The sequence below is a fragment of the Bacillota bacterium genome (assembly GCA_023511485.1).
Taxonomy (GTDB): domain Bacteria; phylum Actinomycetota; class Aquicultoria; order Aquicultorales; family Aquicultoraceae; genus CADDYS01.
In genome coordinates, this window is sequence record JAIMBH010000013.1 from 1 (window position 1) to 57,671 (window position 57,671).

Here is a 57,671-nt window from a genome sequence, read left to right on the forward strand (position 1 = left end):
CCCCCATGCCGGTCATTATTGCAACCATAAATAAAACTTTATAGTTTTTTTACCTGTAGGTTTTCCATTTTTAAGCTTACCCTCCTTTATTAGTCTAGATTTGAATTTTAGGACCGTAGCAGGAGAAATGTCGTTTAATAGGTACTTGCCTCTCGTCCCTTATTTTATGCAATTCCATATTCTACCTAAGCATTGTTTAAACTGGTTATTGCCCTGACTAGCACTTATTTTGCACTTGTGGTTCGGGTCATGAGCGCGCCATTTGCGCTTCAACTTTCTCCAGGGTCATTACTATTTCTTTCTTGGCTACAGTCGGCGAGGCTACTGCCTGTATACTATAACATAGTATGTCATTGCAAACCGTACGATAAAATAAAGCTAAAGGGGCTAAATAATAAATTGAGAGCTGCGAGAATTATGGCCTTAATGGGGAATTGGGTCTCGTAAGCTTATACTATCATGGATTCTAATTTTAATGGATCGAACTGTTAAATATGGTAAAATTCCTGCATGATAATTTTTCTTGATGATTCAGGCGATCCTGGGTTCAAGGTAGGAAAAGGCTCGACCACATCCTTAGTTATAGCACTTGCTATCTTCGACGATGAACTCGAGGCAGAAGAAACATCGGTAAAAATAAAGAGGCTAAAAAGAGAGCTTGGCGTAAAAGATACGTTTGAGTTTAAGTTCCATAGATGCAGGCCTCAAGTATAGACGACGCTTTCTTGAAAGGGTTGCTAACTGCAACTTTAGGGTTAGAGCCATAATAATGGATAAGGGCCGAATTTACGGCCCTGAACTTAGAAGTTCTAAGGAGTCTTTTTATAACTATACGATCAAAACCGTTTTAAAGAACCATCAGAGAACCATATCAGATGCCAAATTGAGGCTTGACGGGCATGGCGAAAAAATTATTCGGAGGCAGCTTCGATCCTACTTAAGCCGTGAACTTGGACCTGGAATAATTAAGGACCTGAAATTTAAAGATTCCAGCAGGGATGTGCTAAGAGAGCTTGCCGATATGGTTGCTGGAAGCATCAGGGTAGCTCATGATAATAGCGACTTGCAGTATCGCCAAATCATAGAACCTCGACTTGAAGATGTCTGGACTTTTGGCTGGTAAAAAATTCGACCTAGCCCCTAGACTGGAGACATTCCAGCCACGCACGCCACCGGCGACAATTCGGGAACCAGGTCTTTGCAAGAACCATTCTACTATAAGCTAGTGCTTAAGCCTAGTAGGTTTCAATTTTTATTGGAACCTATACTGGTAAATATTTCAAGACCCTCTTCTTTATATCTATATCGGCAAATCTTGATCGCTTTAAACCTCTTTTAAGTTGGTACCCTGGTCGATTATTTGCGTTTTCTTCTAATACCTTTCTAATAAAACAATCTCCTATATCATAACGAGCCATAACAAAACGTATAATTTAGGGCTTTTATGCATGATAAACCAAGATAACAAATCATAATAAGATTACATACCCGCAGGTAGAATGGCGGGTTCGACTTTCGATTTTCGCAACCTACGCCCCTGACCTTCACCAAATACCTCCCAACCCTCATACTGAAGTACAACCATTACCACATATTACCAGACCTAGCCTACTAAAATAATACCCCTAGCTGTGTAAAGGTACCTGTATGGCTGCCGATAACTATATCTGAGTCTTAAATACCTAGCAATCGCCAATCAAGAGAATAATAAGAGAATAATATAAGAGAGGTGGGCCATGAACAGAAAAGGTATTAATTGGAGAGCAGCGTTAATTGCGGCTTTAGCAGTGCTGTTTACTTTCGCAGTCTCATCCATTGCTCAAGCATCCAGCGGTTCCGAACCTGATAAGTCTGTAACGGTAACGCTGGTTAACACTGCTACCGCATTTTTCATCTTTGCTCTCGGAGTCTGGATTACCTACTTAACAAGGGGTGGTTTTCTATCCTTAGGCTTTATACTTATTACTGTAGGTATTACCATCGGCTGGGTTGCAAAGCTTGGGGTTGAGTTTCTTGCTGATTCTGGTATGCTTGTCACTTCATATGACGCTGTCGGTATCGCAGAGGTGATAGGTGGGCTAATCCTGGTCGCAGGCTTTTACCTGCTAAGTGAAAAATTGAGAGCCTAAGCGAAATATCGAGGGAACAATCATGGATAAACAACAAATTTATAAGGAAATGATTACCGACATTGTAAAGAAGAAGTTTTCGCTTTATGGCCAGGCATTGGTATCAAAGATATCGGCAACCGGCTTAGTTAATCTTTCCCCAGATGGGGAGGTTATAGCCATTTCAGGAGATCCCAAGAAAGCATTAGAAGGCGTTCTCGGCGTTTTTAAAGAGATTGCAGGAAATGTTGGTGTTACTTCTGCAGTAACCGCCTTAAAGGTTTTTTCCATGAAATATGCGGAAGTTAAGCCGGAAATTGATGAAGCAGTAGGAAAGTTCGTTTAACTGTTAATACATCAGCAATCGGATAGCGATTGCAGAAAGGAGTGAGCCGAATGAAAAGATTTGCAATAATAGGCGCTGGCGCTTTGGTATTACTGTTATTATTGCTAGGTACCGGATCAGTTGCTTTCTACAGCCAAGAATCAAATTGCGTCAAGTGTCACGAGATGGAAAAGGACTATAGATCATGGCAAATGTCATCTCATAACCATGTAGCATGCGAGAGCTGCCATGCACGTACTACAGCATCCTTCTCTATCCAGGGAACTGCAATGGGCAGGATTATTGCCCATTTTACCAAAAAAGATAAAAATCCTAAGGCTTATGTAAGCAAAGAGAACTGCCTACGTTGCCATGCTGGTATTAAGAAGAATATCAAGACGCTTCGCGATAGCCATATAGTCAATCCGCACCCGATTCACTTAGCTGCAGGTTTTGACTGTTCGCATTGTCATAAGCGTGTTGCCCATGCAGACGGTGTAAATACACCGAGCAGACCTCAGATGAAGGATTGTATTAATTGCCACCGCGCAAAAGAAGTTTCAACCGAGTGTAAAACCTGCCATTACGGTACGCAGGAGCACTTGGATATAATCGCCCAAGCCGGAGGTTACGTTCTTAAGGAGGGCGAGGGTTGTGAGGTTTGTCACACCGAAAAAGATGTGGACAAGCCTGACCATGGAAAAGCAATGCAAAACATAGGCGGATATACTGGTTCTGAAACCTGCCTGAAATGTCATGTGAACGCCGCTAAACAGATTGGAAGCTCTGCTCACGGTATGCTTAAGACAAAAGTTGCCCATGTCCCCGGCATAAAGGTGCCTATGGGTATGGCAAGCAAGGCTGTTAACCCAATGGCGCTTAATCTGTGGGCCTCTTTAACTCCGTTAAAAGATGGAACGATGAAGAGTGGAACTTGCGGTAACTGTCATGTGGGCGGAAGCAATCTTCCGACACCGGAGATGGCTGCACCGGTGGATTGTCTAGTATGCCACGCGGAAAAATACGACTTTAGCAAGCGTCATGTTGAGAAGGTTGGGAACGTGTTTAAGTGGAACTACGAGCAGGGTCCTGAGGTAGCTGCATCGGTGGGTAAACCTAAGGCCGAGTATTGCTACCGTTGCCACGAAGATCATATGGCAGAAACCCGCGGCACTAAATACGAGCCTGAAGCTGACGTTCATGCTGAAGCAGGTATGTCTTGCCAGAGCTGTCACGTAACCATCTCCCACAAGATAGCTAAAGGCAACGTTGCTGATCTGATGGCAAACGATATACCTGAGCTCTCCGTTTCCTGTACGTCATGTCACGTCGATTTCAAGCATGAAAATAAAAATATCGATACCCACTTGAGCCGTCTTGCCTGCCAGACTTGCCATATTGGCAAAGTCGGTGGTTACTGGGTACAGGATAAGACTAAAGGACAGGATGACAACAACGACGGTGTATTTGAGGATACCAAGGTGCACAAGGAAGGTTATCCAACTTACTTCTGGTTTAATGGCACCGCTACTGATAAGAACTTGCCGGTTGGAAGCAGAACCGACAAGAAAGCCAAGATCTTTCCATTTAAGGTCATCACGGTTATAAGTGGAGTCGATCCGAATACTAAGTTGCCGGTTGCAAGTGCTGCTGGTGTTTACTCCAAGACGGGAGATTTTGCTGCTGCGGTTAAGGCTGCCGCGGCATCGAAGGGGCTACCAGAACCTAAGTGGATACCGCTTAAGAGCAATAAGGTTCAGCAATTAGATCACCAGATACAAAAGATCGGTGTTAAATGTAATGATTGCCATGCAAAGAAAGGCATTATGGATTTCAAGGCTCTTGGTTATACGGACCAAGAAATCGAAGAGTTGACCCAGCCGCAGAATTACTAGAAGCGACGAAATAACGAAATAGCAAAGAAAAACCCCGCCTGAGAGGCGGGGTTTTTCTTTGCTTAATATTTTGATTTTTTGCCCAAACTTTGTTTTTGTGGGTAACTAAAACTCAACGCGAAGGGAGGCGAGTTTATATGGCTATGCCAAAGCCGGAAGAAGAAATGAAGTTACTCAAAGAGCAAGGACCGGGGAGGACTACAATATCTGATGCGGTGGTTGCAAAAATTGCAGGAATGGCGGCCCGTGAGGTGCGGGGTGTTCATGATGTCGGTGGCGTTGCTGAGCGTGTTATTGGTGGTGTTGTATCGAGAATTACCGGAGGACCGGGGGCAGCCGCTGGGGTAAGTGTCCAGGTTGGGCAGGAAGAAGCTGCAGTTGATTTAAGTCTCATAATCGATTACGGGAATCCAATTCCGGAAGTTACCAACCAGGTCAGGCAAAACATAGTAAATCAGGTTGAATCGCTAACCGGCTTACGTGTAAAAGAGGTAAATATCACAGTAAATGACATATGGTTACCGCAGCAAGAACAACAGCAGGCAGGGGAACAACGTGCCGCATGATATCTTATCCGAGAAGAGATTAATATCTTTACTAACCAAAAATGCGGTAGAGGAAGTAGAAGGCGTTTCTCTTGTACAGGAAAGCCAAACCGGGCCTTCGTACCCATATCACCCGGATGTACCGGGTGTATGGGTACATGGCCCTGATCAAAGCGCATCTTTTGCGGTTAGCGTAAATATAGTCGTAATGGGAATAAGCGTTCCTGAAGCGGCTAAGAGGATACGCTCTGCAATTATGGGAGAGCTTCGATCAAGGAACTTAATAAATCTTGTAAAGGAAATAAATATTAATGTTAAGGATTGGGCGAAAACAGCATGAGATTGTTTAACCGAGTTTTAGCAACAATAGTATCGCTTTTTCTGATAATCGGCTCAGCGGTAGGTATAATCTATCTGGTCGGCATTTTAACTGGGGTAACAGCGTTTAGCCAGCTTGGCAGAAGCATTATAGATTCGCTGGCTAGACTAAGTGCCGGTCAAATTCAGGGAATAGTGGCGATAGTATTCGTGCTATCGCTAATGCTTTTTATATTGGAGGTACGTCCCTGGAGAGCTCGGTTTATCACTGTAAGGGATGATGAAAGGGGTAAGACGCAAGTCTTCAGGTCGGACCTAGAGACATATCTTGTACAGCGTATCGCACAGAAGAAAACAATAAGTCCGGAGCACCTCGATATTATAACTCATGGCAATAGATTTGTTGTTGTAACCGATGTTGCTGCCTCGTCAACTGCCGACCCTCAAGCGGTTCAAAAACAAGTTGAGCAGGATATCAGGCGCGACTTGGAGACAATCGGATTAGACGAGGACCTTGAACAGATAAGCACCAGGATCTCCCGGGTAAAGCGCGTAGCGTAAAATAGGGGGTCTGGGATATGGATACACTAAATAGGGTGTTGTTTATAATATTTTCTGCCCTGGTGCTTGTGGCAAGCGCTGTTGGGTTAATGCTCGCCTTTGGGGCTATAACGCCGGAACAGGTACAATCAGTCGTACCATATCAGCAGGTAGTTGAGTTCTTTCGGGTAAATCTGCTTGCATCTTCTTTGATTACGATTTTGCTTTTAGTTATCGTGATGGCACTTTCTTTTCTTTGGCTTCGCGGCCAATATGCCGAGGCATTAGAGTCTGTTACAGGTGGGCAATATGAATTCTCTAGCGAAGGTCCAGGTCGTACGCTCGTCAATTACAATGTATTGGAAAAATCAATAGATTATGCGATCCGGCAAATTCCAGGAGTCATCGACTCGCGAACGAAAATATATTCGGCGCGAGGCGGGCGTTTATTTGCCCATTCGTCTCTTTTTGCAAGAAGAGATGCAGATATCCGCGAGATCGATCGCAAAATAAGAAACGCGATTAACCGGGAATGGCTGGATAGGCTTGGCAACAACGTTGCCCGTCACGATATCACTATTAACATTGAAACAACTACTGAGCGAAGGGTTGCTTAAAGGAGGTAGCCAGTATGACAAACACGCAGTTTGGAATTCTTTTAGGCTTTCTAATAGGTGCTGCTTGGATAGCGTTTGGGTTTAATTCGATTCTGCTTGGCATCATCTTTGCGGTGGTCGGCTACTTTGCCGGCAGAGTTCTGGACGGTCAGGTAGACTTACAGGCCTATCTGCAAAGATATTCCAGACAGGCAAAGTAAAGCAGCGGCTGGCCAACTGGGTATGGAGCGCTAAATCATTTGAATTCGCGATGGGCAAGGTATATTATTAGCTAGTGTATACTTTGATAAAGGTTAAAATGCTCAGTAGGTTAAGGGCATGGAAAAAGCTGATGTAGTTATAGTTGGAGCTGGTCCCGCAGGTTCATCGGCGGCTTATTTTCTGGCCAAGCAGGGAGTAGATGTTATCCTTCTTGAGAAGAACAAACTGCCGCGTGACAAGACGTGTGGTGACGGGATAGGGCCGCGCTCTATTGCTATGCTTTATAAAATGGGGCTTGGCGACTGGTTGAAGACCGGTGGATATTACCGGTGTGATCGGGCACGCCTTTTTGCACCTAACGGTAACTATGTCGAGGCGGGCATACCCCGTGCCGACACACCTTTTCCATATTTCTATATAGTTCCAAGAATGGATTTTGACCACAAGCTTGTCGAGACTGCCGAAGCTGCTGGCAGTGTGGTAATGACGGAATGCAAAGCCACGTCTGTTGTAAGGTCAAATGGAGGGGTAAAAGGAGTCACTGCAATTTATCGCGGCGAGGAGGTAGAGATCAGGGCTAAAGCCCTGATCTGTGCAGATGGCACCAGCGGTACATTTTCGCAAAAAACAGGAATTTCTGTCGTAAAGCCGCACGCGATTGCGGCACGGGCTTATTATTCAAACGTAAAGGGGCTTGATGATTGTATAGATATCTATGTCGATGAACATATACCGGAAGGCTATGCCTGGATATTTCCAATGGCTGGTGGTAGAGCAAATATAGGCCTTGGGATTAGTGCGCCTATGTTAAAGAAGCACGATATAGATATAAGGAAGCTTGTTGATTGGTTTGTTACCGAAAAAGATACTAGCCCTGTTGACTTAAGTGCTGCTAAACAGGATTGCGAGGTAACAGGAGCATGGCTGAGGATGGGTTACGGCCGGCACAATACTGTTGCAGATGGTATTATCATGGTCGGTGATGCGGCGGGGCTCATCAGCCCACTGACCGGTGAGGGAATAGCTTATGCGCTTGAAAGCGGAGAATACGCTGCCGCGGTCATGAGTAGCGCGCTTGGCAAAGGCGATGTCTCAGAGCAGAGCCTCAAAGCCTACCAGGAGCATTTAAACAAGAATTACTATATGGACCACCGGATTTACGAGATTATAAGGCAGACCTTGTCCAAGAACTTTCTCATGAATGGGTTTATAGGCAAAGGCAAAAGGCACTCAACCTTAGCTCATAAGTTTATAAGCATTATGATGGGCACCGCAAAGCCATCTGAACTCCTCCGCCCGAAGATGTTTAAGTATTTCTTGTTCTAGGCCTTGAGCCCTAGAACAAAAGAGTTCAGGGACCGGAATCCCGAGGGCTATGGACGAGGACCGGTGGCGGCTCCTTCGGCGCCTCTTATAGAGGACAATACCCCCAAGCACATCCGCCCGAGTATTCCGAAGATGCGGTTATCGGCTGCTCCAGAACTTTTCTCTCTTCGGGGGTTCCAATGTATAGAACCTGCTCCGGCTTGCTGCCGTAGCGGTAAACTGTAATTCCTTTACATTCTAATTCGTAGGCAAGTAAGTATATTTTCCGCACATCGTCTATAGTTGCATCTTGCGGAAGGTTTACTGTTTTAGACACCGCATTGTCTACATACTTCTGAAAGGCAGCTTGCATCCTGACATGCCACTCAGGCGCTATATCAAACGAGGTTACAAATACCCTTCTAATTTCGCTAGGAATATCAACAATACCCTGGATTGTTCCGCGTTTTGATATTTCCATCATAAGCTCCTGACTGTAAAAACCACGCTCCCTGGCTACCTTTTCAAAAACCGGGTTAACCTCAAGAAGGGTAGTGCCTTCCATGACCTCTCTTGCATATGTGACTGCGAAGATGGGCTCGATGCCGCTGCTTGTGTTCGCAATTATACTGATTGTACCGGTTGGCGCAATTGTTGTAACCGTTGCGTTTCGCATCATCTCGTAGCCTTCTTTGTCCCACTTACTTCCTTTAAAGTTGGGGAAGGAGCCGCGCTCTCGGGCAAGCTCAATCGATTTTTTTATAGCCTCTTCGTAGATGAACTTCATGACTTCTTCGGCAACATTTAGGCCTGCCTGGCTATCGTATGGGACACCCATGTCAAGAAGCATATCGGCAAATCCCATCACCCCGAGGCCGATTTTTCGGTTGACTTTAGCCATGTGGTCGATCTGCGGCAGCGGGTATTTACTCGCGTCGATTACGTTATCCAGAAAGTGAACGCTTGCATGAACCGTATCTCGCAGCTTATCCCAATTGATAGTGCCATCGCTTTTTAGCATCTTGTGTAGGTTGATCGATCCTAAGTTACATGGCTCATACGGAAGCAAGGGTACTTCACCGCAGGGGTTTGTGCTCTCAAACTGCCCAATATCAGGTGTCGGATTTACCGCGTTGGCGCGGTCGATAAAGAAAAGTCCTGGGTCGCCTGTTGACCAGGCCTGGGTAACTATCAGGTCGAAAAGATACCTTGCCGAAAGTTTGCCTGTAACCTCGCCGTTTCTGGGGTTAATAAGGCTAAAGTCCTCGCCTTTGGACATTGCATTCATAAAGCTGTCTGAGACAGCAACCGAGACGTTAAAGTTGGTCAGGAAACCTTCTTTCTTCTTAGCTGTGATAAAGTCAAGTATATCTGGGTGGTCATACCGCAGAATTCCCATATTTGCACCGCGGCGCCTGCCGCCCTGTTTGATAACGTCGGTTGCAACATCAAACACCCGCATAAAAGATACTGGCCCTGAGGCGATGCCTTTAGTTGACCTTACGATATCGCCCTTGGGGCGTAAGCGCGAGAATGAGAAGCCTGTTCCTCCCCCTGTCTGGTGAATAATAGCCATATACTTTACTGCGTCGAAAATGGCTGGGATCGAATCTTCTACCGGTATAACGAAGCAGGCGGCCAGCTGCCCAAGAGAAGTGCCAGCATTCATCAATGTAGGGGAGTTAGGCAGGAACTCAAAATTCGCCATAAGATTAAAGAATTTTTCCTCTGTGGCTTTAAGGTTAGCTTTGCTGTTGTATAGTTGGTCAGGGGCGGCTATGGCCATTGCAACACGCCTGAACATCTGACCCGGTGTTTCAATTACCTCGCCCTTTTCGTCCTTAATAAGGTATCTTTGGCTTAAAACTTTCGCCGCATTTACGCTAACCTTTATATCGTTCAGTGGCACGCCTACGAATTGTCTTGCAGCTCTTACACTGGCTCTCATGTTGCGGTACAGTATGTAAGCCTTGGCAATCTCAGGAAGGTCTTTGTCAATTAGCACCCGCTCAACGATATCCTGTATTTGCTCAACGGTAGGTACCGGTATTTCCTCGGCTTTTTGTTGGAGTCTTTTTAAGACCTCATCTGCCAGGCTTGCGGCAAGCTTACCGTCTGCATGGCCGGTCGCATTTAATGCTTTGTGTATGGCCCCTGAGATTTTAGATATATCAAAGTCTACAATCCTGCCGTCTCGTTTGCGAACCTTTCTAATAAGGTGCTGTTCCATTTGCCCTCCTACGATACAAACAACACAGTGTGGCATATATCTGCTAAGCCGCATGGCGCGGCAGCCTTTATATTCCCATTATACTGTGTAAGTTAAAGAGGTGATACAAAAAAGGCCGGCCCTAGGATAGGGCCGGCCAACAGACCAACGGTATTATCAACGGCCTCTCGGTGGATTTGGGCGGCTTCTATACGGGATTGGGACATATTCAACTGATGGGCGCCTCTGTTGGGTTTGCGGATAAAGCTGCATCAGGTCATGAAATTCTTTGGGCAGTTTTTCGTTTACTGGAAGCCCGAACTCTTTGGCTTTGTCTACGCCGATTGGGTAATCGTGAGTCCAGCGACCCTCGCTTAGCGCTGTTGCTATCTCACGAGCTCTGTCCTCTGGCATCTTATCTTTTATAAGCTCGTAGACTACATCATGTACTTGTCCTATCGCTTTTTTAGCAACGTCGGCCAAAATGAGTGTCGAGTCATCTCTATTGGGATTTGGTACCTCGGCGGCTGCAATAACCGATGCCGCCGGGAACGACCCGGTTCTGGGGTCCCCGATTTGGGGGTCGACTGGCCCGAGGACCGCATTTTCATCCATCACTATCTCATCTGCCGCTAACGCAACAAGAGTTCCACCCGACATCGCATAGTGAGGGACAAACACCGTAACCTTTGCTGGATGTCTTTTGAGTGCAAATGCGATTTGCTCTGCTGCAAGTACAAGGCCACCCGGTGTATGAAGCACGATATCGATTGGCACTTTCGGGTCGGTCAGGCGGATTGCCCTCAAGATTTCTTCAGAGTCTTCGATATCGATATACCGGGCAAGCGGAATTCCCAGGAAGCTTAGAGCCTCCTGGCGATGAATCAAAGTAATCAGCCGCGTCTTTCTGCCTTCTTCAATCTTGTGCAAGAACTGGATTCTTCTTATATCGAGAATGCGCCTTTGGATTATCGGAAGAAGAAACGATATGATGAAGAGCAGCCATAATATATCTGTGATGCTAATAGGCATCTAACATACCATTCCTTTCGGTTTTACAACCTGTTATTATTCATTTTTGTTTCCACCGACCACTGCATTAAGCTCGGCCACGAGGTCGTTGGGATCAAGCCCGTGCAGCGCCGCACCTTGCTCGATATTCTCAAACTGCGATACAGCGCAACCAAAGCAAGCCAGACCATGCCTCAGGAAGACTTCGACGGTCTCTGGATACTGCTCAACACACTCGGCAATAGTCATATCTTTTGTTATTGCCATCTTTGTTGCCTCCTTAGTAAATTCCCAATAACGGCACAACTTTATACGCAAAGCCCGAAGTCCTTAGAAATGGCAGCCTCCACACTGGTTATGCGATTTGTGACATGCCAGACAGTTGCCAAGTCCGCCGGAGACATTTGCCAGACTCTTGTTGTATGCCTCGACCCTGCTGTGCTTAAATGATAGTTCTCTTTCGTCGAAGTGGCAGGTCCTGCAGATGCCATTGCTCGGCTTTTCCTTTGACATCTGCGCGATTTTATCTATATCTACAAGAGGCCCACAGGTGCTGCATTGCCAGCCGGCTTTGCTTTTTGAAATCGCCCCGCCGCAATTGCGGCAGGTCTTTTCATCTATGTTAACTTGTTTTCTGCATTTTGGACAGAAGAAAGCTCCTGAAATCTTAACTTTATCAGCTTTTGATTTACTAAGTATTGTGCCGTCGCTTAAGTGGCATACTGTGCACTTTTGGTCTGTCTTGATGCGCTGCTGCATCTCTTCCGGTGGGGTAGGGGCTCTATCTGGCGACATTAAGTTCTCGCCCTCTTTGTGGCAATCGCTGCAATTTTGCCCGCCAATCGCATCGTGCATCTTGACCATACCTGGCTTCTTGCTGTGGCATCTGCACCCCGGTATTCCGTACGGATTCTGATCGGCCTGTGCTTGGTTTGATGATGCGCCTCTTTCGGAAACGGTTGGTGATATATCAACCTGTTCAGTATCTGTGCCGGCAGGCAGATTTGAGGCGGCGTAGTAATATCCGCCGATTACTAAAACTACTATTGCGATAATAATTAAAACCACTATCCGCTTGTTCTTTAACAAATCCATGTTGCTCCTTTAAGAATCTAAACGTCTATTTCCGTTTCGTTGCTGACTTGGCTGTTTGAATCTGTAAGGCCATCTGCTGCAGGTATCCTTTTAAGGGTTAGTGCAGCCAGCGTAGTTGACTCAAGGACTGATACCATCTGCTCTTGCGCAAGCCGCCACACTTTATGTAGAGAACAGCTTTGCTTCCTTGAACAGGCGCTATCCCCGGTTAGACAATTGTTGAGGGCTATAGGTCCCTCAATCGCCTCGACAATGTGCTTAATGTTTATCTCGGACGGTTTTTTGGCAAGATAGATACCGCCTCCGTTTCCACGGGATGTATGGATCAGCCCTGAACTTTTTAGGTCCGGTATGATTTGGATGAGAAACTTTACTGGGATATCCTGCCGCACGGCAATTTCTTTTGACATAACGGGCTGTTGATTATAGTTAGTTGCTAAATCAACCATGGCGCGAATTGCATATTCTGCTTTTCTGGTAAGCCGCATACGGTGCCTCCTTGAGTTAACATTACCAAGTTGATTAACTTTATCATAATTCTATTAGGGTGGGCAAGTAAGGCTAAAGTTGGTTAAGAAGTCTTAACTAAGAAATCTTGATATACCAAAATGCTAATGCAGTACTCTAGTGCCGTAGCTTGCCAGTGCTTTTATACTGCAGACAAGAAATATTAACTGGCAAACTAATAGCTAAACTTAATTATATATCTGAGTTTAGCGCCTTGGGGCATTGGCGCGTCAAGACGCAATATATGTTATAATAAATCCCTATAATACTAAATTATCCGATAATCGCTTCTTATAGGAGGAACTATGAATATAAACCAGCTCAAGGCGTTCGTTAGCATAGTTGAAAAGGGAACTTTTTCGGCAGCCGCAAGGGGGCTAGGAATATCCCAGCCCGCCGTAAGCCTGCAAATACAGGCGTTAGAGGAGTTTCTTGGGGTTGATTTATTAGACCGCAGGACAAAGAAGGTCCAGCTTACCGAGGCTGGAAAGCTGTTTTACCCGACAGCCTTGCGAATTGTGGCTCAGGTTGATAGTGTCCAGCACCAGCTTGAAGAGCTTGGTGACCAAGTAAAAGGCAGACTTACAGTTGGCGGAAGCACCATCCCGGGCGAATATGTCCTGCCAAAGCTACTTGGGCGCTTTAAGAAAGAGTACCCGGATGTTTCTATCACGCTTAAGATTGCCGATACAGTCGAGATCACAGACCAGATTGTTTTAGGAGAACTTCAGATCGGTTTAATTGGGGCCAAACCTGCTGCAGGGCAGTTGAGTGCCCAACCCTTCTTAAATGACGAGCTGGTATTCATTGTTCCGATGGGGCACGAGTTTGCAGGCAAGAGGTCCATAAGCCTTGATGACCTACGTAAAGCGGATTTTATTATGAGAGAGCACGGCTCTGGCACACGCCAGACGATTGAAAGCCATCTTTTTAAGCAAGGCTTAACTCTTGAAGACCTAAATATTGTGATGGAGCTCGGGAGTACCGAGGCAGTAGTCAACGCCGTAAGTGCTGGTCTTGGTGTCTCATTTGTTTCCAAGTGGGCTGCCGAAAGGTCGCTGAAACTGGGCGAGATATCGACGGTAAAGCTATCTGGAGTTGCGCTGGTCAGGGACCTTTACCTAGTTGTAGGGAAACATGCTCCCACAAGGTCGATGCAGGCGTTTCTCTCTTTTGTAGAAGCGCTTGATGTTAACGAGATAAAACCGTAGTGTAAAGGGTCTGGGGACCAGGATTCAGGGTCTAGGGTTAAAGAGGCCAAAAGCCAAAAGGGAAGCATTGTCATTGACAAGCAAAGCTGAAATGAATTGTAGACGTTGCAATTTTAGTTTATGCTAATAAAGTAAATAATTTAAATACAAGCAGACTCCGACCCGACATCCCTAAGGCGTGGACTATGGGATCAGGGCGCCGGACTTGTTGACGACAAGACAACGGCCAGGGTTGAGCTGGAAACGGCTTTGCCTCCCGACTTTGGAAAGGAGCCTTGATTTTAGGCAGTGCCTTAGATTTAGATTTGGCACCGGTCTTTCCTTTGGGTGGCCGGTGTTTTTGTTCTTTAATAGATCAGCAATATAGGCTCTCCGAGCCGGTGCGCCTAAGGTATCGACTATGGCAGCCGGCCGATAGGGTTAGGATGGAAACGTTCTGGCCTCCCGTGTTTGGAAAGGAGAAGTAGTTGAAGAAGTTTGCCTTTTTATTTGTGATTGTTGCCTTGTTCTTGATTGCTTTTAGTATCACTGGATGCTCAGGACAACAGAAAGCCGCTACAAGTACGTCTAATGAAACCACTAAACCTACTAAGAAAGCGACTATCATTTTAGCCACTACGACCAGTACCAAAGATACCGGGCTTTTGGATGTACTCATTCCCGCTTTTGAGAAAAAGACCGGGTATACAGTGAAGACAGTGGCGGTTGGAACCGGTGAGGCTTTAAAGATGGGTGAGCGGGGCGACGCTGATGTGCTTCTTGTACATGCCCGCCAGTCTGAGGACGAGTTTATGGCTAAGGGCCTTGGTAAGGTAAGAGAGGACGTTATGCACAACGATTTTGTGCTGGTCGGCCCAAAGAATGACCCAGCCAGGACTAAAGATGCCATGAGCGCAGCCCAAGCTTTTAGATTTATCGCCTCTAAAAATGCAACTTTTGTTTCCCGTGGGGATGACTCGGGCACTCATAAAAAAGAGCTCAGTATCTGGGCAAAAGCCGGGGTGAAACCTGCTGGGAGTTGGTATATAAGCACCGGTCAGGGTATGGCAGCGACTATACGCATAGCGAATGAGAAACAGGGATATACGCTTTCTGATAGGGGCACCTACCTTGTCCAGAAAGGCAACATTGATCTTGCTATCGTACTCGAGAAGAAGGAAGACCTTCTTAATCCATACGGCGTCATAGCGGTCAATCCAGATAAGTTCCCAAAGGTTAATTACAAGGGGGCTATGGCGTTTGTAAACTACGTAACTTCTGATGAAGGACAGAAGATAATCGCGAATTTCGGCAAGGATAAGTATGGAGAGCCATTGTTTGTGCCAGACGCAAGGAAGTAGGTCTAGATTGAGGGTAAAATGCCGAAGCCTAGAAGTGCTAAAGTACTAAAGTACTATGCCTTTATTTCTTGGCCTTGGCACCTCGGAACATTGGCAAATCAAGACCTATAACTATGAACTTACCTTGAGGGTTGCATGGAGCTATTATTTGAAGGAATCAAGCAAGCATTGATATTGATATTTACGGGTGATCCCTTGGTGATTGAGGCGACGCTTCGTTCATTTGAAACATCGGGGAGCGCTGTTTTGATATCTTTGCTTCTGGGGTTGCCCCTTGGGCTATTGCTTGCACTTGCCAGATTTCCGGGGAGAAATTTAATTATTTCAATAGTAAACGCCGGTATGGGTCTGCCTCCGGTTGTTGTTGGACTCTTCGTTGCTATACTTCTTTGGCGCTCGGGAGTCTTAGGGTTTTTGGGCTTGATGTATACGGTGCCAGCTATGATAATTGCCCAGGTTATCATAGCTATGCCGCTGGTGGTCGGCCTTACTGTTTCCGCTGTTCAGCAGCTTAACCCAAAGCTTAAGCTCCAAGCACTTGCTCTTGGCGCGAGTAAAGTGCAGATGCTTATAACGCTGGTAAAAGAGGCCAGGCTGACTGCACTTGCTGCAGTAATCGCCGGCTTTGGCGCGATTATATCAGAGGTCGGAGCCGTTATTATGGTCGGCGGCAATATAAGCGGCCAGACGAGAGTTTTGACAACAGCAATCGTCGAGCTTGTCGGCAAGGGAGATTTCAGTCGTGCCCTTGCCCTAAGCTTTATTCTTCTTGCTATTACCTTTGCTGCAACTTATGCACTGACTCTTTATCAGCAAAAGGAGGCGGGAGTTTGGCGCCGTATCTCGTAGTCGAAAATCTTATTAAGCGGTACGGGCAAAAGCAGGTTTTAAACGTGAAACGGTTGGCCGTGGACCGAGGTGAGGTGCTTGCTGTAATCGGGCCAAACGGCTCGGGCAAAAGCACGCTCCTTCGCTTAATCGCGCATCTTGAAAAGCCGACCAGCGGAACCATCAATTTTGCTGGATTAGATGGTGCAAGAGACGAGCTTGCTATCCGCAGGCGACTCGCATTCGTGTTTCAAGAGCCGCTTCTATTTACGGGAACCGTTTTTGACAATATCTCTTATGGATTGAGGATGCGTAAAACCGCAAGAAGTGAGATAAGAAAAAGAGTTCAAGATGCAGCTGAGATGTTTGGAATTGCGCATCTATTAAATTGGCCTGCCAATCTTCTCTCGGGTGGTGAGGCACAAAGGACATCGCTTGCACGGGCATTTGTCCTTGAACCTGAGTTGCTGCTTCTTGATGAGCCGATGGCCTCGCTTGACCCGCCGACACGCGAGTCGCTAATCCGTGACCTCAGCGAAGTGCTTGGGAATAAGAAGACGACCGTGGTCTATGTAACGCATGAGCTTAACGAGGCCATGATGTTGGGCAAACGCTGTGCATATATCGATGAGGGGCAAGTTATGCAAATCGGGAGCCCGCGTGAGGTGATGGTTAACCCGATCAATAGGAGAGTGGCCGATTTTGTTGGCGTTGAGAATATTATCAAAGGAAGAATCGTTGGGCGAGAAAACGGTGTTGTTAGGGTAAAGGTAAACGGTTTAGAGATTGAAGCCCTCAGCAAAAGTATAACGGCCGATAAAGTTTGGGTGTTTATCCGGCCTGAAAATGTTACTATAACATTGTCAGATTCTGTTAACTCAACAAGTGCGCGGAATCGCTTTTCGGGAGCTGTAGTAAAGATTCTGGACTTAGGAGCACTCTGCCGTGTGGTCGTCGACTGTGGCTTTTTGCTGGCTGCGCTTGTAACTAAGCGAGCGGTAGAGGAAATGGGTCTTTATGTGGGGCAAAGGGTATGGTTACTGTTTAAAGCAACCGGAGTGCATATAACGTCGCGCGAAGGAGAACGTGCGCACTAGAAATAAAATGTCCGTAAATAAAGCTGAAATGATAGCAGTTGGTGAAACCAGGCAAACAAAAGATATGGGTGCGATTATACTTGCCGGAGGCAAAAGTAGCCGCATGGGTCGGGATAAGGTTGCAGTTCTGTTTCGGGGCGAGCCTCTCCTTATTAGGGTTATTCGCATACTCAAAGAAATGTTTGGCGAGGTAATTGTCGTTAAAAATCAGGATATACCTTTTGAGTTAGATGTGTCCAAAGTAGTCCAGGATGAGGTTCCTTATCAAGGCCCGCTTGGCGGTATAGCCGCCGGGCTTAAAGCGTCGTCTTATGAGACGAATCTTGTTGTTGCAGTTGACATGCCTCTTATAAGTCCTCAGGTCGTAGGTTATCTAGCAGGTCTAACCGGTGAGGCAGATGTTGTTGTTCCGAAGACTGGCGATGGCCTTGAGCCACTTTTCGCCTTTTACAGTAAACGCTGCCTGCCGGCTATTGAGAAAACCCTGAAGGACGGTGAGCGCAAAGTAATATCGTTCTTCCCGCATATTAAACTAAGGGTTGTAAACTACGCAGAGGTAAGCCATCTTGACGGGGCGGATAAGACTTTCGTAAACATCAATACCGAGCGCGAGCTAAAAAGAGTCGAGCACAACCTTGATGAGGATGAAGAAGGATGTTTTAAGGTTTTAGACCGTGAAACCGGTGACCCTCGCATGCCGGTTGAAAGGCCGGTGACAATATACCTCAACTCGGAAGAGCTTGTAACAGTGCAGACGAGTATGGAGCACTTAGACGAGCTTGCTTGCGGCTTTCTTGTTTCCGAAGGAATGCTTCAGGATAGAGGCGAGCTCGTTGATATCCGTGTCAATGAAGACCGTGGCGAAGTAAGGGTGCGAACTGCAAAACCTAAAGAGAATGCGGTGCAATCCATGGGGAAGCGTTTTGTAACGTCTGGCTGCGGTAAAGGTTTTTCTTTTGTAAGCCTTGGTGATGCTATGGGCATCGCAAGGCTTACCAGCGAATTTAGAGTTGCGGCTGAAGATATCCCGATTTTTATGAGAGAATTCCTGTTGAGTAGCCGCCGCCCTGGCATGCACTCTTCTGCTTTAGCAAGAGATGGCAAGATAAAGCTAATCCGTCAGGATATCGGTAGGCATAATACGGTTGATATGGTACTTGGAAGGCTCTTTCTAGATGGTATTCAGGAAAGGGATGTAATGCTCTTTACGACGGGGCGTATCTCTTACGAGATGGTGGTAAAGGCGGCCAAGGCAAGAATTCCGGTTCTGGTATCGCGCACAGCGGCAACTACGCTTGCTGTGGAACTTGCCAATAGGCTTGGAATCGAAATAATCGGATATGTGCGCGGGGAGAAAATGAAGGTGTATACCGGTGCAAGCAGGTTGTTGACCGAGGGGGAAGGGATAGTTTGATAAGCGTTGATGAGGCTCGTGAGATTATCCTAAGCAAAATAGACAGGCTCTCTACTGAGGAGGTGCCGATACTTGATTCGTTGGGCAGAGTCCTTGATGAGGATATCATCTCCGAGAGCAATATCCCACCGTTTGATAACTCGTCGATGGATGGCTATGCTGTGCGCTCGGAGGATACTGCAGGTGCATGGCCGGCTGGGCCGGTTGAGCTAAAGGTGCTTGGTAACCTTGCCGCGGGCTATGTGCCAGAGAGCTCCATTGGTAAAGGTGAGGCGATTCGCATTATGACTGGTGCTCAGATGCCAGAAGGGGCTGATGCAGTGGTTATGGTTGAAAATACCGAAAAAACCAACGGCGGTGTTTTGATATTTACCCCGGTGAAGCCGGGCGAGAACGTGCGCTTTGCAGGTGAAGATATCCGGGTCGGAGAAGTCGCTTTAAGACGGGGCAAAAAAATAACCCCCGGCGATATCGGTATGATAGCTAGCGTAGGCAAGGCAAGGGTAAAAGTCGTAAAACGGCCAAAAGTCGCGATAATCACAACGGGAGATGAGCTTATCAATATCGACGAACCGTTGGCGCCGGGAAAGATAAGAAACAGTAATGCTTACTCAATTGCTGCCCAGGTAATCGATACGGGTTGTATCCCTTTGATGATTGGTATTGTAAGAGATGCGAAGGAGGATCTCATGGCAAAAGTCAGGCAAGCTATAGAGGAAAGCGCCGATATGATTATCACGACCGGCGGTGTTTCAGTTGGCGATTACGACTTTGTAAAAGATATCATAAAACAGGCGGGCGAGGTAGTCTTCTGGCAGGTTGATATGAAGCCAGGGAAACAGCTTGCATTTGGCATCATAAAAGAAATACCGGTTATCAGTCTTCCAGGTCATCCAACGTCCTCAATGGTAAGCTTTGAGCAGTTCGCTCGCCCGGCGCTGCTTAAAATGAGTGGGCGAACCGATATCGCACGCATGACGGTTGAAGCGGTCTTCCAGGGTCCTCCGTTCGTAAACAAGACTGGGCGCCGCAACATGCTTCGAGCTGTTGTAACTAAGGAAGACGGCGTATTTAAAGCAAGGCTAAGCGGCTTATTGCAATCAGATGGTTTAAAGGCAATGGCGCTTGCAAATGGCTTAATGGTCATGCCGGAAGATGTTGAGGAGATAAAAGCCGGAGATAAAGTTACCGTGCAGTTGTTTGAGCCTATTACGGGATAGCCGGAAATATCAAATTAAATGTTGACCGATAAAATCTAGAAACATTGATGTACCAAAGTGCTAATGCCCGTGCTCTAGTGCTGTAGTTTGCTAGTGTGGTAGATAAGAAATATTAACTGGCAATTGGTAACTGGTGGACTAAGTAGCCTTACTTGAACTTAGTACTTTGGAGCATTAGCACATCAAGATGTGACATGGAGGTCTATATGAGCAAACTAACCGAAGACATTTTGAAGAAAATAGAAGAGGCATCTAAAGATAAGCGGTTATCTTGCACTGCTGCGCGAAAAGTTGGAGAGGAGTTGGGTATCCCGCTTCGCCAGGTTGGTGAAGCCTGTGATGAGCTTGGGATAAAGATCTTTGCCTGCGAGCTGGGATGTTTTAAATGATACCGGTTGTCTCGGTAGTTGGAAAATCAAACGCGGGCAAGACCACTTTTCTCGAGAAGCTTATTGCTGAGCTAAAGGCAAGGGGCTACCGTGTCGCTACCATCAAGCACAACGTACACGATTTTGAAATAGACCATCCAGGAAAAGACACGTACCGTCATGCAAAAGCCGGAGCAGATACGGTAATCATCGCTACGGCACACAAGATGGCGATGATAAAGAAGCTAGATAAAGAACTGCCGATTCAACACATTGTCGAATTGGCAGGTGCGGGGCATGACCTTATCATCACCGAAGGATATAAGCGGGGGCCGTTTCCAAAAATAGAGGTCTCACGAAAAGAAGTCTCCAGTGAGCTTATCTGCTCTGAGGATGAGTTAATCGCACTTGTCACAGACCACCCGTTTCCGATAGACATCCCGCATTTTGGCTTAGATGATGCAGGAGGCTTGGCAAACTTTTTGGAGAAGAGGTTCTTGCGACAGAGCCGGTGAGAGGGGCAAACATGGACGAGCTTATCGATAAGCATAACCGCAGGACAGATTACTTGCGAATATCCGTAACGGACCGGTGCAACCTGCGCTGCTATTACTGCATGCCAAAGGAAGGCATACATCAAAGACCACACTGTGATATCTTAAGCTATGAGGAGATCAAAAGATTTGCCGTAGCCGCTGTATCCGCCGGTATGTCAAAAATAAGGCTGACTGGAGGCGAGCCTCTTGTAAGGAAAGACGTGGTCAAGTTAGTCGAGATGCTTGCCGCCATCCCAAACCTAAAAGATATCTCACTTACGACAAACGGTGTGCTCTTGCCCCGGTTCGGTGCCGATTTAAAGCGGGCGGGTTTGCAAAGGGTAAATATAAGCCTCGACAGCCTGGACCCTAAGGTCTACCGCAAGGTTACTCGGGTCGGAAATATCGAAGATGCGCTTGCCGGGCTCAATAGCGCTCTTGAACTTGGGTTTGACCCGGTTAAGATAAACGTTGTTCTTATGCGCGGCATAAACGATGAACCCAAAGACTTTGTTAGGCTTATCTATGATTATCCGGTCCATGTCAGGTTTATTGAGCTTATGCCAGTCAGCATGCAAGATCCTGGGCTTTACGTCTCAATCGATGAGCTTAAGGTTAGGCTTGCGCGCTACGGTTTATTTGAAACGATTGGAGGGCCGATAGGGAGCGGCCCGGCTAACTACGTTACATTTCAGGGTGCGCTTGGCACTATCGGGTTTATCAGTCCGATCAGCAACCATTTCTGTGCAAGCTGCAATAGGCTTCGTCTCACACCAGATGGCAAACTTAGAACATGTCTCTTCTCGGATGAAGAATTTGACATAAAGCCCGTCCTTCGCGATAACTTTAGCAAGGAGGAAATTGCTTCGTTTATCCGAGGCGTTCTTGAAAGCAAGCCGGAGAAACACGATATCGCAGAGCGGATTAAGACGAACAGGCTTATGTACCAGATAGGGGGGTAAGATGGCAGATCGCTGGAGAATTGCAGAAGAAGAATTGAAAGCAATGACGCATTTTAACAAAGAGGGCCGGGCGCAGATGGTTGATGTAAGCAACAAATCTATCACGGCAAGAACGGCGGTGGCGCGAGGTGTGGTTAAGATGAGACCTGAGACGCTTAAGCTAATAAAAGATGGTGCGATCAAAAAAGGCGATGTGCTGGCTGTCGCGCAGGTTGCCGGCATTATGGGCGCAAAAAAAACGCCCGATCTTATCCCGATGTGTCACCCCTTACAGATAACTGGCGTTGATATCAACTTCTCACCGCTCTCTGATACCGAGCTAGGCATAATGGCGATAGCAAAGACTATGGATAGAACAGGCGTTGAGATGGAGGCTCTAACTGCTGTCTCCATCGCCGCCCTTACTGTTTATGATATGTGCAAATCGGTCGATAGGACAATGGAGATTGGCGATATAGAGCTAGTTGAAAAAACGGGCGGAAAGAGTGGGGATTGGAGAAGAGATTTTTAGATGGAATCTAATTAAGGCAGGGCTAAAGTCCTGCGCTACACTTATTTGATTCGGGCTAAATCCTGCACTACAAGCTAGATGCTAGCAGCTGTATTGAGGTGGCATAAATTGAGAGATGGTAAAGCAAAAATCGTATCGGTAAATATAAATCCCAAAAAGGGTGTGAGAAAAATGCCGGTTGCGCACGCCAAGGTCGTTGCCGATTATGGGCTTGATGGTGATGCGCATGCTAAGAATTGGCACAGACAAGTTAGCCTTCTTGCGAAGGAGAGCATAGATAAGATGGTCGCTATGGGTCTGGATGTCGGTCCCGGCGATTTTGCAGAGAATCTTACAACACAAGGCGTTGACCTTCTTACGCTTCCGATTGGGACAAGGGTTAAGATAGGCTCAGACATTGTTTTAGAAGTAACGCAGATAGGAAAAGAATGCCACACTAAATGTGCAATTTACCGGCAGGCTGGGGATTGCGTGATGCCAAAAGAAGGCATCTTTGCCAGGGTAGTCCGGGGCGGGCAGGTAAGTGTGGGCGATGATTTAATTATCGAGGGTGAAAAATGAAACTGCAAGGTGTAAAAGTTGCTGTACTGACTATTAGTGATAAAGGCTCGCGTGGAGAGCGTGAGGATACAAGCGGCCCGGCAATCAGGGAAATCGTCGAGGCGGAGGGAGCCAGTGTGGTTTCCTACGAGGTCATACCTGATGAGCAGTATGAGATCGAGGAGCGAATGGTGCACCTCGCCGATTTTGAAGATGTCGATTTGATTTTAACTACCGGCGGAACAGGTTTTTCCTCCAGGGATGTAACACCTGAAGCGACCTTAGCAGTTATCGAGCGGCTTGCTCCGGGGTTTGCTGAGGCTATCCGGCATGAGAGCCTCAAAATAACACCCCATGCGATGCTCTCAAGAGCGGTTAGCGGTATAAGGGGCCAGACCATCATAATAAACCTTCCCGGAAGCCAAAAAGCAGTGCGCGAATCGCTTTCTGTTATTATGCCTGCGCTGCCACATGGTATCCAAATTCTTAAGGGCCAAACTGGTGAGTGTGCCACAAATAAGCATGTCAAGTAAGCTATTGGGTGTTAAACCTTGAAATTTTAGCCAATTTACGCTAAAAATCCTGCTAGAAACCTCCGATACAGGATTTACTAAGTTATTGCGCAAAACATACCGAAACAATATAATGTTCAGGCAGGTTTGGAAACTTAAACCTGACCAATAAATAGAGTCAGACAAACTAGGCTTTAAAGGTTGATGTTGATGAAGTTAATTGTGACGGAAAAAAATATCGCGGCTGAGAGAATTTCAAAGATACTGGCAAACGGAAAGGTCAAAACGGAGAAGAGCTATACAATCCCGGTTTATAAGTTTGCGGAAAACGGCTCAGAGACGGCAGTAATTGGACTTAAAGGTCATATCCTTAAGGTTGATTTTCCTGAGGAGTACAGCAATTGGCAGAAGGTATCCCCTGAGTCGCTTATCAACGCAGAGATTATCAAGGTTCCAACGCAGAAGCAGATTATAAAAGCTCTGCAGAAGCTGGCTAAAGGCGCCGACAAAGTTGTAATTGCAACCGACTTTGACCGGGAAGGTGAGCTTATTGGCTGCGATGCGGTCAACTTAATAAAAGAAGTAAACCCGGAGGTAGATGTAAAACGAGCACGGTTCTCGGCTATTACCAAACCGGAAATCGAGCGCGCATTTACCCATACCGAGAATCTATATATAGACCTTGCACACGCTGGTGAGGCCCGCCAGGATATTGACTTGATCTGGGGGGCGACTCTTACCCGGTTTATTTCGCTTGCCTCAAAAAGGCTCGGGTTCCAATTCCTATCGGTTGGTCGTGTCCAGAGCCCGACGCTTGCGCTTATTGTGCAGAGGGAAAAAGAGCGTGAGGCCTTTGTTGTTGAGCCTTACTGGCAAATAAAGGCGACCTTTGAGCATGGTAAGCAGAAGATTATCGCAAGTCACAAAACCGAGAAGTTCTTTGATAGAAAAGAAGCAGATAAAGTTATCGAGAATATAAAAGGGGCTGCTAGCGGAAAGGTTGTTTCCGTGACTAAATCGCAAAGAGAGATCGCGCCGCCGGCTCCATTTAATACAACCGCATTCTTAAGTGCTGCGGCAAACCTTGGAATATCTACAGCAAATGCGATGCGGATTGCCGAGTCCCTTTATATGAAGGGCTACATAAGCTATCCCAGGGTGGATAACACCGTGTATCCGCCATCGCTTAACTTGCGTGAAATACTTGAGATACTTATGTCAAGCCCAGAGCTTGGCATGCTTGCAACCGAGCTATTGAAGCAAAAAGACTTAAAACCCACGCGTGGCAAGAAGTTTGCAACGGACCATCCGCCGATTCACCCGACCGGTGTGCCAAAAAAAGACGAGCTTGAGCCGGTCGAATGGAAAGTCTACGAGCTGGTTGTGCGGAGGTTCTACGCAACACTTGCTCCCGTTTCTATATCTGAGAGCATGCGCATAGATATCGATACCAATGGCGAACCATTCTTTGCAAGGGGAAGCCGGGTTGTTAGTGAAGGCTGGCTTAAATACTACCACTACAACCGAAAGAAAGATGAGGAGCTCCCGGCAGTAACTGAGGGGGATACGCTTGCCCTTGTCGAAACAAACATCGAGGATAAAGAAACGCAGCCTCCCGCAAGGTATAGCCAGGGTAAGCTCATCCAGAAGATGGAGGAGCTCGGTCTTGGCACCAAAGCGACAAGGCACGAGATTATAAAAAGCCTCTACGACAGGGGATATATCCACGGCGACCCTATCCAGCCGACCGAAACCGGTATGGCAGTTGCCACATCGCTGCTTAAGTATGCCGAGCGTATAGCGACACCTGAGATGACGGCGGAGCTGGAGAAGGATATGGATGCTATTGCAGAGGGTGTGACAAGTCACAGTGCTGTTGTTGGACGGTCAAGGCAGATGTTGGCCGACATCATGCAGGCGCTAAATGAGAAGAAGGAAGAGCTTGGCGAGGAGATAAGAGCGGGAATCCGCACAGATAAAATTGTTGGTAAATGCTTGAAGTGCGGCTCGGATTTGAAGATTATCAGGGCTAAGAAGAGCCGTAAGAGATTCGTGGGCTGCACCAACTATCCGGAATGCAACACGTCCTATCCTCTGCCTCAATACGGTGAGATAATCGCGCTTGGCGAGACATGCGACGCTTGCGGAAGCCCTAAGGTAAAGGTCCTTGCCGGCAAGGGAAGACCCTGGATACTTTGCATCAACCCCCAGTGCCCGACCAAGGAGAAAAAAGATGCCCCTGCAGCTAAAGAAGTAGAAGCTGACAGACAGATGACCAGGGAGGAAAAAGTGGCGGCGGTGGCAGACTAACCCGGTGTTTGTATTCCTCTCCCCTAAGGAAGAGGCGAGGTGAGGGGATGGAGTACCTTACCACTTGCTTTCGCTGGTTGTAAACTGAATCCTGAACACTGAACAAAACCGGAGGTCTTTATTCATGCCAAAAATATCGATCATAGGAGCAGGAAACGTCGGCGCCACATGCGCATATACTCTTCTTAAGAACAACGTTGCTGACATCGCTTTGATAGACATCGTCGAGGGACTTGCAAAGGGCAAATCACTTGATATGATGCAGGCGGGAGCAATTGAGGGTTATTACAGGGAGATCATCGGTGGTACTGAATACAGCCTGGCCGAAGGCTCAGATATCGTTATAATCACCGCTGGTCTTGCAAGGCAGCCAGGCATGAGCAGGAGCGACCTTCTAGGCAAGAATGCCGAAATTTTAAGATCTGTTCTTACAAACGTCATGCAGGTCGCCCCAAATGCTATCATTCTGGTCGTTACCAATCCCGCTGATGCCATGACTCAGCTTGCGCATATAGTTACTGGCTATGACCCAAGTCGAGTTCTGGGCATGAGCGGTGTGCTTGATTCCGCTCGTTTCAAATATTTTATCTCGCGGGAACTCGAAGCCCCGATGGCAAATATCGAAGGAATGGTGATCGGTGCGCATGGCGATTCAATGGTTCCGGTTGTAAGCCAGGCAAGGGTAGAGGGGACCCCCTTAGCCGACCTCTTGAGTCGGGAAAAGATAGATGAGATTATTAATAAAACTAAGTTCGGCGGGGCCGAGATAGTATCTTACTTGAAAACCGGAAGTGCGTTTTACGCTCCGGGTGCAGCAGCCGCCTACATGGCTACTGCTATAGTAGATGACACCGGCGAGGTCATGCCCTGCTCAGTTATGGCGCAGGGCCAGTATGGAGTAAAAGGAATATACATCGGGCTACCTGTAAGGCTTGGCCAAGGCGGCGTTGAAGAAATCATTGAGATACCGCTTTTAGACAACGAGATAAAGGCGTTCAATGATTCGGTTGCCGCGGCAAAAAGCCTTCTTGCCGAGCTATCTGAGCTTATCGTGGACCCAACCGATGCTGATAAATATTCTTTATAATTTGGGGGGTTTATCTTGCGAGAGGTCTTCGCTTCGGAGATCACACAAGTTATAAAAGACCTTTGTCTAAGGGCAAATACCGTACTTCGCCCAGATGTGCTTGAGGCTATAAAGACTAGCCTTGGTATTGAGGTATCGCCAACCGGCAAAGAAGTTATCGAGCAAATAGTCAAAAACGCCGGTCTTGCCAAAAGCGAGCAGCTCCCGATTTGTCAAGATACCGGCTATGTCGGTATTTTTATCGAGCTTGGACAGGATGTATTGATTAAAGGGGATTTAACCGCAGCGGTAAACGAGGGCGTAAGGGAGGCCTATAACGAAGGATATCTGAGAAAATCAATCGTTGCCAAGCCGGTTTACGAGCGAAAAAACACTGGGGATAACATACCGGCGTTTATTAACGCAGATATAGTAGCGGGTGACAAGATAAAGATAATCGTTATGCCAAAAGGCGGCGGCACTGAGAATGCATCGCAGCTTCGCATGCTTGCGGTATCTGGCGGAGTCGATGCAGTTAAAGATTTTGTTCTGCAGGCGGCAGAGGGAGCCGCAAAGTCATGTCCACCTGTAATCATCGGCATTGGTATAGGCGGCAGTTTTGACAAAGTCGGGCTTCTTGCAAAAAAGGCTCTGCTTAGACCGCTAGCCGATAAGAATGCAGACCCTGATCTTGCAGCGCTTGAAGAAGAGATTCTTGTAGAGGTAAACAAACTTGGCATTGGCCCAGCTGGCCTTGGCGGAAGGGTTACCGCCCTTGGGGTGAAAATCGAAACGATGCCGACCCACATCGCCTGCCTTCCAGTTGCTGTGGCATTCAACTGCCATGCTGCCCGCCAAGCAGAAGCAATTATTTAGGTCTCGGTTACCGAAACTTAAATAATTGCTTTGTCTGGATGTCTTGATGTACCAAAGTGCCAATGCTTTTATTTTAGTGCTGCAGTTCGCCAGTTGGAACATCGGCACTTCCAGGCCAGAAAGCAGCCCTTAAGGGCTGCGCTATTATAGATGGTAGATGAAAATTATGCATTATAGTATCCGCACACCGCTGGACGACAACACAGTATCAAAACTTAGAGCTGGCGATACGGTTGATATATCCGGCATAATCTATACTGCTCGCGATCAGGCGCATGCGATACTGGTCAGACTAATTGAGAGGGGTTTGCCGCTCCCGTTTGGCCTCAGAGGACAGGTAATATTTTATGCTGGCCCCACACCGAATCCACCTGGCAGGCCAATCGGCTCAATTGGTCCCACGACCAGCGCGCGCATGGATATTTATACACCGATTCTTCTTGAGTACGGACTCAAAGGCATGATTGGAAAAGGTCCGCGCTCAGCTGAGGTTAAAGCCGCCCTTGCCAAACACAATGCAGTCTATTTTGCCACGACTGGTGGGGTTGCCGCATTCCTCTCATCTTTTGTTAAAAAAGCAGAGCTAGTGGCTTATCCGGAACTCGGTCCCGAGGCGATATACAGGCTGGAGGTTGAGCACTTTCCAGCAATTGTTGCCATTGATGCCTGGGGCGGCGACCTATACGAGAAAAATAGAGAGCTCTACAGGGAAGCATAGGTGTCAATTCTATGTTGGTGAAGTTGGCAAAAGTATTTGGAGTGTTATTCTTAATTTTAGTTCTCATGCTTGGGATTCTCTATATTCTTGCACCTTATCTCATCAAAAGCAGGATGGCGCGAAGTGAGGTAAAGGCAGAGCCGGGCAAATATGAGGGTCTTAACGCTCTTCCTGAAAATGGCAAGGTTCTCTTTGTGACCGCACACCCTGACGATCTTGAATTTATGGCCGGCGGTACGATTCCTAAGCTGCTTGAGCGGGGAAACGACGTTTATCTTGCAATTCTTACAAATGGTGGAAAACAAAGCTACATGCCTGCTTTTTACTCCAAGCGTATCATCAAGACAAGACACGATGAGCAGCTTATCATCGCAAGGGCCGAAGGTTTAAAACATGTATTTTTCTTCAATTACGCTGATGGAAGTTTGAGGTATTCGGATGAAGCGCTTAAGAAGGTAGAAAAAATAGCAAAGCAGGTCGATGTCGATTGTATCTTTACGTTTGCACCAGGAAGTCCGGATGCCTGGAGTGGTCTGCGCCGGGCGGTCTCAAGAAACAACAAAGTGTATGGCGGTGATGGCCAGGCAGTACAGGCCGGTTTGGAAATGGATGGAGACCATTCTGCGGCAGGTCAAATTGGCACTGAAGTTGCAAAGAGAAATAGCTCTATCAAGTCACTCTATTATTTCAGGGCCGCAAACCCAAATCTAATCGTCGACACGAGCGACACATTTGACAAAAAAATCGACCTTCTCTTTATGTTTACTGAGTTTAAGTATAAAAAGCGCATGATGCGCGCCATGCATGAGGCCTGGGATGGAATGACTGGAAAGCGAATCGGCGTAAAATATGCCGAAGCATTCCGAAAGGTAAACCCAAGAGAGGCTAAACCTGAAGTCAAAGGGACCGGAGCTGCTAGGGAGATAACCAGATGAAAAAAGGGCTCTTTATCACATTTGAGGGAATCGAGGGTAGCGGCAAAAGCACCCAGATAGTTCTCCTAGCAGATTACCTCAAAGCGAAAGGCTATAATGTAGTCACAACACGCGAGCCAGGCGGAACGCTGATCGGTGCAGCCATTAGAAAAATCCTTCTTGATCCTGAATTAACTTTGATGGATTACCACACTGAGGTTTTGCTTTATGCTGCTGATCGGGCTCAGCATGTTGCGGAGGTAATAAAACCCGCTTTAGACAAGGGAGAAATAGTGATTAGCGACCGGTATCTTGACTCATCGATAGCTTATCAACACTACGGCCGGGCCCTTCCCCTGGATTTTATATTAGATATCAACAAACGCGCCACCCAGGGTCTCAAACCTGACCTGACGATACTTCTGGCTGTTCCCGTATCGCTAGGTCTTAAGAGGGCAACCAAACTAGAAGCCGACCGCATTGAACAAGAATCAATCGAGTTCCACAACCGCGTCGAAGCGGGCTTCCTGCAGCTGGCCAAGCATGACCCAGGCCGCTGGCATATAATTGATGGTAGTATGAGTGTTCATGAGGTGCATGAAGAAGTTGTCCGGGTAGTAGAGGCAGTAATTAAAGCGCAGGGCTTTAGCCCTGTCTAGCAGCCTAAAGGAGCTTACTTCGGGCAGGGTCAAAGGAGCTGTAGTTTGGCATGAGTTCTGGTGATAGCATGAGTAAAAACACTCTCTGGACAGATATTATCGGCCAGAAAGGTGCAGTAGACAAAATACTGGGCTCACTCGATTCCGGTGAGGCTGTTCATGCCTGGCTCTTTACGGGGCCGCGAGGCGTCGGCAAGTGGACCACCGCTAAAATAATGGCGGCTGCTTTAAACTGTGAAGACAACGGATGTGGTACGTGTCTATCCTGCAGCAAAGTATTGCGTGAGATACACCCCGATATTTTTCTTGTTGAGCCTGAAGGCAATTTTATACTCATCGAACAGATAAGACGACTTCTGCAATCCATTTCGCTTAAAAACTATGAGGGCAAGACCAAAGTTATTATTATCGACGAGGCAGATAAGTTAACTACTGAGGCGGCCAATACCTTACTAAAGACCTTAGAAGAACCTCCGCAAAATCTGGTCTTTATTCTCATCTCATCCAACATAGATGCACTTCTTCCGACCATAATATCTCGCTGCCGGCTGGTGCAGTTCAGGCCACTTCCTGTTAGTGAGATGATATCTTTTCTAGTTGAGCGGTATAACTTAAGCTATGAAGAAGCGGCTCTTGCAACCAGATTAAGCGGCAGTATTTTGGGAAATGCGATATCGTTTGCAATCTCCCCTGTAAAGAAGGAGCGGCGCAAGAAGGTCTTGCGGATAGTCCAGGACATCGACCGGTTTGACCTTGCTGGACTTACCTTTGTTGCCGAGGAGCTTCTAGGCGAAGTTAAAAGGCCGCTTAATGAGTTGAAGGAAAAGCATAAAAAAGAAATCTCGGAGCTCAAATCCCAGTTTAACTTAGGCAATATACCACCGCAGATCAAGAAACGAATCGAACAGCGCCAGAAGAGAGAACTTAGCTATGAGGAACACCAAGGATTTGAGGAAATCCTGGGCATCATGGTATCGTGGTTTCGCGACATTATCTTACTTAAAGAGACGGGCAGAGAAGACCTGTTGCTAAATAAGGATTATATCCTGGCGGTAAAGGAGACCGTCGAGCTTCTGACCAGCCAGGATATATATAGGTGTCTGCAAATAATAGAAGAAACTAAGCAATATTTGCGATTTAATGTTAATATGCAATTAGCATTCGAAACAATGTTATTTAAGATACATGATGTAATTAAAGTGCAAAATTCCCACTTTATCTAAATGTCCCTTCTTTAGAGGGGCCAGGGTGGGTGAAAAACCGGAGGTTTTCTTATAAATGCCGATAGTTGTTGGAGTTGTGTTTAAAAAGGCCGGTAAAGTTTATTACTTTGACCCAGATGGGATAGATCTAAAAAGTGGCGACAAAGTTATAGTCAAAACAGCTCGGGGGTTGGAATTTGGCGAGATAGTTGCCTCACCAATGGAAGTCCCGGAGGAGGAGGTTACAGCACCGCTGAAAAAGGTGCTACGGATAGCCTCCGATGAAGACAAAAATCAGCTTTTGCAAAACAAAGATAAGGAGAAAGAAGCCTACAAGATCTGCGAAGAGAAAATAGTAAAACACGGGCTTCCAATGAAATTAATCGATGTTGAGTATGTTTTCGATAGAAGTAAGGTAATATTTTACTTTACCGCAGATGGGCGCGTCGATTTTAGAGAACTGGTAAAAGACCTTGCCTCAGTATTTAGGACAAGAATCGAGCTTCGCCAAATTGGTGTTCGTGACGAAGCGAAGATGGTCGGTGGCCTTGGTCCCTGCGGTCAGAGACTTTGCTGCACCGTATTTCTGGGCGATTTTGAGCCAGTATCCATTCGTATGGCTAAGGAGCAGGACCTGCCGCTTAACCCACTTAAGATATCGGGTATCTGCGGAAGACTAATGTGCTGCTTAAAATATGAATATGAGGTTTATCAGGATTTTAAGAAGCGTGCTCCCAAAAGAGGCACTAAGGTTACGACCGAATTTGGAATTGCAAGAATCGTTGAGTTCAACGTCCCGAAAGAAACTGTTATCTGTGAGCTTGAATCAGGCCAGCGCATCGAGATGCCGCTTGTCCAGGCTCTTAGCTGTAACTGCCAGGCGCCATGTGAGCCGGAAGAGTGCTGTGGCAACGGTCATGGTCCGAAAAACGGCACCAAACCGGAGATAGAAGAGATCGACGAGGATGCCGACTTCTTACCAGATATAGATGAATAGTTATTTTGTACAGCAAGCCCTTTAAGCTTTGCAGCCCTTCACAAAACGCCAGAATTTTGGTATTAATATAAGGTCATTATATAGATTGCCACTGTAGCTCAGCAGGCAGAGCAGCTCACTCGTAATGAGCAGGTCAGCGGTTCGAATCCGCTCAGTGGCTCACAACTATAAAAGAGCGGTCTAGACCGCTCTTTTATAGTTGCGAGCAAATGGGCGCCATCTGCCACCCAGAGATTTTTACCCCAGATTTAATTCAGCAACCAAGATAAAAAGAACCCCTTGCCGAGGCCCTTTTTATCTTCCTATTAATAGCAGACCACACTAGTTTTTTGCCTCAAATTGCCAGTAACCTAGCCTCAGTCTTCTTGAGCCGTTATACTCGGTGATGCTTATGGTTGAATCAGCTGAGATTTCCAACGGCATCAGGTGCTCGATGATTTTTAGTAAATCTTTCTGGCTGGGTAACTCTACCTTTTTTGCCTGGTAGTCGAACTTACAGTTCTCAATACCAAGCCCAGAGAGCATTTTCTCAACGCTTAGTACGCTCCAGGGGTTAGCCTTTCTTACACTCAAGCCTACTCCGCGTAAGACCCTTTCAAAAATAGCTTCCCTTGCCATCTTAAATCTCACCCCCGTAATGTCTTTAGAGTAAATTGCTTTTTCCGTAATTCTATTATCGTTAGTAAACTTTAAATAGTTAATAAAAACCTGGTAGGTGTACTAATTTAGCGGTAAATGGGTTTATATAAAAGGTGAATGGTATATAAAAACGTCTGTACCGTACACCTTACCGTTTATCTTTGGGTTAGCGATTCAGGGCATTAAAAACTTTTTGAGTAGCTTACCCGTATATAAGCATGCTAAAAAGAGAGGTAAAAGTCGGTACCAGCTAAACCGTGTGAAATGCAAGCGATATATCACCCAAAAGAATGAGAAAAAATTCACATAACTTACGCTAATATTGTTAATATATCCTGTCGAATGGGTATAAACACTTACTGGGGAACTAAGCGTTAATCTCATCACGCCAAAAAGGGATGAGATATGGGGCAAAATCAATATTTGATTTTGTAAACAGTGGGAGGAAAGTCTTTAAGAAAAGGGGTACAGAGTGAATGCTAAGCTTACGAGAAGGGACTTCCTAAAAACAACGGGCGTAGTTTCAGCTGCTCTTCTTCTTGATCTGGGTTTTGATCTTACAGATGTTGAGGCAGCTACAGAAGAGCTAAAGATCAAGTACGCAAAAGAAACACCTACGATTTGTCCCTACTGCGGTGCCGGCTGCGGAATTGTTGTTCATACGCAGAATGGCAAAGTTATCAATACGCAGGGAGACGCCAACAACCCAATCAACCAAGGCTCGCTATGCAGCAAGGGGTCCTCTCTTTTCCAAGTGGCTATCAATAAGCGGCGAATGACAAAGCCGCTTTACCGCGCTTCGGGCAGCGACAGATGGGAAGAGAAAGACTGGGAATGGGTTCTTGATCGAATTGCCCAGAATGTAAAGAAGACAAGAGATGCGAGCTTTATCGCCCAGGAGAATGGGATCACAGTAAACCGTACTGATTCCATTGCTTCTATAGGTGGTGCAGCGCTCGACAACGAGGAATGTTATCTTCTCACAAAACTGATGCGTGGACTCGGTGTTACGTTTCTTGAACACCAGGCTCGCATATGACATTCGGCCACGGTGGCCGGTCTTGGCCCCTCGTTTGGCCGTGGTGCAATGACAAATCACTGGATTGATCTAAAAAATACCGACTGTGCTTTAATAATTGGCAGCAATGCTGCAGAAAACCATCCGATGTCATTTAAGTGGCTGACGAAGGCAAGGGAGGAACGTGGTGCAAAAATAATCAGCGTCGACCCGCGTTTTACCAGAACGGCATCTAAGTCTGATTACTATGTATCAATTCGCCCTGGTACCGATATCGCTTTTATTGGTGGATTGATCAATTATATCCTGGAGAACAATCTTTACTGGAAAGACTATGTCGTTAACTATACAAATGCAGCCCTTATTGTAAATGATGGTTATACTTTTAACGACGGGCTCTTTAGTGGTTATGACGCGACAAATAAGAAATATGCCGTAGATACCTGGACTACCAAAAACGATCCCGATGGCAAGCCGCTAAAAGACACAACGCTACAGCACTCACGAACCGTCTTCCAGCTACTTAAAAAGCATTACTCGCGCTATGATGTTGATACCGTCTCAAAAATAACCGGTGCGCCAAAGGATTCTTTTATTAAAGCAGCCAAAGCTTTTGCGGCAACTGGAAGGCCGGATAAATCGGGGACAGTACTCTATGCCATGGGTATTACCCAGCACACGGTTGGCTCCCAAAATGTCCGGGCACTCTCTATCCTGCAACTGCTTCTTGGAAATATAGGTTTGCCAGGTGGTGGAATAAACGCTCTTCGCGGCGAGTCTAATGTCCAGGGATCGACAGATATAGGCCTTCTAAGTCATCTGCTGACAGGATATCTTAACGCTCCTACCAATGAACCAGCTTATGCCAATCTAGCAGCCTATCTCGCAAAAGAGACTCCTAAAACCGGATACTGGTCGAACAAGCCCAAGTTCATGGTTAGCCTTCTCAAGGCATGGTGGGGAGATAATGCAACGGCAGCAAATGAGTTTGCTTACCAATATCTGCCAAAACGTGATGCTAAAACAAACTACACGCACATCGGCGTGTTTGAGGCACTATATGAGGGAAAAATCAAAGGCATGTTTTCTTTTGGTATGAATCCGGTAGTTGGTGGCCCAAATGCTAACAAGGAAGCTAAAGCTTTAGAGAAGCTTGACTGGCTAGTTGTAGCTGACCTCTGGGAGACGGAGACTGCTGTGTTCTGGAAGCGTCCTGGTGCAGACCCAAGTAAAATCAACACGGAAGTATTCTTTCTGCCGGCAGCCTCTTCGATTGAGAAAGAGGGAACGATTTCAAACAGCGGTCGTTGGATACAGTATCGTTGGAAAGCAATCGATCCTATTGGTGAATCAAAAAGCGACCTGTGGATGATCGACCAGATTGCGAAGCGCGTTAAGAGGCTTTATGCAAACAGCAATAAGCCTCAGGATGAGCCTATCAAATATCTTACTTGGGGCTATGGTGTAAAAGAAGAGCCCGACGTCGAGAAAGTAGCCCTTGAGATGGGTGGCTATGAGGTTGCAACTAAAAAACCGATGGTGACATTTGGCGATCTGAAAGAAGACGGCTCCACCGCTTGTGGTGTCTGGATTTGGGGCGGAATCATGAAGGAAGGCAAGTATCTTGCCAAGCGGCGTGACACCAAAGACGAAAGCGGAATCGGGAGCTATCTTAACTGGTCTTTTGCCTGGCCAGTAAACCGCAGGATTCTCTACAACCGTACTACCGCAGATTTAAACGGAGTACCCTGGAGTGAGGATAAGAAAGTTATCTGGTGGGATCCGGCGGCAATCGACGCAAAGACAGGAAAGCCCGGAAAATGGGTTGGCAAAGACGTGCCTGATTTTAATGCGACACTTGCGCCAACTGATCCATCTGGAGGTGGTATAAAGCCATTCATCATGCAAGCAAATGGTCTCGGCGCCCTCTTTACCGATAAAATGAAAGAAGGGCCTTTCCCAGAGCACTATGAGCCGGCAGAGAGTCCGACTAAAAATCTTCTTAACAAGGTACAGCTAAATCCGGCGGTTAAAATTCCGGCCACCGCTATGAATAGCGTTGGCGATACAAAAAAGTATCCTTTTGTTGCTACAACATATCGGCTCTCTGAACATTGGCAGGCAGGTGCTATGACCAGAAATCTACCATGGCTTGCCGAGCTGATGCCGGCTATGTTTGTGGAGTTAAGCCCGAGTCTTGCTAAAGCCAAGGGCATTAGTAATGGGGATAAGGTAAAAGTCAGTTCAGCCCGTGGTGAGATACAGGCATATGCTCTTGTAACTGAGCGCGTGCAATCCCTAAAAGTTAATGGCGGAGAAGTAGAGGTAATTGGGATTCCCTGGCATTTTGGCTTTCAGGGTATTGCCATCGGCGACAGTGCTAACAGTTTGACTGCACATATAGGCGATGCCAATACCAGCATTCCTGAGTACAAGGCGTTTCTTGTTAACATAGAGAGGGTGAGCTAAAGTGGCCGACCAAGCAATTCTATATGATGCGTCTAAGTGCACTGGTTGTCGCGGATGCCAGGTTGCCTGTAAGCAATGGAATGGCCTTCCCGCAGATAAAACAGAGTTTTGGGGTACTTATGAAAATCCCCGGACTCTAACCGGTAATACCTGGACCAAAATAAACTTCAGGGAAAAGCGTGAGAGCGGTCAGGTAAAGTTTCTCTTTGCTAAAGTACAGTGCATGCATTGTGCTAATCCAAGCTGCGAGGCAGTTTGCGCTGCTGGCGCTGTGAAGAAGAGTATTTCTACAGGATTAGTTCAAATCGACCAGAACCGCTGTATCGGGTGTAAAAACTGTGTGGCTGCCTGCCCATTTGGTGCGGCTAACTTTTCGGAAGAAACCGGAACTTCAAGAAAATGCCGTGGGTGTCCGGAAAGGGTTGCAGCTGCTATGGAGCCGGCATGCGTCAGCACTTGCGTAACTGGGGCCTTGAGTTTTGGAGTGCGTTCCGAAATAATCAGCCAAGCTAAGGCAAGGCAAAGGGAACTTCAAGCTCAAGGTAAAAAGGCAGTAGTTTATGGAGAACACGAAGTAGGTGGCTTGCGCACGATATATGTCTTAGAGGATGAGCCGGAGGCTTACGGACTTCCAGGTAATCCACAGATTGCAACCGCAACTGTTGCTGCCACATGGGCTGGTGTTGGTGTGGCGGCTGGCCTTCTAGCCCTCATACCTTTTAAGAGCTTTTTTGAGGCGCGTGAGAGAGGCTTGAAAGAGGCGCATGCAAGAAGCATGAAAGGAGGGAAAGGTTAATGTATCAAGTAAACTGGTCATTAATCATCGCCCTGTACCTGTTTCTGGCTGGCGTCGCAGCCGCGGCTTTCTACAGCGGCGCATTAGCCGAAATCTATAGCGGTGGTAAGTACCGGCGTGTGGCCATGTGGGGCAATATTATTGCTTTGCCCCTGATTGTAGTCGGGCTTGCATTACTGGTAGTGGATTTAGGTAGACCCCTTTCATTCTGGAAGTTTATTTTAAACGAAAGCTTTCTGCCGATGTTCAACCCAAGCTCGGTAATGTCTTTGGGAACGTGGCTTCTGAGCGTCTTTTCCATTCTCCTTATTATTAACCTGGTGCTATTTTATGTGGACAAAGATTCCCTTCGTAGAGGTGTGTCTTATGTGACCATGATTTTCGGTGTGCTGGTTGCAGGCTATACTGGTGTTCTATTGACGTCTACTTCGGCTACTCTTTGGCATGCAACACCATTTTTGGGAATGCTTTTCTTGTTCTCGGCCACTTCAACTGGCGTTGCTGTCCTTATGCTTGCAGTGAGGTTCAGAAACGATGCCGATGAGGAGCTTCTTCATCTGTTGGGTAAGGCTGATGCAAAGGTTATAGTCCTTGAAATACTTGCCTTTGTAGCGCTACTTGTTGGTTTAGCTATTTGGGCACCAAGTGCGCTGTGGACTATAGCTATTGGTAGCTACGCAGTTGCTTTCTGGCTAGGGATTGTAGTGGTTGGTCTTATAGCCCCTCTTGCTATTGAGTATAGCGCTGTAAGGAGTGGCAGGGTTTCGGCAAATTCAGCCTATCTCTCAGCTACGTTGGTTTTGGTTGGGGGATTCTTGATGAGGTATGTTATCCTGCTTGCCGGTCAGTCAGGATAATAAGTAAAAGCAAAAGGGATGCGGTCTATTATGTTGCAATGTCCAATCGAGCTTATAAGGCTTACTAGCGAGGTCGGCGAACTGCAAAAAGACTATACTGGGGTGGCTGATCTTAAGCCACCCCAGGAAAGTTTGTATAAGGTCCATTTACAGGAAGGAGTGCCCTGGCTTAAGCTCTATTCCATTGATTTACCTAAAAGTGAGCTTTTAGCTTATTATGTCGAGTTAAAATCACTGCTTGCCAAGTACCCTCCTTTTAGCTTTCTTGGTGAGTTAGGCTTTGAGCAAATTTTGCCGTTCGCTTGCCGCTGCCTTAAAGGAGAGCTGAGTTCTATTAGAGAAGCTGCAGCTAAAATAGGGGCCAGCCCAGCCTCGCTTCAGTTTTTCTTGCAGGAGCTGTTGCGTCCATCCTTTAAAAGCTGGGCTGCATTTTTCCGCGATTACCTTAGCCAGGATGATTGGCGGCTTAGCATTTGCCCGGTTTGTGGGCATCTTCCGATTGGGGGAAGGCATGAAAAGAAAGAGGGTCACCGCTACTTGCTATGCTCCCATTGTGAAACAGAATGGCGATTCAATAGGGTAACCTGCATCTCTTGCTACAATGACGACCATAAGACTCTGGGATATTTTACGGTGGAAGATGTGGGTAACTGGAGGGTAAGTTTTTGTCGGCAATGCAATTCTTATATCAAGGAAGTAATTGGCGATGAGCCAGCTAACATAATTGATTTTGAGCTGGCAATGCAGCTGGATATACTGGCTAAGAAAGAGGGTTTCGAACCGGTGAAAATGTAAATTTATAGTTGCTCGTCTCCCGTAAGCAATAGGTGGGGCAAGGCCACATGGCCTTGCCCCACCTATTATTAGTACTGCAGCTACCGAAGCTACAGTAAGTCAATTCATTGTTCGCAATTTCCTTGGTACTGCATAAGTAGTGTTTAATTAGTTTGGGTAATAAACTGCAAAAGGCATGTATGGTGGCAATAGCAAGAGTTATAGTTGTAGCGGTAGTAAGGAAATTGATATGAAGGGAACATCGTGGAAGAAGCAGCTTGAGCGTGTAATTGATACTATCGCTGACGGAATTATTATCACCGATCAGGATGGTTATATTCTATATGCAAACTCCGCAAGCAAGAACATATTTGGTGTTAAGCAAGATGAACTAATTGGTCGCAAGTATGATGATCCAACATTAGGGACCGCAATGTTAGATGGAAAACCGCTTTCGGGAGAAGATAATCCTTTTATGAGGGCCAAGAGCGCAACAAAGCCGGTTTACAATCTGGAACATGCCTACTACCGTCCTGATGGGTCTCAGATTATTGTATCGGTCAATGCATCACCGTTTTGCGATGGAGAAAAAAAGGTTGTGGGTGTGATTTTATCGATAAGAGATATCACCGATAGAAAAAAAATAGAGTATGAACTACAGGAGAAAACTAAAACCCTTAAAACCCTAATTGACGCCTCACCACTAGCTGTTATTGCCCTTGATCTGAACTGGAACGTTACTATCTGGAACTCAGCTGCCGAACACATATTTGGATGGAGAGAAAGCGAAGTGCTTGGCAAACCGCAACCCTACATACCTAAAGATAAGATACCTGAGGCCCGCATGATTCGGAAGCGCATATTAAAGGGAGAATCCATTACGGGCCTTGAAGTTCAACGGTTTAGGCGGGATGGCACACCTATATATATCAGCATATGGGCAGCTCCAATGTACGGCCCAAAAAACCGTATTATCGGTGGGATATCCTTGGTTGCTGACATCACCAGGCAAAAACGCGAAGAAGAGGAGCGCATGCAGTTGACTAGGCGCATGCAGCTCCTATTAAACTCAACCGATGAAGGAATTTACGCGATTGATACAGGAGGAAAAGTTACCTTATTTAATCGCTCTGCGTCAAAGATGACAGGTTATAAAGTAAAGGAGGCATTAGGCAAGCAATCCCATACTTTGATTCACTACAGCCGGGTTGATGGAGCGCCATACCCAGAAAACAAGTGCCCCATTATGCGCGCCCTTGCAACTGGAAAGGGTGTCCGGGTTGATAACGAAGTTTTCTGGCGAAAAGACGGCACATCTTTTCCGGTTGAGTATTCTGCTTATCCTATAATCGAAATGGGAAGTGTTCATGGGGTTGTTGTGGTGTTTATGGATATCACCGACCGGAAGCTGGAGGAAAGGCTTGATATCGCTCTAAATGAGGTGAACGCTGCCATAAACTCTACACTTAGCTTCAGCGAGATAATGAGAAGGGTTGTTGAGCAGGCTACCAGGGCTATAGGTTCTGAAACGGCGCTGATAGTACTGCATGAAAATGGTTCCTGGGTGCTAAGATATCTTTACGGCTTACCAGAAGACCATTTGGGCATACGGTTTACAGATAAAGATATCCCCTATATAAGGTTGGCTGTTAAAAGCACTAAACCGCTGGCCGTCAATGATGTTTATCGAGATAGCAGGATCAGCCAAGAGGTTTTAAGAAGATTTATTCTTCGTTCTATTTTAATAGTGCCGTTGATAATGAGGGGAAACGTAATTGGCATGCTTTCTTTCAATTACCACTCACATCTTCACAAATTTACAGATCACGAGGTTGACTTTGCGGTCAAACTCGGGGCATCTATTTCACTGGCGCTGGAAAATGCCAGGCTTTACGAGACAGAAAAGGATGTTTCAAATACACTACAATCTGCCGTTCTTACAGTTCCTGAAAAGGTAGAGGGGGTCAAATACGGGCATCTTTACCGAAGTGCGACAGAGTCCACCAAGGTTGGCGGGGACTTCTACGATATTTTTGAAGTTGAACATGGGAAGGTCGGCATTATAATCGGGGATGTTTCAGGCAAAGGAATTAAGGCAGCAACGCTAACATCTCTAGTCAAAAACACAATTAAAGCATATGCATATGAGGATACTTCTTCGGCATCCATCATAAGGAAAACAAACGAGGTGGTTACTAGGGCAACCACCTCGGCCATGTTTGTAACCGTCTTCTTTGGATTGTTAGATATAAAGACCGGTGAATTGTCTTACTGCTCAGCCGGTCACCCCCCGGGTTTATTGAAAAGAAAAGCAGGAGCCATAGACCGCTTAGACACTTTTTCCCCTGCGATAGGGGCATTCCCGGGGTTAAATTTTATCGAGGACAGGGTCACCTTAAAAAAAGGCGATGTGCTTGTTCTTTATACCGATGGGGTTACCGAAGCAAGGTGCAACAGAGGGTTTTTTGGTGAAGAGAAACTCATCGAGGTAGTCGGAGCTCTCAGGCAAAAAAACATCAAGGAAATACCGGAGATAATCTTCTCTAAGATAATGGAGTGCACTGGGGGTAAACTTACCGATGATATAGCCCTTATCGCAGTTTCGCTCTCATAAGCATATTCACCATTGCTCATTCCTCAACAGCCATGTGAACTAAATAATAATACTAAGGGGCTAATAAACACTATAAATTGGTATAGGATTCACCAATACCAGGGGTATATTATGGTTTGTAACATGACGATTACATATTAAAAGCGATATGTCGAAATATTAACTATATTTTGAATAACTTTACGTGTTTAAAGACGTTCGGGGGGATGTAGATGCCAGCCAAAGGGGTAGTAGCCAATTTAATATCTAAGCTAGGTAATAACACAGACAATAAAGAAGTAGAAAAAGAAATAGAATGTTACGACGAGAAGTCTCTTCTGGCGGGGATACCGGACCCGCTTTTCGTTGCCGACAGGGATTTAAACATTACTTATTTTAATGACGCTGCCGCCGAGCTTACCGGCTATAGGCCCGAGGAGGCAATCGGCAAGAAATGCTACGAGATATTTAAGTCCAATATCTGTGATAATGGCTGCGCCATAAAGCACTGTATGTCTACCTATGAAATCATTAAAGGTGCAGAGGTGATAATTAAGAATCGCTATGGCGAGCCCATCACCATTCTTGCCAATGCCGCGCCGGTCAAAGACCGGCTGGGAAACGTTATCGGCGGCATGGAAACCATGCGCGATATTACTGAGGAGAAAAAGCGCGAAAAAATTATCCACGATGAGGCTGAACGCTCTCGTGCCAAGATATACGATGCGATATTCGCTACTGATATCAACCAGACGATAACCTACTTTAACGAAGCTGCCGAAAGGCTAACCGGTTACTCAAGTAGGGAGGCAATCGGCAAGAAATGCTACGAGATATTTAAGTCCAATATCTGTGACTCAGGTTGCGCTATTAAAAGTTGTATGAGTACAGGTCGGCCCATTATGGGAGCTGAGGTACGAATCAAGGACCGCAATATGCGCGAGATACCGGTTATAGCCAGGGCTGATATCCTTCACAACGAAAAAGGCGAAATCGTTGGGGGCATAGAGATTATCCGCGATGTAACCCAAGAAAAAAAGATGCTTGTTGAGATTCAATCAGTTTCCGAGAAACTAAACTCTGCTTTTCACGATCTTTCGGTAAATGTCGATCAAATTACGTCGGCAACCAGTCAGATAGCAACAGCTATTAGCCAGGTTGCACTGGGTGCAGCAGACCAATCGAGTACTGCTGCGAAAGCGGCCCAGTCTGTCGAGTACGTTTCAAATGCCATAAATGCTATGGCTGAAAGTGCAGAGCAGCAAACAAAAAGTATTGCTGAGCTAACTAATGGCATAAGTGGCATCATAGAAGTAATAGATGACATAGCAAGCCAGACCAATCTACTTGCTCTTAATGCTGCGATAGAGGCAGCAAGAGCAGGAGAGCACGGTAAAGGATTTGCAGTAGTTGCAGATGAGGTAAGAAAACTAGCCGAAAGAAGTGCTAGCGCAACTGGTGAAATCGGCACGCTTATTAAAGAGATTCAAGATAAAATTGGAAGTATTACCGAGAGCAATGAAGGTAAAACCAAGGAAGTAGCCAATGCTACTTTAGAAGTGGTGACCTCCGTTGATGCAATTGCAGCGACATCGGAAGAATCTGCCGCATCGGCTGAGGAGGTTTCGGCATCGGCTGAAGAGCAAAGCGCAACGCTACAAGAAATATCGGCCTCTGTGCAAAATCTTGCTGCAGTTGCAGATGAGCTTAACAACCTGCTTGAGAGCTATAAGATAGCCTAGGCATTTTATCATTACAAGCAAAACTAAACATCCCTAGTATCGCTAGCTTTAGCATTGCCTGCTAGCAGCCCCAAAGGATGGCGTTACTTGCAATCACAGATGGATAAGTTTGTCGGTAAGCCGGCATATGCCGGCTTTATTGTTTATGATACGCTTCAGAGGTTATGATAATTAGGGTATAAATCAGCTAACGAGTGTCGGTAATTAAGCGGTCAGGGATTAAAAATGACAAAAACTAAAATTTCACCAAAAAGGTCCGGGTTAATACTTTTCCTCTCGTTTTTTCTTCTGGGTCTGGTGATATTTATTTTCTTTGGCTGGATGGCAGGGGTTTTTTCACCGGGTAAGGATTTAATACATGCATTAACCGGCTCTCCTGCCGGATTGGTAGCTTTATTTGGCGCCACCCTGGTTGTCGTCTCGCCCATCATCGGACTTTCGGTCTGGGCAGTCGACCGCGCCTTTAAATCTGCAATCGAGAAGAATAAGAGGTAGGCATTTAAAGCAAGTACTCGGCATCTATGCCCATAGTTCGTAGGTCATAACGCTCGGTCAAAATGGGAATAACGTATGCAGTTAATTTTGGGGTGGTGTTATGGAAGTAACCGATGAACTTAAACACGAACACAGGGATATCGAGCGCGTAATAGATGTGATTGAGACAATGAGCGAGCGACTTGCACGCGGCGACTCCTCGATGGTTGGGCTGTTACATAAAGCTTCCTCCTTTATAAAGGGATTTGCGGAAGGTTGCCACCATGTCAAAGAAGAAGAGGTTTTATTTCCAGCCCTTGAATCTCATGGAGTATCGAAAGAGAGCGGCCCAATAGGCGCCATGCTTTATGAGCATGCCTCTGGACGCAAGTACATTGCAGAGATAGAGCAGGCGCTGTCCCAGTACGAGGCAGGAGATAAAGAAGCGGCTAACGCAGTGGTAAATAGCGTTAAAGGTTACACGAGCCTTCTCCGTGCGCATATCCAAAAGGAGGATATGGTGCTGTTTCCAATGGCTGAGAAGGTCTTCAGCGAGTTCGAGAAGCACAAGCTTCACGAGCAAATGGAAGAAGTCGAACAGCGCCTCGAAGGAAAAACCCACCATGAGTACCTCCGCGATATAGAGGATATGGAAAGAGCAGTCGCGTAAATAACGAATGTCGTATTAATTTTCCTCTCCTCTTAAGTGGAGGGGAGAGTGTGAAACCCACGTTTCTTACCCTCGCTTCTATGAACCATGAACAATGAACCAGAAAAATGATTTTCCTGTCACATTTTTAGTCTCTGTGGTGTTATATAGGTAAGAACAGTCCTGGAGGCTAATTGTGGTTTTTAAGGGGAGCCTGAAAGAGGCGTTTTCGCCAGAGGATTTCGATTTCAAAGAGCTCTTTGACTCACATTATCCGATGGTATTTCGCCATCTAATGCTTATTCTTGGCGAGCGAGCCGCCGCCGAGGATGTTGCCCAGGATACCTTTATAAAGCTATATGAGAGCCCACCTCAAGAATTTACCAACCTTTCCGGATGGTTGATAAGGGTTGCTACAAACCTTGCATATAACCATCTAAGAAACGAGAAAAACCGCAAAAGGCGGGAGGCCCTGGAGGCAGTCTGGGAATCTTTTGAGCAGGATTTTTTAAGTTTCAGCGAAGTTGCGCAAGTGAGGGATATACTGCAGCTTCTTGAGGATAGGGATAGGATTTGCCTCATTCTTAAGTTTTCAGGTTTTAGCTATGGGGAAATTGCTGGGATGACTGGCATGAAGAAAAGCTCTGTTGGAAAAGTTCTGGCCAGGGCAGTAGATAAGTTTAAACGGGCTTATGAAAGGAAGAGCGAGAGTGTGCTATGACGAGGGTATGCTTCAGGCCTATCTTGACCGTGAACTACCGGGCCGGAAGCGCTGGGAGATAGAAGCACATATAGCAACATGTAGGGCATGTAAAAGCCTGCTCATAGAGCTGGATATAGCGGGCAAAATAGCACAAGAGGCGGTAACTTCGGCATCACAAAACTTAGTTATAAGCAAGATGGCAATCGAGGAAGCCTGGCATCGTTTAGCGGGAGATAGGCGATTCGGCACGCCATCAAATATGAAAGGAGTTTTTGGGATGACAGGTAAATTAAAGACAGTGCTGATTTCTGTAGCTGCAGTTGCTGTAGTCGCCGTAATGTTTAGCTTTGCACCGGTGCGGCAGGCTGCAGCAGATATCCTAAATATTTTCCGGGTTCAAAGGGTTCAAACCATCAATATAACGCAAGATGATTTACGGCAGATGAGAGAGGCCGGTCGCCGTGGCGGGGAGGTTGATATCAGGAACTTTGGCAAGTTCGAGACAACCGGGTTTAGGGAGCCCAGGGCGGCCACATATGCGGACGCAAAAGCCACGGTCGATTTTAATCTTACGATACCGGAGAGCATAGCGGGCTACAATAACCCCAGCTTTAAGATAAGCGATGAGTCTATAAGCAGCTTTACCCTTGATGTTGCAAAGGCAAACGAATTGATCAAGTCTTTTGGCGGAACCAAGATTTTGCCTGCTGAACTTGATGGCAAGAAATTTACAGCTAAAAAGCCGGTGGCTGTAGTGGCAACGTATGTTAAAGAGGGAACCGAGTCACTGACGATAGCGCAAATGAGAACACCGGAGCTAATTCTCCCCAATGGAGTGGATGCAGGTGAAGTCAGAGATGTACTTTTAAGCCTTCCGATATTGCCGGATAATGTCAGAAGTCAACTTGAAGCCATTAAAGACTGGAGATATACCCTGCCCATTCCAAGCATAGATGGCAGCTCAAAAGAGGTTACAGTTAATGGAGTCAGCGGGGTATTTATAACTCCTCCTAAGGATGCCCAGGTTGGTGAAAACGTACTGGTATGGCAAAAGGACGGTGTCGTTAATGCAATTGCCGGAAGGGTTGACCTTGCCAGCGCGCAGGGTATAGCCGGATTGATGAGGTAGGCTGTAATATATCCTTATGGGAAAAGCAGTCATCGAAACCAAAGACCTTACCAAGGTCTACGGTGAAAAAATAGCATGCGATAAGATTTGCCTCTCGGTTGGCGAGGGGCAAATCTTTGGTTTTCTTGGACCTAACGGGGCTGGTAAGAGCACTTTTGTAAAGATGCTCATTGGTCTTGTTAAGCCGACCTCTGGGACGGCAAGCCTTCTTGGCTCTCCGATTGGTGATGTCTTTACCCGCCGCCGAATTGGTTTTCTGCCCGAGAACTTTCGCTACCAGGACTGGCTTACCGGCCGAGAGCTTTTGCATTACCATGCAGCATTATCTCGACTTGCTAAATGGGACCGTAAAAAACGCATTGAGGAAGCTCTGCGACAGGTAAAGCTAACCGATGCCGCCGATTTTAAGATCAGGACTTACAGTAAGGGCATGCAGCAGCGGATCGGCATTGCGGCCGCACTTATCTCCGACCCGGATCTTCTCTTCCTGGACGAACCAACATCCGCTCTTGACCCTATTGGACGAATGGAAGTGCGCGAGATTATCACAGAATTAAGAGGTCGTGGTAAAACTGTTTTCTTAAACAGCCATCTTTTAAGCGAGCTAGAGATGATTTGCGATGAGGTAGCTATAATCAAAAGCGGAAGGGTAGTGGAGAGCGGCACGTTAAGCGAACTCCTTAAAGGCAGGGTTGAAGTCGAAGTAACTGCAGGCAATTTAAATGGCTCGTTAATTAACAAGATAGCAAGCCTTGGCACTGTACTCAGGACTGATAAATCAAGTTTTCTGATAGAGCTTGATGACGAAGAGAAAATTCCGGCACTAGCATCACTTATTGTCCAAAACGGAGGCAATCTCTATAACTTAAGCCGCAAAAAACGAACACTTGAAGAGTTATTTGTAGACGTTGTTAAAGGCGGTGGCCAGTAGTGTTAACGATAACCGCATTGACTTTTAAGGAAGCATTAAGAAAAAAAATACTTATCGCAGCTATCTTTTTAACGGTTCTATTCTTAGTTGTCTATGGGATAGGCCTGCATTATATAGCTCAGGATATGGCGGTGAGAAAAGCCGAGTTTGCAACTGGTGGCGGGAGCCTTTCAAGCGAACAAGAAGAAGCCGTGCGAGATCTATCAAAAAAAGGGTTTTTCTTGCTCGGCATCTACTTCTCAAGCTCGATTGTCTCGCTGCTTGCCATCTTCTCATCTATTGGCTCGGTTTCTTCAGAGATGGAAAACGGGATGCTTCACGCAATTGCGGCAAAGCCGATCAGGAGACGGGATATAATTCTTGGCAAGTTTCTTGGTTATGCGTTAATGCTTACATCGTATTCGGCGGTTATATTCATATCTGTTCTTCTGCTGAATCACTATATTTTTGGTTCTAACATTAGCGGCATTTCAAGCTCGGTAGGTCTGTTTATTATGCAACCGTTAATACTTCTTTCTATTTCATTAGCAGGCAGTACAAGGTTGTCGACGCTTGCCAATGGAATAGCCATTTTTATGCTTTACACGGTTGGGGTTATTGGTGGGATGCTTGAGCAGATCGGAGCGTTCCCATTTGTAAACAGCGCTATTCTTGTGCGCATTGGGGAGATTACAAGTCTTATCATGCCAGTTGATTCTATATACCGCATGATAGTTACAATCGTATCCGGCGCCAGCATGAATCCATATCAGGCGATGTTGATAGGACCTTTCGGTGCTATATCTTAGCCAAGCAACGCAATGATAATCTATGCATTTGTTTATTTAATAACCTTTCTTTTGATCTCCATACGTGCGTTCTCAAAACGCGATATCGGATAAGCGGGTTTAGTGTTTAGTGGTTGGCTCCAACACATATAAACCAATTGTTCTGGGTACTGAACGCTTAAATAAGTCAAAAATCATTCACCAATAATCTTTACCAGAATGCGCTTCCTTCTTTGACCATCAAATTCGCCGTAGAAAATTTGTTCCCAGGTGCCGAGGTCAAGTTTACCATTCGTTATCGCAACTACTGTTTCACGGCCCATGATTGTTCTCTTAAGATGGGCGTCAGCATTGTCCTCACCGGTTAGATTATGTTTGTATTGCGATATTGGGGCATGGGGGGCAAGTTTTTCGAGCCAGACAAACCAATCCCGTAAAAGCCCGCTCTCATTGTCGTTTATAAAGACGCTGGCAGTGATATGCATCGGGTTTACGAGACAAAGGCCTTCCTTGACCCCGCTTTTTTCAACGAGCTCTTGAATTTTTTCGGTGATATTTACCATCTGGTATCGCTCTGGCGTGTTTATCCAGAGATATTCGGTTAAATGCTTCATTTAATTCCTCCCGGTTTTTAATTTTTGCGCTAAAGAGAAGATAAGCCTTATCGCCGCTCTTAGCAACTTGCGGTTAGCAAATGATAGTTGCTGATGTAGTTTAATTCACGATTACCAGGTATTATGACAGTTTGATTGTTTAAATCCTTTCAATTAAGGTAAATATTTGCTAAAATAGATTCGGTTCTCGTGGAATTCTTAGATGGGTTAGGTTTGTGTTTTCTGCACGGTTTCCTCTCTCTAGCTTCTCTCGAGTGGCCGACCAAAAATGCAGGATTTTTTAATCCCAAGAAAGGAGCGGCTTTATGGCCACCAAGATCTATGTAGGCAATCTTTCCTACAGTTTGTCTGAAGACGAATTAAGGGAGGTATTTGCCCAGAAAGGCTCTGTTCTTTCCGCTAATATCATCACAGATAGGGATTCAGGAAGAAGCAGAGGCTTTGGTTTTGTTGAAATGGAGGATGCGGAGGCAGCTTCCACCGCTATCGCTGAGCTCAATGGCGTTGAGCTTGCGGGAAGAAAGCTTGTTGTCAACGAGGCGAAACCTCGTGAAGCACGCAGTGGGGGAAGAAGCGGGGGCAGCCGTGGCTTCGGTCCTAACAGAAGATTTTAATTCTGGCTAAAACAAAAACTTTAGAACACCCCGGTGCAGGCCGGGGTTTTTCTATTTTCTTTAAAAGTAGGCTGTATGTTGTTCTTAATCGGGTATTAAAGTTAGAAGTGGTGTGGGATAGCTGCGTTTTCGGTATCGTACTTATGGAGTAAATCTTGGATAGACAGCAGGATAAAAGGAAGTTTATCATTCTAGGGGATGTCATGCTTGGGCGAGGTGTAAATGAGGTGACCAGAAAAGCCCCGCCGACCCATGTTTGGGGCAACACGCTTGACATTATAAAGTCGGCTGATTACTCGCTTATAAACCTTGAATGTGCGTTGACTTATCATGAAGAGCAATGGGATGAGTTCGGCAAAGCGTTTTATTTCCGTGCCGATCCAGGTCCAGCAATTGCAATTTTAAGAGCGGCAAACATAACTTGCGCCTGCCTGGCAAATAATCACATCCTGGATTTTCGAGAAGAGGGTCTGGTTGATACACTGCATTTTCTTGACCGAGCTGGCATTTGCAGGGCAGGTGCGGGCAGAAACCTAGCTGAGGCAAGAGAGCCGGCTTACCGAGATGTGGGTGGATTAAAAGTTGGCTTGATGGCCTTTACCGACAACGAGCCGAGTTTTGCAGCAGGGCATGAATCGGCCGGAGTGAACTACGTACCGATACATGTCGACACAGACCAGTTTAATTCATTACTTGAGTCGGTCTCTGAAGCAAAACAGGCATGCGATATCTTGATCGTCTCAACTCACTGGGGGCCAAATATGGTCTTTCGCCCGTCGGATGAGTTTCGCGAGGCGGCACACAGGTTGGTAAATGCAGGGGCGGATATCATCCACGGGCACAGCGCACATAACTTCCAGGGGATTGAAATATACAACGGTAGGCCCATAATGTATTCGACTGGAGATTTTATAGACGACTATGCGACTGACCCGATTTACAGAAATGACTGGTCTTTTATTTTCGTTATAAATCTAAGCGGTGCGGAGTTTGAGAGTATCGACCTTTACCCGGTGCGGGTACTGTATGCCCAAACCAATCTTGCAATAGGTATGGAGTCTGTTTTAATAGTCGACCGCATGGAGTCGATGTGCGCCGAATTTAATACAAGGACCGTCCGCCAGCAAAATAAATTGACTATTCCAATCTTTGAAGAGCGGGCAAGGATTGCTTAGATAGCGCCAAGGTTTGAAAAAACTGCCGAAGTCTTTAAATAAGTAATTGGCAACCCTATAAATTTAACTAACATTGGCACATTAAGACATCATTCAAGCGCGGCGAGAATTGCTTTCTTAATATCGCCTATCTGCTCATTGTCAGATATTTTCTGCCCATAGATATCCCAGACATAGAAGACGTCGATTACCTTATCAACGTCTGTCGATACCTTAGCCAGGTGAATATTAAGGCTGAGATCGTGCATTACCTTAGTGATAGTATAAAGAAGACCGATCCTGTCCTGCACATGGACTTCTATAACGGTGTAGAAATCGGAAGATGAGTTATCAATCTTGACCTGAGGCGGCTTGTTTAATGCTTTATTAGATTTGTAACGGTCTGCTTTATCGGCTATGCGATAGTCAAGCGCGATTTTTCCTTCTAGGGCCCGCTTGATGTCCCGAATTATATTGCTCCATCTTTCTTTGTCTATATTGTGTTCGAAATAACCTTTGACTTTGAATATATCAAGGACTATGCCATCGCTTCTGGTGTAGATTTGCGCACCAAGGATGTTTATCCCGTGTAAGGCGAGTGCGCCGGATACTTTATAAAAAAGGCCCGGCTGGTCTTTAGCGATAAGGATAATCTCTTGCAACCCTTCCTTGTCTTTGGTAGTAATAGATATGCCAGTGCCTTTGGCCCTTCGCATCTGTTTAAAGTGTTCAACTATGCTATCGCTATCTTGAGCCAGCAGGTAAGAGTGCGGCATCTGATCAAGAAAGCGATTTACCTCCTCTTCTGAGAATTCAGGTATAAGAGTTTGCTTTACCTGTTTACTTATTTTGCGGATGCTCTCGATGCTTTTCTTGCTCGTGTATTCGCCGCTTCTTATGATATGGATGACTTTATAAAAGAGCTCTCTTAAGAGGTTATCCTTCCAGGTGTCCCAGGCTTTGGGCCCAGTTGCCAGCGAGTCGGCAACTGAGATGAGATAAAGCATCTTAAGCCGCTCCTCGCTGATAATTAGCTTTGCCAGATCTATGATTACATTTTCATCGTTTAAGTCCCGGCGTGTGGCAGTGTCTGAAAGAAGCAGATGGTTGCCGACTAAAAACCCAACTGTATCGCAGTCTTTGGCAGGGAGCCCCATGCGCGAGCATATCTTCTTGGCGATCCTTTCGCCCTTTTTGCTATGGTCCTTGCCAAGTCCCTTGCCGATGTCGTGCAGGAGACCTACCAGGAAGAGCAGGTCCTTTTGCTTTATCTCAATGTATACCTGTTTTAATAATGGGTTTACAATATCATACTTGCCTATCCCTATCCTCTTGAGTTCAGCGACTGTCAGGAAGAGGTGCATATCAACCGTGTAAAGATGGTACGAGTCATATTGTGGAAGACAGCGAATGTATGACCACTCCGGTATGTAGCGCGAGAGGATACCTATATAGTCCATAACCTCAAGCGAGGCGAGCGCATCCTCGCCAGAGCTGATGATATCTATGAAGTCGTCTAAAATATCTTGTGTCCATGTTGCTGGGTTTTCGCTTTTTTCTAAACCTTCTCTGATTAAGTTAAGCCTCTTGTAGTCGATTAAAAGTTTTTCTTTAATAGCTTGCTTGAATATCTTAATATCAGTGCCCGGATGCTTTATGATCACTTGGGGGTTTAAGATAGAGAGCATGCCTTTTGATACGACAATACCATCTTTTGTTATGCTTTTAGATGCTGAAAATCTAATCCTGCGGTTGGTAAGAAAATCACTGCTTATTTGCTCCCAGAAGGAGCGAGATATAAGCTCTATTGCGCTTGCATGAGTGTAGAAAGAGCGCATGAATTTCTCAATCCCTGAGATGCCGTTTTCGTCTTTGAAGCCAAGCGACCTAGATATCTCGAGCTGGTGCTCGAAAAAGAGACGGTCGTTTTCACGACCAGCTACGTAATGGAGGTGGTTTCTTACCATGAGCAAGAACTCAAGCCCGTCCTCAAGGGTTTCGGCATCAAATTCGGTTAGATAACCACTTTCGACGAGTTCTTTGGTGGATGTACAGCCCAAGATACCCTTTGACACCCAAAAGATGGCGTGGATATCACGCAGGCCGCCTTCGCCCTCCTTTATGTCGGGCTCAAGCAAATAAGCCGCCTGGCCATATTGTCTATATCTGTTTGCGCTCTCATTAAGGACGCTTTGCAGGAATTTCTTGCCGCCCTTCAAGCGAACCTGTTTTACTATGCTGGCCTTGAGTTTATTGAACAGATCGATGTCACCGGTTATGAGCCGTGCGTCAAGAAGCGCGGTTTGAAGCTTAAAATTAGTTAGCGCAAGATTTAGGCTCTCTTTTACTGTGCGCGTGCCATGGCCTACTTGCAGCCCTAAATCCCATAGGGGATAGAAGAGTTTCTCAGAAATTCGTGTGACGAATGCACTGTCTTGCAAGTTATGTAGAACCATAAGATCGATATCAGAAAAGGGGCAGAGCTCCTGGCGACCATAGCCACCAATGGCAATAACCGCGATACCTTTCGCATCGCGGTTAACTTTTATATTTGGATCACCCAGGGCCTTATTGAATAATTCAATAATGATCGAGTCGATAAAGTCGGAATGTTTTCTAGCTAGCTCACGCCCTGTCGGCTTCTTAAAATATTCTTTTTTTAGCCTTGCCAAGCCATCAGTATATTTCTCAGTTATATTAGCTGGGCCCACCAACTCAGATCGCCCACTTTACTCAGGATTGCCGCGGTCGCTTTGCTCCCTTGCAATGACAATTTACTTTCATTCTAAACTTTCATGTCCAGTCTCTTGTTTCTAGTATCTCGTTTCTAGATGGCATCTTTGCCACGCTCACCGGTCCTTATCCTGATGACTTCCTCAGCAGGAAGAACAAATATCTTGCCGTCCCCGATTTTGCCGGTTCTAGCTGATTCCATTATGGCATCTACCACTTGCGATGCCATATCGTCGTCGACCATAACCTCTAGTTTTACCTTGGGCACGAAATCGACTCTGTATTCTGCTCCGCGGTAGACCTCGGTGTGCCCCTTTTGGCGGCCAAAGCCCTTTACCTCATAAGCGGTAAGTCCCTGAACGCCGATTTTATTCAGAGCGTTTTTGACGTCATCAAGCTTAAATGGCTTTATAATTGCTTCTATTTTTTTCACGAATCCATCCCCTTTTAGATTAATTATCAGGCGTTAGAGATGTCTCACCTGATACCGAAGAAACCTCTGGTGATAGATGCGCGGAAAAAGCAGTTGCGGTAACCAGGCCTCCTGCGCTCCCACCGAGCCCCGAGAGGTCATAACCAACTTCACTGTGCTGCGTTAGGTCAAGACCTGTGACCTCGTCTTCCTCTTCGACCCTGACACCAAACAGTATATCTACTACTTTAAATATAGCGAGACTTGCAATAAAAGAGAACGTCACAACGGCAAAAACGGCCAGGGCCTGTACGCCAAGAAGGGAGGGATTACCAAAAAGCAGCCCGTTTCCTGCTGCTTTGTTAATCGCAGCTGACGCAAACATGCCTGCAGAAAGCGTGCCGAGTATTCCGCCGACACCGTGTACGCCAACAACATCAAGCGAATCGTCGTAGCCAAACTTAAACTTTAAAGATATTGCATAGTAACAGATTATACCGGCAACAAGTCCTATTATAATTGCGGCCATCGGACTAACATATCCAGCAGCAGGGGTAATAGTGGCAAGGCCAGCAATTGCACCGGTCGCAGCACCAAGCGTGGTTGGCTTTCCACCTTTTATCCATTCGACGGCTACCCAGCTAACTGTTGCGGCTGTCGCAGCAAGGTGTGTGACCACAAATGCATTTGTGGCAAGTCCGCCCGAGGCAAGTGCACTACCTGCATTAAACCCAAACCAGCCAAACCAGAGAATTCCGGTTCCGATTATAGTCAAGGGGATGTTGTGCGGTATTACAGGCTCCGTTCCAAATCCTTTACGTCTGCCGGTATATATTGCTGCAGCAAGAGCAGCTGCACCAGAGCTTGCATGAACCACGATTCCGCCTGCAAAGTCAAGCACGCCCATATTGCGAAGCCAACCACCGACTCCCCAGACCCAGTGCGCAACTGGGAGATATACGATGATAAACCATCCAATGGTAAAAGCCAGGAATGACTTAAACTTAATGCGCTCAGCAAATGCACCGGTGATAAGAGCAGGGGTGATGATTGCAAACATCGCTTGATAAATCATGAAAGCCTCATGAGGAATGGTTGGCGCGTAATCCGTGTTGGGAGCAAGTCCCACACCTTTGAGGCCGACCCAGCTCAAGTCGCCAATAAGTCCTAACTTATCTGGGCCAAATGCTAAGCTATATCCAAAAAGTGCCCATAATATATTTATAATGCCTAGTATAATGAAGCTTTGCATTATTGTGCTCAGCACGTTTTTGCTTCTTACCATACCCCCGTAAAATAGAGCAAGCCCTGGGGTCATAAACATGACCATAGCGGCGGCAAAAAGAATAAAGGCAGTGTCCCCTGTGTTAATAGGTTGCATGGTATCCCTCCATTTTTAAGCATATTCTAGAGGGATGTTGTTACGTATATGTTTCTTTAAGATTAAATGTATGTTAACGAAGCCATCAGCTAATAACTAATGCTGATAGCTGGCAGCTGATGGCTGGAGAAAGGAGCCCATGGGCTCCTTTCTCTATATGGCATCTTTGCCACGCTCACCGGTTCTTATCCTGATGACTTCCTCAGCAGGAAGAACAAATATCTTGCCGTCCCCGATTTTGCCGGTTTTTGCAGAATCAATAATGGTATTAACTACCTGGTTAGCAAGATCGTCGTCCACAAGAATCTCAAGTTTTACCTTTGGCACGAAATCGACTCTGTATTCTGCTCCACGGTAGACCTCGGTGTGCCCCTTTTGGCGGCCAAAGCCCTGAACCTCAGATACGGTTAACCCATTGATACCTATGGAGCTTAGCGCGTCTTTTACTTCATCGAGCTTAAATGGCTTGATTATCGCCTCAATCTTCTTCATAAGTACCTCCTTATGATCTATCTAATAATGGGTTTGACTGTACCGCGTAACTGGGCTCAGTACTGGGTGCCGGTTGGAATACTGAACCAGATGTGCCATGCTCCAGTGCACCGCTAAAGCCGCCAAGTGCGTAGCCAGTTTCGTTGTGCTGCGAGAGGTCAAGACCGGTATCCTCGTCTTCTTCGCTAACTCTTAGACCCATGATTGCATTGATAACTTTTAGCATCACAAAAGAGGCTATGAATGAGTAGCCAATGGTTACGCCGATCGCTAATAGCTGCTTGCCCAGTAGCGCTGCATTGCCATGAATGAGACCATTTACGCCGGCTGGGTTGATAACTGTTGAAGCAAACACGCCAGTTAGTATCGCTCCGATGATTCCGCCAACGCCATGCACGCCAACAACATCAAGAGAGTCATCATATCCGAACCTGAACTTGAGCCCAACCGCCAGGTAGCAGAGAATTCCAGCTGCAAGACCGATGGCTATCGCTGCAACCGGGCCGACAAATCCTGATGCCGGAGTTATTGCAACTAAACCGGCAACTGCACCAGAGGCTGCGCCAAGCGTTGTGGGCTTACCAGTTTTGATCTTCTCGGCAAAAGCCCACCCCAGGGCACCCATAGCTGATGCAATGTGAGTGACCACAAATGCAATTGCTGCAAGGCCGCCCGATGTGAGCGCGCTACCTGCGTTAAACCCGAACCAGCCGAACCATAGTATCGCCGCACCCAAAATCGTCATTGGAAGGTTGTGCGGATGCATAGCCTCTTTCATAAATCCTTTGCGCTTCCCAATAATTAGTACTGCAGCAAGGGCCGCAAACGCTGCATTGATGTGAACAACTGTACCTCCCGCGAAATCAAGCGCACCAAGATTTCTGATCCAGCCGCCAACACCCCAGACCCAGTGCGCAACCGGACTGTAGACGAAGGTCATCCACGCGATCATAAATACTATAAAAGAGCTAAACTTAATCCTTTCAGCGAACGCACCTGTGATAAGAGCTGGGGTAATAACTGCAAACATTAGCTGAAACGCCATGAACAAGATATGTGGTACGGTAGCCGCGTAATCGGCATTTGGCGCTATGCCGACTCCTTTCAAACCGGACCAGCTCAGATCTCCGATGATTCCAAATTTATCTGGACCAAAAGCCAGGCTGTAGCCGTACAACACCCAGATGATGGTGCCTATGCCAAGCATGATAAAGCTTTGCATTATTGTACCTAGTACATTTTTGCTTCTTACCATACCCCCGTAGAACAAGGCAAGCCCAGGGGTCATAAACATGACCAGAGCTGTTGCAATCAACATCCAAGCTGTATCGCCTGTGTTGATGTTTTGCATTTGAATCCCTCCATTAAAAATTTAATTTTGCAGCTGCTTGTTTGTTGATTATCGCTGCTCAGTGTTTCAAACGAATTTCACTGTGGTTAAATGTTTGTTGCTGTTTGGTTACAGGAGGATTTCAAAGATGTTAACAACGCGTTAATTGAAGTACCGAAGTCTTGAATTGCCAAGATCTTTTTAAAGGTCTTAAAGCCTCTTTACTTGCTTTTATTAGCTATTAGCTAATAGCTAATGCCTAAAAGCTATCAGCTAATAGCTTAAAAGCTGACCACTAATGAGTAGGGACTATTTATGGCCTGATTATCTATACTTACCTTATTTTTTAGATTATCCTAGGAGCTAGCGGCTAGAAGGTAGAGCTATTTTGGAGGTTTAAATGTTTAAAATCAACTATACACAAATTACGCCAACGAGCGTGGAAGAAGACGGTGCAAGTGGCGTCTCGTTGAGGTGGGTGATATCAGAAAAAGAGGGGGCGGAGAATTTTGCCCTGCGCGTTTTTACTGTCGAGCCGGGGGGCCACACACCGCTTCACACCCATCCCTGGGAGCATGAGGTTTTTATTCTTAAAGGAAGCGGTGCCGTTGTCAATGAGGGTAGGGATGTCCCGATGAGTGCGGGCGACGTAATATTTGTGCCTGCGGACGAGGAGCATCAGTTCAAAAACACAGCAGACTCTGTGATGGAGTTCATCTGCTTGATACCAATATCAAAGAAGTGCACGCTTTAATGAATTAGCAATCAGCTGTCAGCAATCAGCTGTCAGCTTTTTATTTCTTATGTTTTAAGCGGATAGATGATGGCTGATAGTTTTAAGTACGCTAGGTAGAGATAGCGGTAACGTTAAATTTTTCGTAGAATTTAACCACTTAATTTTGATCGAGGGAATATCGTGGACAAATTGCAAAACGGCGTTAAGGCATGCCGTCTCTTTATCGGCTTGCCAGAAGAAGACTTAAATGAGCTTTGCTCAATAGCAATGTATGCGAAATTTAAGCGTGGCGAGGTCATCTTCTGCGATGGAGATGCAGGCGAGGGGTTCTACATTGTAATAAGTGGCCGGGTTAAAATTTATAAGCTTGGCACAGACGGGCGCGAGCAGATACTTCACTTTGTCCACAATGGCGACCCTTTCGGCGAGATCACGCTTTTTGCCGGCACCGCATACCCAGCTTTTGCCAAAGCAGTCTCTGATGTAGAGGCACTTTTCTTTAGGCGTGATGATTTTAAAGCCCTTGTTGAAAGAAATCCCCAGCTTAGCTTGAACATGATTGCGATCATGTCTTTTCACTTGAGGCGGTTCGCAGCTCTCATTGAGGACCTCTCGCTAAAAGATGTCCCTGCAAGAGTTGCGCAATACCTACTTAACCTTGCCGCAAAAGGCGGTAGAGAAAAAGATGGAGCTGTTGAAATAGAGCT

At 46.3% G+C, this 57,671-nt stretch carries 59 protein-coding genes, 1 tRNA gene and 2 riboswitches (1 of these 62 running past the window's edge); of the genes, 48 read left to right on the forward strand and 12 right to left on the reverse strand.

Translation table 11 applies throughout. The features are described from left to right. Positions 1–510: 510 nt before the first annotated feature. The 11 genes from K6T91_05620 (at position 511) to K6T91_05670 (ending at position 7,875) form a co-directional block, all read left to right on the forward strand. The gene (locus K6T91_05620) at positions 511–714 is read left to right on the forward strand and encodes a hypothetical protein (GenBank protein ID MCL6472275.1); all 204 of its coding nucleotides are present in this window, start codon (positions 511–513) and stop codon (positions 712–714) included. A gap of 55 nt (positions 715–769) precedes the next feature. Beyond that, positions 770–1,123 carry a hypothetical protein gene (locus K6T91_05625; protein MCL6472276.1) on the forward strand — a complete coding sequence of 118 codons (354 nt, stop codon included), beginning with the start codon at positions 770–772 and terminating at the stop codon, positions 1,121–1,123. Positions 1,124–1,736: 613 nt separating this feature from the next. Then, entirely contained in the window at positions 1,737–2,129 is a 393-nt protein-coding gene (locus K6T91_05630; protein ID MCL6472277.1) for a hypothetical protein, read from the forward strand. A gap of 22 nt (positions 2,130–2,151) precedes the next feature. Then, positions 2,152–2,454 carry a hypothetical protein gene (locus K6T91_05635; protein ID MCL6472278.1) on the forward strand — a complete coding sequence of 101 codons (303 nt, stop codon included), beginning with the start codon at positions 2,152–2,154 and terminating at the stop codon, positions 2,452–2,454. Positions 2,455–2,504: 50 nt separating this feature from the next. After that, complete coding sequence (locus K6T91_05640) at positions 2,505–4,328, forward strand: hypothetical protein (protein ID MCL6472279.1); 1,824 nt, start codon at positions 2,505–2,507, stop codon at positions 4,326–4,328. A gap of 143 nt (positions 4,329–4,471) precedes the next feature. Further along, the gene (locus tag K6T91_05645; protein ID MCL6472280.1) at positions 4,472–4,894 is read left to right on the forward strand and encodes an Asp23/Gls24 family envelope stress response protein; all 423 of its coding nucleotides are present in this window, start codon (positions 4,472–4,474) and stop codon (positions 4,892–4,894) included. Further along, positions 4,884–5,213 (forward strand): hypothetical protein, encoded by a 330-nt coding sequence (locus K6T91_05650; protein ID MCL6472281.1) that lies wholly within the window; start codon positions 4,884–4,886, stop codon positions 5,211–5,213. Before K6T91_05645 ends, K6T91_05650 begins: the two co-directional genes overlap by 11 nt. Beyond that, on the forward strand, positions 5,210–5,752 hold the full coding sequence (locus tag K6T91_05655; GenBank protein ID MCL6472282.1) for a hypothetical protein: 543 nt from the start codon (positions 5,210–5,212) through the stop codon (positions 5,750–5,752). The genes K6T91_05650 and K6T91_05655 overlap by 4 nt, the downstream gene beginning before the upstream one ends. Before the next feature lie 17 nt (positions 5,753–5,769). Further along, on the forward strand, positions 5,770–6,348 hold the full coding sequence (locus tag K6T91_05660; GenBank protein ID MCL6472283.1) for a hypothetical protein: 579 nt from the start codon (positions 5,770–5,772) through the stop codon (positions 6,346–6,348). Between the two features lie 14 nt (positions 6,349–6,362). Next, on the forward strand, positions 6,363–6,548 hold the full coding sequence (locus K6T91_05665) for a DUF2273 domain-containing protein (GenBank protein MCL6472284.1): 186 nt from the start codon (positions 6,363–6,365) through the stop codon (positions 6,546–6,548). A gap of 118 nt (positions 6,549–6,666) precedes the next feature. Beyond that, positions 6,667–7,875, forward strand: a complete 1,209-nt coding sequence (locus tag K6T91_05670; GenBank protein ID MCL6472285.1) for a geranylgeranyl reductase family protein — start codon at positions 6,667–6,669, stop codon at positions 7,873–7,875. A gap of 85 nt (positions 7,876–7,960) precedes the next feature. Here the strand turns inward: K6T91_05670 and K6T91_05675 are convergent, their stop codons facing one another. The 5 genes from K6T91_05675 to K6T91_05695 form a co-directional block, all read right to left on the reverse strand. Continuing rightward, positions 7,961–10,084 carry a vitamin B12-dependent ribonucleotide reductase gene (locus K6T91_05675; protein MCL6472286.1) on the reverse strand — a complete coding sequence of 708 codons (2,124 nt, stop codon included), beginning with the start codon at positions 10,082–10,084 and terminating at the stop codon, positions 7,961–7,963. A 156-nt stretch (positions 10,085–10,240) separates the two neighbouring features. Further along, on the reverse strand, positions 10,241–11,095 hold the full coding sequence (locus K6T91_05680; GenBank protein MCL6472287.1) for an ATP-dependent Clp protease proteolytic subunit: 855 nt from the start codon (positions 11,093–11,095) through the stop codon (positions 10,241–10,243). Between the two features lie 36 nt (positions 11,096–11,131). After that, a complete protein-coding gene (locus K6T91_05685) occupies positions 11,132–11,341 on the reverse strand; it encodes a DUF1858 domain-containing protein (GenBank protein ID MCL6472288.1) in 210 nt (69 codons plus the stop codon). Between the two features lie 63 nt (positions 11,342–11,404). Next, entirely contained in the window at positions 11,405–12,169 is a 765-nt protein-coding gene (locus K6T91_05690) for a hypothetical protein (GenBank protein MCL6472289.1), read from the reverse strand. A 17-nt stretch (positions 12,170–12,186) separates the two neighbouring features. After that, a complete protein-coding gene (locus K6T91_05695; GenBank protein ID MCL6472290.1) occupies positions 12,187–12,657 on the reverse strand; it encodes an Rrf2 family transcriptional regulator in 471 nt (156 codons plus the stop codon). Between the two features lie 324 nt (positions 12,658–12,981). On the opposite strand from K6T91_05695, the gene K6T91_05700 reads away from it, so the two are divergent. From K6T91_05700 to K6T91_05800, 21 genes are all read left to right on the forward strand, one after another. Further along, the gene (locus K6T91_05700) at positions 12,982–13,887 is read left to right on the forward strand and encodes a LysR family transcriptional regulator (protein ID MCL6472291.1); all 906 of its coding nucleotides are present in this window, start codon (positions 12,982–12,984) and stop codon (positions 13,885–13,887) included. A 143-nt stretch (positions 13,888–14,030) separates the two neighbouring features. Continuing rightward, positions 14,031–14,176, forward strand: a riboswitch (molybdenum cofactor riboswitch). A gap of 69 nt (positions 14,177–14,245) precedes the next feature. After that, a riboswitch (molybdenum cofactor riboswitch) is annotated at positions 14,246–14,364 on the forward strand. Then, positions 14,355–15,227, forward strand: coding sequence for a substrate-binding domain-containing protein (locus tag K6T91_05705; protein MCL6472292.1), 873 nt, complete (start codon positions 14,355–14,357; stop codon positions 15,225–15,227). Its footprint overlaps the riboswitch before it by 10 nt. 135 nt (positions 15,228–15,362) lie before the next feature. Next, a complete protein-coding gene (locus K6T91_05710) occupies positions 15,363–16,076 on the forward strand; it encodes an ABC transporter permease (protein ID MCL6472293.1) in 714 nt (237 codons plus the stop codon). Next, positions 16,058–17,152 carry an ABC transporter ATP-binding protein gene (locus K6T91_05715; protein MCL6472294.1) on the forward strand — a complete coding sequence of 365 codons (1,095 nt, stop codon included), beginning with the start codon at positions 16,058–16,060 and terminating at the stop codon, positions 17,150–17,152. Before K6T91_05710 ends, K6T91_05715 begins: the two co-directional genes overlap by 19 nt. A 7-nt stretch (positions 17,153–17,159) precedes the next feature. Further along, positions 17,160–18,566: a formate dehydrogenase accessory sulfurtransferase FdhD gene (gene fdhD / locus K6T91_05720; protein ID MCL6472295.1), complete on the forward strand. Its 1,407-nt coding sequence runs from the start codon at positions 17,160–17,162 to the stop codon at positions 18,564–18,566. Next, positions 18,563–19,786 (forward strand): molybdopterin molybdotransferase MoeA, encoded by a 1,224-nt coding sequence (locus K6T91_05725; GenBank protein ID MCL6472296.1) that lies wholly within the window; start codon positions 18,563–18,565, stop codon positions 19,784–19,786. Before fdhD ends, K6T91_05725 begins: the two co-directional genes overlap by 4 nt. 206 nt (positions 19,787–19,992) lie before the next feature. Continuing rightward, positions 19,993–20,175 (forward strand): hypothetical protein, encoded by a 183-nt coding sequence (locus tag K6T91_05730; protein MCL6472297.1) that lies wholly within the window; start codon positions 19,993–19,995, stop codon positions 20,173–20,175. Continuing rightward, positions 20,172–20,669, forward strand: a complete 498-nt coding sequence (gene mobB / locus K6T91_05735; GenBank protein MCL6472298.1) for a molybdopterin-guanine dinucleotide biosynthesis protein B — start codon at positions 20,172–20,174, stop codon at positions 20,667–20,669. The genes K6T91_05730 and mobB overlap by 4 nt, the downstream gene beginning before the upstream one ends. Before the next feature lie 11 nt (positions 20,670–20,680). After that, positions 20,681–21,652: a GTP 3',8-cyclase MoaA gene (gene moaA, locus K6T91_05740; GenBank protein MCL6472299.1), complete on the forward strand. Its 972-nt coding sequence runs from the start codon at positions 20,681–20,683 to the stop codon at positions 21,650–21,652. Positions 21,653–21,686: 34 nt separating this feature from the next. Further along, positions 21,687–22,163, forward strand: coding sequence for a cyclic pyranopterin monophosphate synthase MoaC (gene moaC / locus K6T91_05745; GenBank protein ID MCL6472300.1), 477 nt, complete (start codon positions 21,687–21,689; stop codon positions 22,161–22,163). 78 nt (positions 22,164–22,241) lie between these two features. Continuing rightward, entirely contained in the window at positions 22,242–22,724 is a 483-nt protein-coding gene (locus tag K6T91_05750) for an MOSC domain-containing protein (protein MCL6472301.1), read from the forward strand. Beyond that, positions 22,721–23,236, forward strand: coding sequence for a molybdopterin adenylyltransferase (mog, locus tag K6T91_05755; protein ID MCL6472302.1), 516 nt, complete (start codon positions 22,721–22,723; stop codon positions 23,234–23,236). Before K6T91_05750 ends, mog begins: the two co-directional genes overlap by 4 nt. A gap of 189 nt (positions 23,237–23,425) precedes the next feature. After that, entirely contained in the window at positions 23,426–25,525 is a 2,100-nt protein-coding gene (locus K6T91_05760) for a DNA topoisomerase I (GenBank protein MCL6472303.1), read from the forward strand. A 124-nt stretch (positions 25,526–25,649) separates the two neighbouring features. Beyond that, positions 25,650–26,612 (forward strand): malate dehydrogenase, encoded by a 963-nt coding sequence (gene mdh, locus K6T91_05765; protein ID MCL6472304.1) that lies wholly within the window; start codon positions 25,650–25,652, stop codon positions 26,610–26,612. A gap of 15 nt (positions 26,613–26,627) precedes the next feature. Next, positions 26,628–27,467, forward strand: coding sequence for a fumarate hydratase (locus K6T91_05770; GenBank protein MCL6472305.1), 840 nt, complete (start codon positions 26,628–26,630; stop codon positions 27,465–27,467). Between the two features lie 166 nt (positions 27,468–27,633). Further along, positions 27,634–28,185: a FumA C-terminus/TtdB family hydratase beta subunit gene (locus K6T91_05775; GenBank protein ID MCL6472306.1), complete on the forward strand. Its 552-nt coding sequence runs from the start codon at positions 27,634–27,636 to the stop codon at positions 28,183–28,185. An 11-nt stretch (positions 28,186–28,196) separates the two neighbouring features. Then, positions 28,197–29,120, forward strand: coding sequence for a PIG-L family deacetylase (locus K6T91_05780; GenBank protein MCL6472307.1), 924 nt, complete (start codon positions 28,197–28,199; stop codon positions 29,118–29,120). Continuing rightward, positions 29,117–29,758, forward strand: coding sequence for a dTMP kinase (gene tmk, locus K6T91_05785; protein MCL6472308.1), 642 nt, complete (start codon positions 29,117–29,119; stop codon positions 29,756–29,758). The genes K6T91_05780 and tmk overlap by 4 nt, the downstream gene beginning before the upstream one ends. A gap of 50 nt (positions 29,759–29,808) precedes the next feature. Further along, a complete protein-coding gene (holB, locus tag K6T91_05790) occupies positions 29,809–30,981 on the forward strand; it encodes a DNA polymerase III subunit delta' (protein ID MCL6472309.1) in 1,173 nt (390 codons plus the stop codon). A 55-nt stretch (positions 30,982–31,036) separates the two neighbouring features. Next, positions 31,037–31,957, forward strand: coding sequence for a stage 0 sporulation family protein (locus tag K6T91_05795; protein ID MCL6472310.1), 921 nt, complete (start codon positions 31,037–31,039; stop codon positions 31,955–31,957). An 87-nt stretch (positions 31,958–32,044) separates the two neighbouring features. Then, positions 32,045–32,117: transfer RNA gene (locus K6T91_05800), tRNA-Thr, on the forward strand. Positions 32,118–32,278: 161 nt separating this feature from the next. Here K6T91_05800 and K6T91_05805 read toward each other — a convergent pair. Next, positions 32,279–32,575: a hypothetical protein gene (locus tag K6T91_05805; GenBank protein ID MCL6472311.1), complete on the reverse strand. Its 297-nt coding sequence runs from the start codon at positions 32,573–32,575 to the stop codon at positions 32,279–32,281. Between the two features lie 493 nt (positions 32,576–33,068). Here K6T91_05805 and fdnG point away from each other — a divergent pair, with 493 nt between their 5' ends. From fdnG to K6T91_05865, 12 genes are all read left to right on the forward strand, one after another. Beyond that, on the forward strand, positions 33,069–36,083 hold the full coding sequence (fdnG, locus tag K6T91_05810) for a formate dehydrogenase-N subunit alpha (GenBank protein MCL6472312.1): 3,015 nt from the start codon (positions 33,069–33,071) through the stop codon (positions 36,081–36,083). A gap of 1 nt (position 36,084) precedes the next feature. Next, the gene (locus tag K6T91_05815; protein MCL6472313.1) at positions 36,085–36,879 is read left to right on the forward strand and encodes a 4Fe-4S dicluster domain-containing protein; all 795 of its coding nucleotides are present in this window, start codon (positions 36,085–36,087) and stop codon (positions 36,877–36,879) included. Next, positions 36,879–37,736 (forward strand): polysulfide reductase NrfD, encoded by an 858-nt coding sequence (nrfD, locus tag K6T91_05820; protein MCL6472314.1) that lies wholly within the window; start codon positions 36,879–36,881, stop codon positions 37,734–37,736. Before K6T91_05815 ends, nrfD begins: the two co-directional genes overlap by 1 nt. A 30-nt stretch (positions 37,737–37,766) precedes the next feature. Next, positions 37,767–38,531, forward strand: coding sequence for a formate dehydrogenase accessory protein FdhE (locus K6T91_05825; GenBank protein ID MCL6472315.1), 765 nt, complete (start codon positions 37,767–37,769; stop codon positions 38,529–38,531). Positions 38,532–38,760: 229 nt separating this feature from the next. After that, positions 38,761–41,124: a PAS domain S-box protein gene (locus K6T91_05830; GenBank protein ID MCL6472316.1), complete on the forward strand. Its 2,364-nt coding sequence runs from the start codon at positions 38,761–38,763 to the stop codon at positions 41,122–41,124. Positions 41,125–41,336: 212 nt separating this feature from the next. After that, entirely contained in the window at positions 41,337–42,845 is a 1,509-nt protein-coding gene (locus K6T91_05835; protein ID MCL6472317.1) for a PAS domain-containing methyl-accepting chemotaxis protein, read from the forward strand. Between the two features lie 225 nt (positions 42,846–43,070). Further along, positions 43,071–43,340: a hypothetical protein gene (locus K6T91_05840; GenBank protein ID MCL6472318.1), complete on the forward strand. Its 270-nt coding sequence runs from the start codon at positions 43,071–43,073 to the stop codon at positions 43,338–43,340. A 100-nt stretch (positions 43,341–43,440) separates the two neighbouring features. After that, entirely contained in the window at positions 43,441–43,989 is a 549-nt protein-coding gene (locus K6T91_05845; GenBank protein MCL6472319.1) for a hemerythrin domain-containing protein, read from the forward strand. A 256-nt stretch (positions 43,990–44,245) separates the two neighbouring features. After that, complete coding sequence (locus K6T91_05850) at positions 44,246–44,689, forward strand: sigma-70 family RNA polymerase sigma factor (protein MCL6472320.1); 444 nt, start codon at positions 44,246–44,248, stop codon at positions 44,687–44,689. Then, a complete protein-coding gene (locus K6T91_05855; protein ID MCL6472321.1) occupies positions 44,679–45,800 on the forward strand; it encodes a zf-HC2 domain-containing protein in 1,122 nt (373 codons plus the stop codon). The genes K6T91_05850 and K6T91_05855 overlap by 11 nt, the downstream gene beginning before the upstream one ends. 16 nt (positions 45,801–45,816) lie before the next feature. After that, positions 45,817–46,731 carry an ABC transporter ATP-binding protein gene (locus K6T91_05860; protein ID MCL6472322.1) on the forward strand — a complete coding sequence of 305 codons (915 nt, stop codon included), beginning with the start codon at positions 45,817–45,819 and terminating at the stop codon, positions 46,729–46,731. Next, positions 46,731–47,519, forward strand: a complete 789-nt coding sequence (locus tag K6T91_05865; GenBank protein MCL6472323.1) for an ABC transporter permease — start codon at positions 46,731–46,733, stop codon at positions 47,517–47,519. Before K6T91_05860 ends, K6T91_05865 begins: the two co-directional genes overlap by 1 nt. 173 nt (positions 47,520–47,692) lie before the next feature. On the opposite strand, the gene K6T91_05870 is transcribed toward K6T91_05865, so the two are convergent. Then, positions 47,693–48,112, reverse strand: a complete 420-nt coding sequence (locus tag K6T91_05870; GenBank protein MCL6472324.1) for a secondary thiamine-phosphate synthase enzyme YjbQ — start codon at positions 48,110–48,112, stop codon at positions 47,693–47,695. 305 nt (positions 48,113–48,417) lie between these two features. Between K6T91_05870 and K6T91_05875 the strand changes: the two genes are divergently transcribed. After that, positions 48,418–48,726, forward strand: coding sequence for an RNA-binding protein (locus K6T91_05875; GenBank protein MCL6472325.1), 309 nt, complete (start codon positions 48,418–48,420; stop codon positions 48,724–48,726). Between the two features lie 155 nt (positions 48,727–48,881). Continuing rightward, positions 48,882–49,901: a CapA family protein gene (locus tag K6T91_05880; GenBank protein MCL6472326.1), complete on the forward strand. Its 1,020-nt coding sequence runs from the start codon at positions 48,882–48,884 to the stop codon at positions 49,899–49,901. Positions 49,902–49,990: 89 nt separating this feature from the next. Here K6T91_05880 and glnD read toward each other — a convergent pair whose 3' ends face one another. The 5 genes from glnD to K6T91_05905 all read right to left on the reverse strand — a co-directional run bounded on the left by glnD (position 49,991) and on the right by K6T91_05905 (position 56,249). Continuing rightward, positions 49,991–52,591 (reverse strand): [protein-PII] uridylyltransferase, encoded by a 2,601-nt coding sequence (gene glnD / locus K6T91_05885; protein ID MCL6472327.1) that lies wholly within the window; start codon positions 52,589–52,591, stop codon positions 49,991–49,993. Between the two features lie 116 nt (positions 52,592–52,707). After that, positions 52,708–53,046, reverse strand: coding sequence for a P-II family nitrogen regulator (locus K6T91_05890; protein ID MCL6472328.1), 339 nt, complete (start codon positions 53,044–53,046; stop codon positions 52,708–52,710). A 19-nt stretch (positions 53,047–53,065) separates the two neighbouring features. After that, positions 53,066–54,397: an ammonium transporter gene (locus tag K6T91_05895; protein MCL6472329.1), complete on the reverse strand. Its 1,332-nt coding sequence runs from the start codon at positions 54,395–54,397 to the stop codon at positions 53,066–53,068. Positions 54,398–54,559: 162 nt separating this feature from the next. Further along, the gene (locus K6T91_05900; protein MCL6472330.1) at positions 54,560–54,898 is read right to left on the reverse strand and encodes a P-II family nitrogen regulator; all 339 of its coding nucleotides are present in this window, start codon (positions 54,896–54,898) and stop codon (positions 54,560–54,562) included. Positions 54,899–54,908: 10 nt separating this feature from the next. Next, a complete protein-coding gene (locus K6T91_05905) occupies positions 54,909–56,249 on the reverse strand; it encodes an ammonium transporter (GenBank protein MCL6472331.1) in 1,341 nt (446 codons plus the stop codon). Positions 56,250–56,628: 379 nt separating this feature from the next. Between K6T91_05905 and K6T91_05910 the strand changes: the two genes are divergently transcribed. After that, positions 56,629–56,982 (forward strand): cupin domain-containing protein, encoded by a 354-nt coding sequence (locus tag K6T91_05910; protein ID MCL6472332.1) that lies wholly within the window; start codon positions 56,629–56,631, stop codon positions 56,980–56,982. Positions 56,983–57,144: 162 nt separating this feature from the next. Further along, positions 57,145–57,671, forward strand: the 5' portion of a protein-coding gene (locus K6T91_05915; GenBank protein ID MCL6472333.1) for a Crp/Fnr family transcriptional regulator. It continues 169 nt past the right edge of the window; 527 of the gene's 696 nt are visible here — the first part of the coding sequence; it begins with the start codon at positions 57,145–57,147; its stop codon lies off the right edge, out of view.

Excerpts from the sequence above, each read along its gene's own strand:
- K6T91_05900 (MCL6472330.1), bottom strand. The coding sequence starts at position 54,898 with ATGAAGAAGATTGAGGCGATAATCAAGCCATTTAAGCTCGATGAAGTA.
- K6T91_05655 (MCL6472282.1), top strand. The coding sequence starts at position 5,210 with ATGAGATTGTTTAACCGAGTTTTAGCAACAATAGTATCGCTTTTTCTG.
- mog (MCL6472302.1), top strand. The coding sequence starts at position 22,721 with ATGAAACTGCAAGGTGTAAAAGTTGCTGTACTGACTATTAGTGATAAA.
- fdhD (MCL6472295.1), top strand. The coding sequence starts at position 17,160 with ATGTCCGTAAATAAAGCTGAAATGATAGCAGTTGGTGAAACCAGGCAA.
- K6T91_05645 (MCL6472280.1), top strand. The coding sequence starts at position 4,472 with ATGCCAAAGCCGGAAGAAGAAATGAAGTTACTCAAAGAGCAAGGACCG.
- K6T91_05620 (MCL6472275.1), top strand. The coding sequence starts at position 511 with ATGATAATTTTTCTTGATGATTCAGGCGATCCTGGGTTCAAGGTAGGA.
- K6T91_05845 (MCL6472319.1), top strand. The coding sequence starts at position 43,441 with ATGGAAGTAACCGATGAACTTAAACACGAACACAGGGATATCGAGCGC.
- K6T91_05685 (MCL6472288.1), bottom strand. The coding sequence starts at position 11,341 with ATGGCAATAACAAAAGATATGACTATTGCCGAGTGTGTTGAGCAGTAT.
- moaA (MCL6472299.1), top strand. The coding sequence starts at position 20,681 with ATGGACGAGCTTATCGATAAGCATAACCGCAGGACAGATTACTTGCGA.
- K6T91_05690 (MCL6472289.1), bottom strand. The coding sequence starts at position 12,169 with ATGGATTTGTTAAAGAACAAGCGGATAGTGGTTTTAATTATTATCGCA.
- K6T91_05680 (MCL6472287.1), bottom strand. The coding sequence starts at position 11,095 with ATGCCTATTAGCATCACAGATATATTATGGCTGCTCTTCATCATATCG.
- K6T91_05870 (MCL6472324.1), bottom strand. The coding sequence starts at position 48,112 with ATGAAGCATTTAACCGAATATCTCTGGATAAACACGCCAGAGCGATAC.
- K6T91_05670 (MCL6472285.1), top strand. The coding sequence starts at position 6,667 with ATGGAAAAAGCTGATGTAGTTATAGTTGGAGCTGGTCCCGCAGGTTCA.
- K6T91_05710 (MCL6472293.1), top strand. The coding sequence starts at position 15,363 with ATGGAGCTATTATTTGAAGGAATCAAGCAAGCATTGATATTGATATTT.
- K6T91_05750 (MCL6472301.1), top strand. The coding sequence starts at position 22,242 with ATGCTAGCAGCTGTATTGAGGTGGCATAAATTGAGAGATGGTAAAGCA.
- K6T91_05665 (MCL6472284.1), top strand. The coding sequence starts at position 6,363 with ATGACAAACACGCAGTTTGGAATTCTTTTAGGCTTTCTAATAGGTGCT.
- K6T91_05860 (MCL6472322.1), top strand. The coding sequence starts at position 45,817 with ATGGGAAAAGCAGTCATCGAAACCAAAGACCTTACCAAGGTCTACGGT.
- K6T91_05775 (MCL6472306.1), top strand. The coding sequence starts at position 27,634 with ATGCATTATAGTATCCGCACACCGCTGGACGACAACACAGTATCAAAA.
- K6T91_05635 (MCL6472278.1), top strand. The coding sequence starts at position 2,152 with ATGGATAAACAACAAATTTATAAGGAAATGATTACCGACATTGTAAAG.
- K6T91_05625 (MCL6472276.1), top strand. The coding sequence starts at position 770 with ATGGATAAGGGCCGAATTTACGGCCCTGAACTTAGAAGTTCTAAGGAG.
- K6T91_05660 (MCL6472283.1), top strand. The coding sequence starts at position 5,770 with ATGGATACACTAAATAGGGTGTTGTTTATAATATTTTCTGCCCTGGTG.
- K6T91_05675 (MCL6472286.1), bottom strand. The coding sequence starts at position 10,084 with ATGGAACAGCACCTTATTAGAAAGGTTCGCAAACGAGACGGCAGGATT.
- K6T91_05695 (MCL6472290.1), bottom strand. The coding sequence starts at position 12,657 with ATGCGGCTTACCAGAAAAGCAGAATATGCAATTCGCGCCATGGTTGAT.
- K6T91_05850 (MCL6472320.1), top strand. The coding sequence starts at position 44,246 with ATGGTATTTCGCCATCTAATGCTTATTCTTGGCGAGCGAGCCGCCGCC.
- K6T91_05825 (MCL6472315.1), top strand. The coding sequence starts at position 37,767 with ATGTTGCAATGTCCAATCGAGCTTATAAGGCTTACTAGCGAGGTCGGC.
- K6T91_05795 (MCL6472310.1), top strand. The coding sequence starts at position 31,037 with ATGCCGATAGTTGTTGGAGTTGTGTTTAAAAAGGCCGGTAAAGTTTAT.
- K6T91_05830 (MCL6472316.1), top strand. The coding sequence starts at position 38,761 with ATGAAGGGAACATCGTGGAAGAAGCAGCTTGAGCGTGTAATTGATACT.
- K6T91_05835 (MCL6472317.1), top strand. The coding sequence starts at position 41,337 with ATGCCAGCCAAAGGGGTAGTAGCCAATTTAATATCTAAGCTAGGTAAT.
- holB (MCL6472309.1), top strand. The coding sequence starts at position 29,809 with ATGAGTTCTGGTGATAGCATGAGTAAAAACACTCTCTGGACAGATATT.
- K6T91_05875 (MCL6472325.1), top strand. The coding sequence starts at position 48,418 with ATGGCCACCAAGATCTATGTAGGCAATCTTTCCTACAGTTTGTCTGAA.
- K6T91_05760 (MCL6472303.1), top strand. The coding sequence starts at position 23,426 with ATGAAGTTAATTGTGACGGAAAAAAATATCGCGGCTGAGAGAATTTCA.
- K6T91_05640 (MCL6472279.1), top strand. The coding sequence starts at position 2,505 with ATGAAAAGATTTGCAATAATAGGCGCTGGCGCTTTGGTATTACTGTTA.
- K6T91_05700 (MCL6472291.1), top strand. The coding sequence starts at position 12,982 with ATGAATATAAACCAGCTCAAGGCGTTCGTTAGCATAGTTGAAAAGGGA.
- K6T91_05805 (MCL6472311.1), bottom strand. The coding sequence starts at position 32,575 with ATGGCAAGGGAAGCTATTTTTGAAAGGGTCTTACGCGGAGTAGGCTTG.
- nrfD (MCL6472314.1), top strand. The coding sequence starts at position 36,879 with ATGTATCAAGTAAACTGGTCATTAATCATCGCCCTGTACCTGTTTCTG.
- K6T91_05630 (MCL6472277.1), top strand. The coding sequence starts at position 1,737 with ATGAACAGAAAAGGTATTAATTGGAGAGCAGCGTTAATTGCGGCTTTA.
- K6T91_05910 (MCL6472332.1), top strand. The coding sequence starts at position 56,629 with ATGTTTAAAATCAACTATACACAAATTACGCCAACGAGCGTGGAAGAA.
- K6T91_05840 (MCL6472318.1), top strand. The coding sequence starts at position 43,071 with ATGACAAAAACTAAAATTTCACCAAAAAGGTCCGGGTTAATACTTTTC.
- tmk (MCL6472308.1), top strand. The coding sequence starts at position 29,117 with ATGAAAAAAGGGCTCTTTATCACATTTGAGGGAATCGAGGGTAGCGGC.
- K6T91_05730 (MCL6472297.1), top strand. The coding sequence starts at position 19,993 with ATGAGCAAACTAACCGAAGACATTTTGAAGAAAATAGAAGAGGCATCT.
- K6T91_05905 (MCL6472331.1), bottom strand. The coding sequence starts at position 56,249 with ATGCAAAACATCAACACAGGCGATACAGCTTGGATGTTGATTGCAACA.
- K6T91_05780 (MCL6472307.1), top strand. The coding sequence starts at position 28,197 with ATGTTGGTGAAGTTGGCAAAAGTATTTGGAGTGTTATTCTTAATTTTA.
- mobB (MCL6472298.1), top strand. The coding sequence starts at position 20,172 with ATGATACCGGTTGTCTCGGTAGTTGGAAAATCAAACGCGGGCAAGACC.
- mdh (MCL6472304.1), top strand. The coding sequence starts at position 25,650 with ATGCCAAAAATATCGATCATAGGAGCAGGAAACGTCGGCGCCACATGC.